54 protein-coding genes and 1 pseudogene (2 of these 55 running past the window's edge) are annotated in these 55,943 nt (G+C 71.3%); 31 read left to right on the top strand and 24 right to left on the bottom strand.

Annotated elements, in window-relative coordinates; all coding sequences use genetic code 11:
• The 6 genes and pseudogenes from folK to OG746_RS03165 form a co-directional block, all read right to left on the bottom strand.
• On the bottom strand, window positions 1–544 hold the 5' portion of the coding sequence (gene folK, locus OG746_RS03190) for a 2-amino-4-hydroxy-6-hydroxymethyldihydropteridine diphosphokinase (protein WP_266711332.1). The gene continues 56 nt to the left of window position 1, outside the view; 544 of the gene's 600 nt are visible here — the first part of the coding sequence; the start codon lies at window positions 542–544; the stop codon falls past the left edge of the window.
• Window positions 541–900, bottom strand: coding sequence for a dihydroneopterin aldolase (gene folB, locus OG746_RS03185; protein ID WP_266711331.1), 360 nt, complete (start codon window positions 898–900; stop codon window positions 541–543). The genes folK and folB overlap by 4 nt, the downstream gene beginning before the upstream one ends.
• A 236-nt stretch (window positions 901–1,136) precedes the next feature.
• Window positions 1,137–1,658 carry a nuclear transport factor 2 family protein gene (locus OG746_RS03180; protein ID WP_266711330.1) on the bottom strand — a complete coding sequence of 174 codons (522 nt, stop codon included), beginning with the start codon at window positions 1,656–1,658 and terminating at the stop codon, window positions 1,137–1,139.
• Window positions 1,655–2,518, bottom strand: a complete 864-nt coding sequence (folP, locus tag OG746_RS03175; protein ID WP_266711329.1) for a dihydropteroate synthase — start codon at window positions 2,516–2,518, stop codon at window positions 1,655–1,657. The genes OG746_RS03180 and folP overlap by 4 nt, the downstream gene beginning before the upstream one ends.
• A gap of 17 nt (window positions 2,519–2,535) precedes the next feature.
• A pseudogene (locus tag OG746_RS03170) lies at window positions 2,536–3,471 on the bottom strand (phosphatidylglycerol lysyltransferase domain-containing protein); the annotation flags it as partial.
• Between the two features lie 152 nt (window positions 3,472–3,623).
• Complete coding sequence (locus OG746_RS03165; RefSeq protein ID WP_266711328.1) at window positions 3,624–4,790, bottom strand: ABC transporter ATP-binding protein; 1,167 nt, start codon at window positions 4,788–4,790, stop codon at window positions 3,624–3,626.
• 196 nt (window positions 4,791–4,986) lie between these two features.
• Between OG746_RS03165 and OG746_RS03160 the strand changes: the two genes are divergently transcribed.
• The 4 genes from OG746_RS03160 (at window position 4,987) to OG746_RS03145 (ending at window position 8,626) form a co-directional block, all read left to right on the top strand.
• Window positions 4,987–5,736, top strand: coding sequence for an ABC transporter permease (locus tag OG746_RS03160; protein WP_266711327.1), 750 nt, complete (start codon window positions 4,987–4,989; stop codon window positions 5,734–5,736).
• Complete coding sequence (locus OG746_RS03155) at window positions 5,733–6,401, top strand: ABC transporter permease (RefSeq protein WP_266711326.1); 669 nt, start codon at window positions 5,733–5,735, stop codon at window positions 6,399–6,401. Before OG746_RS03160 ends, OG746_RS03155 begins: the two co-directional genes overlap by 4 nt.
• 88 nt (window positions 6,402–6,489) lie before the next feature.
• Window positions 6,490–7,458 carry an ABC transporter substrate-binding protein gene (locus OG746_RS03150; RefSeq protein ID WP_266711325.1) on the top strand — a complete coding sequence of 323 codons (969 nt, stop codon included), beginning with the start codon at window positions 6,490–6,492 and terminating at the stop codon, window positions 7,456–7,458.
• A gap of 169 nt (window positions 7,459–7,627) precedes the next feature.
• Complete coding sequence (locus OG746_RS03145) at window positions 7,628–8,626, top strand: hypothetical protein (protein ID WP_266711324.1); 999 nt, start codon at window positions 7,628–7,630, stop codon at window positions 8,624–8,626.
• Between the two features lie 117 nt (window positions 8,627–8,743).
• Here OG746_RS03145 and OG746_RS03140 read toward each other — a convergent pair whose 3' ends face one another.
• Both OG746_RS03140 and OG746_RS03135 read right to left on the bottom strand, forming a co-directional pair.
• The gene (locus tag OG746_RS03140) at window positions 8,744–10,093 is read right to left on the bottom strand and encodes a PH domain-containing protein (protein ID WP_266711323.1); all 1,350 of its coding nucleotides are present in this window, start codon (window positions 10,091–10,093) and stop codon (window positions 8,744–8,746) included.
• Window positions 10,090–10,605, bottom strand: a complete 516-nt coding sequence (locus OG746_RS03135; protein WP_266711322.1) for a PH domain-containing protein — start codon at window positions 10,603–10,605, stop codon at window positions 10,090–10,092. The genes OG746_RS03140 and OG746_RS03135 overlap by 4 nt, the downstream gene beginning before the upstream one ends.
• 31 nt (window positions 10,606–10,636) lie before the next feature.
• Here OG746_RS03135 and OG746_RS03130 point away from each other — a divergent pair, with 31 nt between their 5' ends.
• Entirely contained in the window at window positions 10,637–11,788 is a 1,152-nt protein-coding gene (locus tag OG746_RS03130; protein WP_266711321.1) for an NADH-quinone oxidoreductase subunit D, read from the top strand.
• On the opposite strand, the gene OG746_RS03125 is transcribed toward OG746_RS03130, so the two are convergent.
• Window positions 11,753–12,781 carry an SAM-dependent methyltransferase gene (locus OG746_RS03125; RefSeq protein WP_266711320.1) on the bottom strand — a complete coding sequence of 343 codons (1,029 nt, stop codon included), beginning with the start codon at window positions 12,779–12,781 and terminating at the stop codon, window positions 11,753–11,755. The genes OG746_RS03130 and OG746_RS03125 overlap by 36 nt on opposite strands.
• Before the next feature lie 128 nt (window positions 12,782–12,909).
• Between OG746_RS03125 and OG746_RS03120 the strand changes: the two genes are divergently transcribed.
• Window positions 12,910–14,118 (top strand): sensor histidine kinase, encoded by a 1,209-nt coding sequence (locus OG746_RS03120; RefSeq protein WP_266711319.1) that lies wholly within the window; start codon window positions 12,910–12,912, stop codon window positions 14,116–14,118.
• A gap of 75 nt (window positions 14,119–14,193) precedes the next feature.
• On the top strand, window positions 14,194–14,868 hold the full coding sequence (locus OG746_RS03115) for a response regulator (protein ID WP_266711318.1): 675 nt from the start codon (window positions 14,194–14,196) through the stop codon (window positions 14,866–14,868).
• Between the two features lie 25 nt (window positions 14,869–14,893).
• Here OG746_RS03115 and OG746_RS03110 read toward each other — a convergent pair whose 3' ends face one another.
• Window positions 14,894–16,003, bottom strand: coding sequence for a DUF5937 family protein (locus OG746_RS03110; protein WP_266711317.1), 1,110 nt, complete (start codon window positions 16,001–16,003; stop codon window positions 14,894–14,896).
• A 177-nt stretch (window positions 16,004–16,180) separates the two neighbouring features.
• Between OG746_RS03110 and OG746_RS03105 the strand changes: the two genes are divergently transcribed.
• Window positions 16,181–16,417: a hypothetical protein gene (locus OG746_RS03105; protein WP_266711316.1), complete on the top strand. Its 237-nt coding sequence runs from the start codon at window positions 16,181–16,183 to the stop codon at window positions 16,415–16,417.
• A 72-nt stretch (window positions 16,418–16,489) separates the two neighbouring features.
• On the opposite strand, the gene OG746_RS03100 is transcribed toward OG746_RS03105, so the two are convergent.
• Window positions 16,490–17,650, bottom strand: a complete 1,161-nt coding sequence (locus tag OG746_RS03100) for a threonine aldolase family protein (protein WP_266711315.1) — start codon at window positions 17,648–17,650, stop codon at window positions 16,490–16,492.
• 134 nt (window positions 17,651–17,784) lie between these two features.
• Here OG746_RS03100 and OG746_RS03095 point away from each other — a divergent pair, with 134 nt between their 5' ends.
• From OG746_RS03095 to OG746_RS03050, 10 genes are all read left to right on the top strand, one after another.
• On the top strand, window positions 17,785–18,729 hold the full coding sequence (locus tag OG746_RS03095) for a Rossmann-like and DUF2520 domain-containing protein (protein ID WP_266711314.1): 945 nt from the start codon (window positions 17,785–17,787) through the stop codon (window positions 18,727–18,729).
• A gap of 80 nt (window positions 18,730–18,809) precedes the next feature.
• Window positions 18,810–19,766: a pantoate--beta-alanine ligase gene (panC, locus tag OG746_RS03090; RefSeq protein ID WP_266718683.1), complete on the top strand. Its 957-nt coding sequence runs from the start codon at window positions 18,810–18,812 to the stop codon at window positions 19,764–19,766.
• A complete protein-coding gene (locus OG746_RS03085; protein WP_266711313.1) occupies window positions 19,766–21,481 on the top strand; it encodes an L-aspartate oxidase in 1,716 nt (571 codons plus the stop codon). Before panC ends, OG746_RS03085 begins: the two co-directional genes overlap by 1 nt.
• Entirely contained in the window at window positions 21,478–22,479 is a 1,002-nt protein-coding gene (gene nadC / locus OG746_RS03080) for a carboxylating nicotinate-nucleotide diphosphorylase (RefSeq protein ID WP_266711312.1), read from the top strand. Before OG746_RS03085 ends, nadC begins: the two co-directional genes overlap by 4 nt.
• The gene (locus tag OG746_RS03075; RefSeq protein ID WP_266711311.1) at window positions 22,479–23,276 is read left to right on the top strand and encodes a type III pantothenate kinase; all 798 of its coding nucleotides are present in this window, start codon (window positions 22,479–22,481) and stop codon (window positions 23,274–23,276) included. Before nadC ends, OG746_RS03075 begins: the two co-directional genes overlap by 1 nt.
• A gap of 76 nt (window positions 23,277–23,352) precedes the next feature.
• Window positions 23,353–23,952 (top strand): hypothetical protein, encoded by a 600-nt coding sequence (locus OG746_RS03070; protein ID WP_266711310.1) that lies wholly within the window; start codon window positions 23,353–23,355, stop codon window positions 23,950–23,952.
• Window positions 23,953–23,965: 13 nt separating this feature from the next.
• Window positions 23,966–24,154: a hypothetical protein gene (locus OG746_RS03065; RefSeq protein ID WP_266711309.1), complete on the top strand. Its 189-nt coding sequence runs from the start codon at window positions 23,966–23,968 to the stop codon at window positions 24,152–24,154.
• A 123-nt stretch (window positions 24,155–24,277) separates the two neighbouring features.
• On the top strand, window positions 24,278–24,694 hold the full coding sequence (locus OG746_RS03060; protein ID WP_266711308.1) for a BlaI/MecI/CopY family transcriptional regulator: 417 nt from the start codon (window positions 24,278–24,280) through the stop codon (window positions 24,692–24,694).
• A gap of 9 nt (window positions 24,695–24,703) precedes the next feature.
• Window positions 24,704–25,264 (top strand): amino-acid N-acetyltransferase, encoded by a 561-nt coding sequence (locus OG746_RS03055; protein WP_266711307.1) that lies wholly within the window; start codon window positions 24,704–24,706, stop codon window positions 25,262–25,264.
• A 249-nt stretch (window positions 25,265–25,513) separates the two neighbouring features.
• Window positions 25,514–25,849, top strand: coding sequence for a histone-like nucleoid-structuring protein Lsr2 (locus OG746_RS03050; RefSeq protein WP_266711306.1), 336 nt, complete (start codon window positions 25,514–25,516; stop codon window positions 25,847–25,849).
• Here OG746_RS03050 and OG746_RS03045 read toward each other — a convergent pair.
• On the bottom strand, window positions 25,828–26,475 hold the full coding sequence (locus OG746_RS03045; protein WP_266711305.1) for an SCO3374 family protein: 648 nt from the start codon (window positions 26,473–26,475) through the stop codon (window positions 25,828–25,830). The genes OG746_RS03050 and OG746_RS03045 overlap by 22 nt on opposite strands.
• A 430-nt stretch (window positions 26,476–26,905) precedes the next feature.
• Here OG746_RS03045 and OG746_RS03040 point away from each other — a divergent pair, with 430 nt between their 5' ends.
• Window positions 26,906–29,434 carry an ATP-dependent Clp protease ATP-binding subunit gene (locus OG746_RS03040; protein ID WP_266711304.1) on the top strand — a complete coding sequence of 843 codons (2,529 nt, stop codon included), beginning with the start codon at window positions 26,906–26,908 and terminating at the stop codon, window positions 29,432–29,434.
• 75 nt (window positions 29,435–29,509) lie between these two features.
• On the opposite strand, the gene OG746_RS03035 is transcribed toward OG746_RS03040, so the two are convergent.
• A complete protein-coding gene (locus tag OG746_RS03035) occupies window positions 29,510–32,530 on the bottom strand; it encodes an NACHT domain-containing protein (protein ID WP_266711303.1) in 3,021 nt (1,006 codons plus the stop codon).
• A gap of 424 nt (window positions 32,531–32,954) precedes the next feature.
• On the opposite strand from OG746_RS03035, the gene OG746_RS03030 reads away from it, so the two are divergent.
• Window positions 32,955–33,662, top strand: a complete 708-nt coding sequence (locus OG746_RS03030; protein WP_266711302.1) for a M23 family metallopeptidase — start codon at window positions 32,955–32,957, stop codon at window positions 33,660–33,662.
• A gap of 22 nt (window positions 33,663–33,684) precedes the next feature.
• On the opposite strand, the gene OG746_RS03025 is transcribed toward OG746_RS03030, so the two are convergent.
• Window positions 33,685–34,266 (bottom strand): TetR/AcrR family transcriptional regulator, encoded by a 582-nt coding sequence (locus OG746_RS03025; RefSeq protein WP_266711301.1) that lies wholly within the window; start codon window positions 34,264–34,266, stop codon window positions 33,685–33,687.
• A 142-nt stretch (window positions 34,267–34,408) separates the two neighbouring features.
• Between OG746_RS03025 and OG746_RS03020 the strand changes: the two genes are divergently transcribed.
• On the top strand, window positions 34,409–36,013 hold the full coding sequence (locus tag OG746_RS03020; protein ID WP_524540366.1) for an MDR family MFS transporter: 1,605 nt from the start codon (window positions 34,409–34,411) through the stop codon (window positions 36,011–36,013).
• Window positions 36,014–36,086: 73 nt separating this feature from the next.
• Here the strand turns inward: OG746_RS03020 and OG746_RS03015 are convergent, their stop codons facing one another.
• Window positions 36,087–36,830 carry an SDR family oxidoreductase gene (locus tag OG746_RS03015; RefSeq protein WP_266711299.1) on the bottom strand — a complete coding sequence of 248 codons (744 nt, stop codon included), beginning with the start codon at window positions 36,828–36,830 and terminating at the stop codon, window positions 36,087–36,089.
• Window positions 36,831–36,994: 164 nt separating this feature from the next.
• Here OG746_RS03015 and OG746_RS03010 point away from each other — a divergent pair, with 164 nt between their 5' ends.
• The gene (locus tag OG746_RS03010) at window positions 36,995–37,576 is read left to right on the top strand and encodes a TetR/AcrR family transcriptional regulator (RefSeq protein ID WP_266711298.1); all 582 of its coding nucleotides are present in this window, start codon (window positions 36,995–36,997) and stop codon (window positions 37,574–37,576) included.
• 63 nt (window positions 37,577–37,639) lie between these two features.
• On the opposite strand, the gene cseC is transcribed toward OG746_RS03010, so the two are convergent.
• A complete protein-coding gene (gene cseC, locus OG746_RS03005) occupies window positions 37,640–38,905 on the bottom strand; it encodes a two-component system sensor histidine kinase CseC (protein WP_266718681.1) in 1,266 nt (421 codons plus the stop codon).
• A 7-nt stretch (window positions 38,906–38,912) separates the two neighbouring features.
• Between cseC and OG746_RS03000 the strand changes: the two genes are divergently transcribed.
• On the top strand, window positions 38,913–39,236 hold the full coding sequence (locus OG746_RS03000; RefSeq protein ID WP_266711297.1) for a hypothetical protein: 324 nt from the start codon (window positions 38,913–38,915) through the stop codon (window positions 39,234–39,236).
• On the opposite strand, the gene cseB is transcribed toward OG746_RS03000, so the two are convergent.
• The 4 genes from cseB to OG746_RS02980 form a co-directional block, all read right to left on the bottom strand.
• The gene (gene cseB / locus OG746_RS02995) at window positions 39,226–39,954 is read right to left on the bottom strand and encodes a two-component system response regulator CseB (RefSeq protein WP_266718680.1); all 729 of its coding nucleotides are present in this window, start codon (window positions 39,952–39,954) and stop codon (window positions 39,226–39,228) included. The genes OG746_RS03000 and cseB overlap by 11 nt on opposite strands.
• Before the next feature lie 33 nt (window positions 39,955–39,987).
• The gene (locus OG746_RS02990) at window positions 39,988–40,623 is read right to left on the bottom strand and encodes a hypothetical protein (protein ID WP_266718679.1); all 636 of its coding nucleotides are present in this window, start codon (window positions 40,621–40,623) and stop codon (window positions 39,988–39,990) included.
• 167 nt (window positions 40,624–40,790) lie between these two features.
• Entirely contained in the window at window positions 40,791–41,342 is a 552-nt protein-coding gene (locus OG746_RS02985) for a SigE family RNA polymerase sigma factor (RefSeq protein WP_266711296.1), read from the bottom strand.
• A gap of 194 nt (window positions 41,343–41,536) precedes the next feature.
• Window positions 41,537–42,454 carry an iron-sulfur binding domain-containing protein gene (locus tag OG746_RS02980; RefSeq protein ID WP_266711295.1) on the bottom strand — a complete coding sequence of 306 codons (918 nt, stop codon included), beginning with the start codon at window positions 42,452–42,454 and terminating at the stop codon, window positions 41,537–41,539.
• Between the two features lie 580 nt (window positions 42,455–43,034).
• Between OG746_RS02980 and OG746_RS02975 the strand changes: the two genes are divergently transcribed.
• Entirely contained in the window at window positions 43,035–44,615 is a 1,581-nt protein-coding gene (locus OG746_RS02975; RefSeq protein WP_266711294.1) for a sensor histidine kinase, read from the top strand.
• Entirely contained in the window at window positions 44,603–45,286 is a 684-nt protein-coding gene (locus OG746_RS02970; RefSeq protein WP_266711293.1) for a response regulator, read from the top strand. Before OG746_RS02975 ends, OG746_RS02970 begins: the two co-directional genes overlap by 13 nt.
• Before the next feature lie 76 nt (window positions 45,287–45,362).
• Here OG746_RS02970 and OG746_RS02965 read toward each other — a convergent pair whose 3' ends face one another.
• Window positions 45,363–46,028 carry a phosphatase PAP2 family protein gene (locus OG746_RS02965; protein WP_266711292.1) on the bottom strand — a complete coding sequence of 222 codons (666 nt, stop codon included), beginning with the start codon at window positions 46,026–46,028 and terminating at the stop codon, window positions 45,363–45,365.
• Window positions 46,029–46,214: 186 nt separating this feature from the next.
• Here OG746_RS02965 and OG746_RS02960 point away from each other — a divergent pair, with 186 nt between their 5' ends.
• Entirely contained in the window at window positions 46,215–47,042 is an 828-nt protein-coding gene (locus tag OG746_RS02960) for a hypothetical protein (RefSeq protein ID WP_266711291.1), read from the top strand.
• A gap of 81 nt (window positions 47,043–47,123) precedes the next feature.
• Here OG746_RS02960 and disA read toward each other — a convergent pair whose 3' ends face one another.
• Window positions 47,124–48,248 (bottom strand): DNA integrity scanning diadenylate cyclase DisA, encoded by a 1,125-nt coding sequence (gene disA / locus OG746_RS02955; RefSeq protein WP_266711290.1) that lies wholly within the window; start codon window positions 48,246–48,248, stop codon window positions 47,124–47,126.
• Window positions 48,249–48,340: 92 nt separating this feature from the next.
• Window positions 48,341–49,747 carry a DNA repair protein RadA gene (radA, locus tag OG746_RS02950; protein WP_266711289.1) on the bottom strand — a complete coding sequence of 469 codons (1,407 nt, stop codon included), beginning with the start codon at window positions 49,745–49,747 and terminating at the stop codon, window positions 48,341–48,343.
• 253 nt (window positions 49,748–50,000) lie between these two features.
• Between radA and OG746_RS02945 the strand changes: the two genes are divergently transcribed.
• Window positions 50,001–51,710, top strand: a complete 1,710-nt coding sequence (locus OG746_RS02945) for a BACON domain-containing protein (RefSeq protein WP_266711288.1) — start codon at window positions 50,001–50,003, stop codon at window positions 51,708–51,710.
• A 30-nt stretch (window positions 51,711–51,740) separates the two neighbouring features.
• Here OG746_RS02945 and OG746_RS02940 read toward each other — a convergent pair whose 3' ends face one another.
• Window positions 51,741–52,622, bottom strand: coding sequence for a DUF3109 family protein (locus tag OG746_RS02940; RefSeq protein ID WP_266711287.1), 882 nt, complete (start codon window positions 52,620–52,622; stop codon window positions 51,741–51,743).
• Window positions 52,623–52,702: 80 nt separating this feature from the next.
• On the opposite strand from OG746_RS02940, the gene OG746_RS02935 reads away from it, so the two are divergent.
• The 4 genes from OG746_RS02935 to ilvD all read left to right on the top strand — a co-directional run.
• Window positions 52,703–53,653 (top strand): Ppx/GppA family phosphatase, encoded by a 951-nt coding sequence (locus OG746_RS02935; protein ID WP_266711286.1) that lies wholly within the window; start codon window positions 52,703–52,705, stop codon window positions 53,651–53,653.
• A 143-nt stretch (window positions 53,654–53,796) separates the two neighbouring features.
• Window positions 53,797–54,621, top strand: coding sequence for a sugar phosphate isomerase/epimerase family protein (locus OG746_RS02930; protein WP_266711285.1), 825 nt, complete (start codon window positions 53,797–53,799; stop codon window positions 54,619–54,621).
• A complete protein-coding gene (locus tag OG746_RS02925; protein ID WP_266711284.1) occupies window positions 54,618–55,235 on the top strand; it encodes a TetR/AcrR family transcriptional regulator in 618 nt (205 codons plus the stop codon). The genes OG746_RS02930 and OG746_RS02925 overlap by 4 nt, the downstream gene beginning before the upstream one ends.
• 134 nt (window positions 55,236–55,369) lie before the next feature.
• Window positions 55,370–55,943, top strand: partial view of a dihydroxy-acid dehydratase gene (gene ilvD / locus OG746_RS02920; RefSeq protein ID WP_266711283.1) — the beginning only. The gene runs 1,280 nt beyond the window's last position; only the first 574 of its 1,854 coding nucleotides appear in the window; the start codon lies at window positions 55,370–55,372; its stop codon lies beyond the right edge, outside the window.

Raw genomic sequence — 55,943 nt, 5'->3', positions numbered from 1 at the left:
CGTCGTCGAGCAGCTGGGCGACCGCACCGTGCCCCGGAAGCTGGGCCTCCGGCTCCACGTCGTGCCAGGGGACGAGCACGAAGGCCCGCTCGTGGGCCCGCGGGTGGGGGAGCGTGAGGTACGGGTCGTCCGAGACCTCATCGGCGTACGCGACGATGTCGACGTCGATGGTGCGGGAGCCCCAGCGCTCGTCCCGTACCCGGTGGAAGGCCTCCTCGACCGCGTGCGCGCGCTCCAGGAGCGAGGACGGCGGCAGCGTCGTCTTCAGGACGACGACGGCGTTGAAGTACGAGGGCTGGCTCTCCGGGGCGACGCCCCAGGGCTCCGTCTCGTAGACGGGCGAGACGGCTTTGACGCGGACGCCGGGGGTGTCCTCCAAGGCGTCGACTGCGCCCTGGAGGGTCTCAAGGCGGTTGCCCAGGTTCGCGCCGAGGGAGATCACGGCGCGCTTGGGGTTGGAGAGCGTGGTGTCGGCGGCGTCGACCTGCTCCACCACGGAGGTCGGCACCGGCTGGACGGTCGGGTCGAACGGAGTGTTGTTCATACTCGGCTCCGGATGATGGTGACGGTCACGTCGTCGAAGGGCACGGTGATCGGCGCGTCCGGCTTGTGGACGCAGACCTCGACCTCCTGGACGCCTTCGTGCTTCAGGCATGTCTGGGCGATGCGCTCGGCGAGTGTCTCGATGAGATCCACGGGGTCGCCCGCGACAACGGCCACGACCTCCTCCGCCACGATGCCGTAGTGCACGGTCTTCGCCAGGTCGTCGTCGGCCGCGGCCGCTCGCGTGTCCAGGCCGAGCACCAGGTCCACGATGAAGGTCTGGCCTTCCTCGCGTTCCTTGGGGAAGACGCCATGGTGCCCACGGGCCTTGAGGCCGCGCAGCGCGACACGATCCACGCGAATCACTCCTGCAGTCGTCGTTGAAGGCCGGACGCATCGATGTGCGGTCGATGTCCCGGCCTCGATCGAATCTACCTGCGAGCACTGACACCACCGGCCCGCGGGGGCTATGACTGATCCCACCCGGCACACCCGCCCCACGGTGCGCTCTCTGCTGGTAGCCGCCCATACCCAGGCGGTCAGGAGCGCAATCTCGCATCCGGGTTTCGTGCTCTGTGAGGGCGCCTACCCACTCAGGCGGGTGATCCGCCGTCGTCCCCCTTGTCCATCTCATCGGATTCGTCGTCCGCGTCGGCGAGCACGGGGGAGGCGTGGTGCGACCAGATCTTCCAGCCCTCGCGGGTGCGCCGGAACACGTTGGTGGCGACGACGCGCTGGCCGACGAGCGGGCCGAGCTCGTCGCCCTCCTTGGGGGCGGGGCCGCCGCTGAGGATGTTCTCCGTGCAGGTCACCAGGGCGGTGTCGGCGACGACGCTGATCTGCACGTCGGTCAGGAAGAACTGGATGTACTCCGTGTTCGCCATGATCAGCGCATACGAGCGGAGCACCTCGCCCCGGCCCGTGAGCACCGGCCAGCCGGGGTGCACGCAGCTGACGGAGGTGTCCTCGGCCTCGTCCGGGTCGGCGTCCTCGGCGTACTCGACGTCTTCGGGGGCGAGCCACAGGGCGGTGAGTTCTTCGAAGGCGCCGCGTTCGACGGCTTCGTAGTAGGTGCGGTTGGCGGTGTCGACGGCTTGGACGTCGGCCTCGGTCACTGGGCTCCTTCGACCGCGCGTGCCACGCGGACGGCGTCGGCGGTGGCCCGCACCTCGTGGACGCGTACGGCCCAGGCGCCCGCCTGCGCGGCCAGCGCGGAGACGGCGGCGGTGGCGGCGTCGCGCTCACGGGCGGGCGGCGGGGCGCCCTGCTCACCGGCGAGGACGTGGCCGAGGAACCGCTTGCGGGAGGCCGCGACGAGAACCGGGTGGCCGAGCGCGTGCAGCCGGTCGAGATGGGCGAGCAGGGAGAGGTCGTGCTCGGCGTTCTTGGAGAAGCCGAGGCCCGGGTCGAGGACGATGCGGTCGGGGGCGATGCCGCCCTCGAGGGCGGCCTCCACGCGCGCGTGGAGCTCGTTCACGACTTCGGAGACGACGTCCTCGTAGGTGCCGGGCACATTGGTGCCCTCCAGGAGGCCGCGCCAGTGCATCACGACGAAGGGCGCTCCCGTGGCGGCGACGACCGGGACCATCTCCGGGTCGGAGAGGCCGCCGCTCACGTCGTTGACCAGGGAGGCGCCCGCGGCGAGGGACTGCTCGGCGACGGAGGCCCGCATGGTGTCGACCGAGATCGTCACGCCTTCGGAGGCGAGCCCTCGTACGACGGGGATGACGCGCCTGAGCTCCTCGTCCTCGTCGACGCGGCTGGCGCCCGGACGGGTGGACTCGCCGCCGACGTCCACGAGGTCGGCGCCCTCGCCGACCAGGTCGAGGCCGTGCTTGATCGCGGCGGTCGTGTCGAACCAGCGGCCGCCGTCCGAGAACGAATCCGGCGTCACATTGACGACACCCATGACCGCGCAGCGGTCCCAAACGGGGAGGTTGGCTACGTGGCCCCGGCGGACCTGCGACGTGCTCATGGCCTCAAGCCTAGGCCCTTCACGGCGGGCGGGATCTCGCGGCTTTGGCGGCCGGCGAAGGTGCCGCCCCTTTCGCGGCGGGGCCGCGCGGCGAGGCCGGTCTCGCGGGTCCAGACCGCGCCCCCCGTCTCGGAGCAGCCCATGACGGCCGGCGTCCAGGAGTGGGTCCGGGCCTCGTCCATGAAGCGCTCCATGGCTCCCGGCCACGCCTCTACGTCGCCCATGGGGTCGCCCTTGGCCAGCATCACGCCCGACACGACCCGGTAGCGGACCGCCGCCTTGCCGCTGGGCGAGAAGACGATCCCCTTGTCACGGGCGGCCGGGTCCTCGGGGCGGAACGCGAGGTAGAGCGTGGTCAGCGCGGTGACCAGGCCGAGGGTGCCGAGCGAGAGGGCGACCGTGTGCGCCGTGCCGCCTACGTAGACGAGCGGCCCCTCCATGCCGAGCAGACCGCACAGGACGTGCTCCAGGCGGTCCACGAGGCTCGGGGCGCCGACGAGCCGCTCCGGGTGCGCGCTGACGACGGCGAGGCCGATCAGCAGTGAACCGGCGCCCAGGAGAACGAAGTTGGACAGGGCGTGCCAACGGCCGCGTGGGTCGGGCGGCGCGTCGAACTGCTTCCGGTCGCATATCAGGAGCCACAGCGGCACCAGGGCCAGGGCGATGCCGACGACCCCCACGGGCGAGTCCCGGTACACGAACTGCCCGGCGGCGCCGAGCGGCAGCAGCACGAGCACCGCCCACCAGGCCCGTCGCTTGCGGCGCCGCAGCATGTGCGCGAGCAGGACGAGTAGCACGCCGCTGCCGAGCGCCAGTGCCGCGGCGTACGGGCCGTACGTGCCCGGCAGTGCCTCCGTGACGGAGCCCGTCCTGTCGCGTGCGAACCGTGGCAGGACGCCTGCCGCGATGTCCGTGCCGCCGGCCAGGAGGCAGGCGCCCGCGATCCGCCGCATCCCCGCGCCTCCTCGTGCCGCTCGCCCCGCGAGACATATGAACACGGTGCGAATGCCGCATCCGTGACGTACGACCTGTAGGACGGAAGCGGAGCGACCGGGGTTCACTCGTGAACGGCGAACCCCGACGGGGTTTCACTGCCTGTGGGGCTTCACTGGGGGAGGAGTGGGTCCACGGTCTCCAGTTCGACCTCCGCGCGCGTGATGTCCCGCGCGTCCGCGGCCGTGGAGCGGCGCAGCGCCTCGTGCAGCCGGGCCGGGGTCAGCACGCCGAGGAAGCGGCCCTCGCTGTGCTCGTCGATGACCGCGATCCAGCCCGCGTCGTGCTGGAGCATCGTCGCGAACGCCTGCTTGAGCGGGGCGCCCACGGGCAGCCAGGCCTCCATGCGGCGCGCGTGGTCGCGCACGGTGTCGCCCTTGTTCGCGGCCACGCGCGCGTGCTCGGCGGAGATCCAGCCGTGCAGGTTGTTGTCGTTGTCCAGGACGACGGCCCAGCGGGCGTCGAGCTCCCTGGGCAGCGGGTCGTCGAGGTGCACGACGGGCGGTTGCTCCAGGTCGCCCTCCTCGATGGGCGTCACCGAGAGGCGCTTGAGCCCGCGGTCGGCGCCCACGAAGTCGGCCACGTAGTCGGTGGCGGGCGTGCCGAGGACCGCCGACGGGGTGTCGTACTGCTCGATGCGACCGTCTCCGTAGACGGCGATACGGTCGCCGAGGCGGACGGCCTCCTCTATGTCGTGCGTGACGAACAGGACGGTCTTGCCGAGCGTCTGCTGCAGGCGCAGGAACTCGTTCTGCAGGTGCTCGCGCACCACGGGGTCGACCGCGCCGAACGGCTCGTCCATCAGCAGTACGGGCGGGTCGGCCGCCAACGCCCTTGCCACACCCACCCGTTGGCGCTGGCCGCCGGAGAGTTGCTCGGGGTAGCGCTCGCCGAAAACCTTCGGGTCGAGGCCCACCAGATCGAGCAACTCCGCCGCCCGCTCCCGGGCCTTGGCGCGCTTGACGCCCAGCAGATGCGGCACGGTCGCGGTGTTGTCGAGGACCGACTTGTGCGGGAACAGGCCGACCTGCTGGATCACATAGCCGATGCGGCGGCGCAGTTGGACCGGGTCGACCCCGGATATGTCGTCGCCGTCGAGAAATATTCGGCCCGCGGTGGGCTCGATGAGCCGGTTCACCATCTTCATCGTCGTGGTCTTGCCGCAGCCCGACGGGCCGACGAGCGTGACCAGTTCGCCCTCGTTCACCTCGAAGGACAGATCGTCGACGGCGGTGGTGCCGTCCGCGTACCGCTTGCTGACGTGCTCGAACCGGATCATGGGACCCCATTCTGCCGGGATGCGGGCCGGTTGGGGATGCCCGGGCGCGGCAGTCATGTGAACGGCGTGTTGCGTCGGGCGGCCGGGCCTCGGCCATTGTCAGTGGGTCGGGCTAGGGTCGTTGGCGGTCGGGAAACGTGCATGCGGGTGTGCGGCCGACTGACATACGTTCGGGGAATCGGGGGAGGTGGCCGGCGTGAGCGAGCAGAACTGCCTGGTGGCCAATGACTGGGTGTGCGGGGAGTATGTGCGCACTCGCAGCCAGGAGTTGGTCGACGCGACCGTCCAGCACCTCGGCATCACGGCGGCGGCGGTGCTGATCGGCGTCCTCATCTCCTTGCCGCTCGCGCTCCTCGCCCGGCGCGCACGCGTCTTCGCGGGGCCGGTGCTCGGGGTGACCACGGTGCTCTACTCGATCCCGTCGCTCGCGATGTTCTCGCTGCTGCTGCCCCTGTTCGGGCTCTCGGCCTCGCTGGTGGTCACGGGGCTCGTGCTGTACTCCCTGACGATCCTCGTGCGGAACATATTGGCGGGGCTGCAGGCGGTCCCGGAGGAGGCGCGGGAGGCCGCGCGCGGGATGGGGTACGGGCCGCTGCGGCTGCTGTGGGAGGTCGAACTGCCGCTGGCGCTCCCGGCGATGCTGGCCGGAGTGCGGATCGCGACGGTCTCCACGGTGGCGCTGACGACAGTCGGCTCGATCGTGGACTACGGCGGGCTCGGCACGCTGATCGTCGGGGGCCTGCAGAGCGACTTCAAGGCGCAGGTGCTCACCGCGTCCGTGCTGTGCGTGCTGCTCGCGATCGTGGCGGACCTGCTGCTGCTCGGCGTGCAGCGCTGGCTGACGCCGTGGACGAGGGTGGGGGCGCCCGCCCGGGGCGGGTTCCGAATACGGGGGCTCCGCGGCCGCGACGACGTGGCGCGCGTCGAGCCGGAGAAGGTGGCATGAACGCGATATCGGGGGCCTACGACTGGCTGGCCACGGGTGCCAACTGGCAAGGGGAGAAGGGGGTGTGGCACCGCCTCGCCGAGCACCTCTACTTCTGCGGTGTCGCGCTCGCCGTCTCCTGCCTGATCGCCCTGCCGCTGGCCCTGTGGCTCGGGCACAAGGGCAAGGGCGGCGCGCTCGCGATCAACATCTCGAACGTGGGGCGCGCGGTACCGACGCTGGCCGTCCTCGTACTGCTCACGCTCACCCCGCTCGGCCGGCACGGCGATGTGCCGACGCTGATCGCGCTGGTGCTGTTCGCGGTGCCGCCGCTGCTCACCAACGCGTACGTGGGGATGCGCGAGGTCGACCGGTCGGTGGTGGAGGCCGCGCGCGGCATGGGCATGAGCGGCCGCCAGGTCTTCGCCCGCGTCGAACTGCCGCTGGCGTACCCGCTGGTGATGACCGGGCTGCGGTCCGCGACGGTGCAGGTGATCGCGACGGCGACGTTGGCGGCGATGGCCGGGGAGGGCGGGCTCGGGCGGATCATCACGGCGGGGTTCAGCCTTCAGGACACGCCGCAGGTGGTCGCCGGGGCGGTGCTCGTGGCCGCGCTCGCGCTGGCCGCGGAGGGCCTGTTCGTCGCGGCGGGGTGGGCCTTCGATCCCATGCGGAGGCGGGCGTGACCAGGGGACCGGGGCCGGGTCAGGGACCGGAGCCCGGGTGCGAGGGCTTGTGTTTGTTGTCAGTTCCGGCAGTGCGACGAGGAGAGCGATGAACAGCAGAACGCGTCGAGTGGCCCTGGCGGCCGTGACCGTGGGTGCGCTGACCGCGGGGCTGACCGCGTGCGGCGGTGGCGACAGCCTCGAGGGCAAGGACGATGCGAGCGCGTCGGGTGGCGGCGGGAAGGGCAAGATCGTCATCGGCGCCGCGCGTTTCACCGAGGCCAAGGTGCTCGGTGAGCTGTACCGGCAGATATTGGCCGACGCCGGGTACGACGCGTCGGTCAAGACGGTGGAGAACCGCGAGATCTACGAACCGCAGCTCGCCAAGGGCGCCATCGACGTGGTGCCCGAATACGCGGCGACGCTCGCCGAATTCCTCAACCTGAAGAAGAACGGGTCCAAGGCGAAGCCGGTCGCGTCGAGCGATGTCGATGCCACGGTGACCGCACTGCGCAAGCTGGCCGAGCCGCAGGGACTGAAGGTTCTGGACGCGGGAGAGGCCGTCGATCAGAACGCGTTCGCGGTGAGCAAGAGCTTTGCCGAGAAGCACAAGTTGAAGACCCTTTCGGATCTTGGCAAGTCGGGCGAGAAGGTGAAGATCGCGGCCGGTGACGAATGCGAGACCCGGCCGTTCTGCGCGCCGGGACTCAAGAAGTCGTACGGGATCGATGTCACGGGAATCGACCCCAAGGGCGTCGGCACCACGCAGTCGAAGCAGGCGGTGAAGAACGGCACGGACCAGCTGGTCCTGACGACCACGACCGACGCCACGCTGGAGAACTTCGGGCTCGTTCTTCTGAAGGACGACAAGAAGCTGCAGAACGCGGACAACATCGTTCCGGTGGTGAACGCCAAGGATGCGGGCGACAAGAAGATTGCCGATGCCCTCGGGAAGTTGACGAAGACGCTCACGACCGATGATCTCGTCGAGCTGAACCGGAAGGTCGACGCCGAGCGGCAGAAGGAAGGCGATGTCGCGAAGGAGTATCTGGAGTCCAAGGACCTCATCGCTAAATGATCTTGATCGGCGCCTGTCGTCGGAGCGAGAGGTGAAGCGAGAGGTGAGCGGTATCGGCCGCGGTAAGTGGTCCAGTCCGTACGGGGGTTAGGTGGTTTCTGTGACGGGTGTGTCCGAATATTGCCGGGCGGGGCTTCGCGATTTGCCTACGCGCGGTAAGTTTCTGGCCATGCCACGTGGACGCCACCGCCATTCTCCGCCCCTGCACCGCCTCCTGCCTCCGACGGTGATCGCCGGTGTGCCTCTCGTCTGCGCCGGGGCCGCCTGGCTGTCCGAGGATCCGCTCGTTCTGCGGGGCGTCGCCGCGGCGGCGGCCGCGGCTGCGGTGATCGGCGCCGTGGTGATGCGCCGCTGGGACCGGCTCGCCGGCAAGCGGGTCGCCGAGCTGACGCGCGGCGCCGCGAGCGAGCGGTGGCGGCACGAGGAGGCCGTGGCGGAGCTGGAGGGCGACCTCGACGAGTCGCGTGAGCTGCGCACCCGCCTGGAGGGCAAGCTGCGGGCGAAGCGTGCCGAACTCGCCGCGCTGCGGGGCGAGCACGCGGCGCTGCTGCGGCGGTATGCGAACGCGGAGACGGAGCGGGCCAGCGCGCTCGAGGGCCGGCGCCGGCTCGCGATAGAGGCCGCCTCCCCGGCGAAGGCACTGCCGCCCGTGCCCCCGGCCGTGCCGGGCCGGCCGACCCCGGAGATGTACCGGAAGGCCAATGTCGCGCTCAAGCGTCTCGCGCGGCCCGAACCGGCGGCGCACACAGCGGAGGAGGCCGATTCCCGGGGGAAGTCCGAGGCGGCGGCCGGTCACTTCACCGTGCCTGCCGCCGCGATGGTCGTACCCGCGGCACCCGCGCGGAAGGTCCCCCAGGGCGGTTTCGACTTCTTCGGCGCGGGGAGCTCCCTGCAGGGCGGGGAAGACCTGGCGGACGTCGTGGGCGAGGAGCTGGCGGCGGAGGTCGCGGCCGAGGTGGAGACCGAGGCCGAAGACGGCGGCAACGCCGACGACGCCGGGGCCCCCGAAGCCTCTGAAGGCGCCGAGGCCCCGGAAGCCCCCGAAGCCTCCGAAGAAGCCGAAGCCTCCGAAGAAGCCGAGCGCGAGCAGCAGGTCATCGACCTGACCGCGCACGACGAGACGGAGCAGATCGACATGGGCGAGCTGAGGTCGGCACTTCAGGCGTGAGGCTCAGGCATGCATGAGGCTTCGGGCGTGGCACGTCAGGCGTGAGATCGAGTGAGTGAGGGGCGAGTCGGCGGGCAGCCGGCTCGCCCCTCACCCGTTCTCCCGGTCAAGGAACTCTCAGGCCCCCGCCATCCACCGGTCCGGCCGCGCGTCGCGCCGTCCCGTGCGGGACCGGTCCGCCTGGGCCCGCAGGAGGTCGGACGCCTCGTCCACGTCCCTCAGGCGGGCCGTCACCGTCTTGTTGGCGCCCGTGTCGAGGTGCAGGTCGGCGACCCGCCAGTGCCGCTCCCAGGGCCCCTGAGTGAGGCGCACGCTCTGCACCTTGGCGTGCGGGACGAGCGAGATACGGCGCTGCAGCAGCCCGTGGCGCGCGGCGAACACCGTCTCCGTGACCGCCACTCCGTAGCTCCGCCACCACACCGGCACGCACCAGCGCCCGCGCCGCGGTACCCCCGCGAAGTCGGCCGGCTTCGGCACCGAGACCCCCGGCAGGATCCGCGCGACGACGTCCTCGGCGTCCTCGCGCGGCGCCACGGGGACGAGCGCGGTGTTCGACGACCCGGCGACGTGCAGCTCGACGCGGACCCAGCCGCGGCGCCGCCACAGCAGCGGCTCGACGATCCGTACGGTCTGCACCCGCCCCGGCGGCACCGTCTCGTGCACCCGGTCGAGCAGCCCGTGGTCGATGCGCAGCCCGTCCTGGGACTCGCTGACCGTCCAGTCGTACTCCTTGATGAACCGGCCCACGCTGTTGGTGAAGGCCCCGCCGACCAGCGGCACCGCAACCGCGATCACTGTCCACAGGTTGTGGGTGGCGAACCACAGGAGCACCGGGACGGCGACCGCGGCGAGCAGCATCGCCCAGGGCGCGCCCGTCAGGAGCAGCGCCACCGCGAGCATCCGCGGGGGCGTGTGCAGGATCGGCCGCGCCGGCGCCTCGCCCACGTCCTGCGCCGACTCGGGCGCGAAACCGGCGGCCCGGGCGAGGAGTTCGGCCCGCAGCTTCCCGGCTTCGCGCTCTCCCAAGAAGGCGAGCTCGTCCTTCTTTTCGGCTCCTACTACGTCGAGTTTCAGCTTGGCCACGCCTACGAAGCGGGCGAGGAGCGGCTGCGTGACATCCACCGCCTGGAGGCGGTCGAGCCGGATGTGGGCGGTGCGGCGGAACAACAGGCCCGTACGGATGCGCAGTTCGGTGTCGGTCACCGCGAAGTGCGTGAACCACCAGGTGAGGAACCCGTACAGGGCGGCCGCCGGAACCAGTACGCCGATGCCGATCAGGAGCACGGCGGTGCTGAGGTTGGCGAGCTGGCGCTGCGCCTGGTCCATGTCGTGGACGGCCCAGCCGAGCAGGATCGCGATGGGCGCCCACGCGCGGCGCAGCGGCGTGACGGGGTGCAGACGCCGCTCTCGCACGTCCTGAGCGGGCTCCTGGGCCGGGGCGCCGTCGGGGGCGCCGGAGGCCGTCACAGGCCCGCCGATCGGGCCTCGCCGAGTTCGGTGAGGCGGTCGCGCAGCCGCTCGGCCTCCGCGGGTACGAGGCCGGGGATCGTCGCGTCGGTGGCCGCGGCGGCGGTGTGCAGTTGCAGGCTGGCCAAGCCGAACTTCCGCTCCAGCGGCCCGGATGTCACCTCGACGAGCTGCATCCGCCCGTACGGCACGATCGTCTCCTGGTGCCACAGGATGCCGCGGGTGATCAGCAGGTCGTCGGCCCGCTCCGCGTACCGCCACGAGCGCCAGTTGCGGCCGAGCATCGCCCAGCCCCACAGCAGCACCGCCAGGGGCAGCAGCGCGAACGCGGCCCAGGTCGGCCCCGCGAGGATCCACAGCAGCGCCCCGGCCGCCGCGGCCAGCGGCACCAGCCACACCACCAGCAACAGGCGGCGCAGCTTCAGCAGGCCCGGTGGCAGGCCCGTCCACGCGGGTTCGGCCTCAGGGGGAGTGCCCGCGATGCCCGAAGTCCCCGTTGCCCCTGTTTCCATGCGCCCACCCTACGTAGGAGACACTGTCGGCATGACGCCCACGACTCAGGCCACGGTCGGCATCGGTGGTGCCGCGGAGAGCACCGACATGGTGCTCAACATCGGTCCGCAGCACCCCTCCACCCATGGTGTGCTGCGCCTGCGTCTCGTGCTCGATGGCGAGCGGATCCAGCAGGCGGAGCCGGTCATCGGCTATATGCACCGCGGTGCGGAGAAGCTCTTCGAAGCGCGCGACTACCGACAGATCGTGATGCTCGCCAACCGCCACGACTGGCTGTCCGCGTTCTCGAACGAGCTGGGCGTCGTGCTCGCCGTCGAGCGGATGCTGGGCATGGAGGTACCGGAGCGCGCCGTGTGGCTGCGGACGCTGCTCGCCGAGTTGAACCGGGTGCTCAACCATCTGATGTTCCTGGGTTCGTACCCGCTCGAACTAGGTGGAATCACGCCTGTCTTCCACGCCTTCCGGGAGCGCGAGGAACTCCAGAACGTCATGGAGGAGGTCTCCGGCGGGCGCATGCACTACATGTTCAACCGCGTCGGCGGCCTCAAGGAGGACCTGCCGCTCGGCTGGACCTCCCGCGCGCGTGCGGCCGTCGCGAGCGTGCGCTCCCGCATGGACGTCTACGACAACCTCGTCCTCGGCAACGAGATCTTCCGGGGCCGCACGCGCGGGGTGGGCAGGCTGTCCGCCGAGGCCGCGCACTCCTACGGAGTCAGCGGCCCGATCGCCCGCGCATCCGGCGTCGACTTCGACCTCAGGCGCGACGAGCCGTACCTCGCCTACGGAGAGCTTCAGGACACCCTGAAGGTCGTCACGCGACAAGAAGGCGACTGCCTGGCCCGGTTCGAGTGCCTCCTGGAGCAGGCGCACAACGCGCTCGACCTCGCCGACGCCTGCCTCGACCGGATCGCGGATCTCCCGCAAGGTCCGGTCAACCAGCGCCTCCCGAAGGTCCTCAAGGCGCCCGAGGGCCACACGTACGCGTGGACGGAGAACCCGCTCGGCATCAACGGCTACTACCTCGTCTCCAAGGGCGAGAAGACGCCGTACCGGCTCAAGCTGCGCTCCGCCTCGTACAACAACATCCAGGCGCTGACCGAGCTGCTTCCGGGGACGCTCGTCGCCGACATGGTGGCGATCCTCGGGTCACTGTTCTTCGTGGTCGGGGACATCGACAAGTAGGCCGTCCGCCGGGAGGTCCACCGGCTCGACCAGCCACCCGAAGTCGCCGAGCCCGCCCCGCGCGGTCAGCTCCGCCGCCTCTCCCGCCCCTGCGAGCGCCCGGACGTACGCCGCCGGGTCCTGCGAGGCGAGGGCCAGCGGTGGGCGGCCCGCGGTGACGCCGAGGGCCTGGAGGGCGGCGCGCTGCGTGAGGAGTCGGGCGTCCGGAGCGGTCGCGCACGCGTCCAGTGCCACGTGCGCCGTGATGTCGCAGGAGCCGTCGGGCAGGGGCGTCGTCTCCCGGCCCTCGCGAAAGCCCGTGAGCGTACCGAAGGGCGGCCGGGAGGCGTGCGTGTGCGCGTAGTCCACCGCGACCGCCAGGCCGCGCTCCAGGGTGCGTACGGCCGCCGCCCAGACCTCGTCGCGGGGCAGCCCGACCTCGGCGCGCAGGCCCGGCTCGGGCGGCAGCGGCCACCACCGGCGCAGCCAGCTCGCCGACGCCTCGTCGAGGGGTGCCGCCGCGTCGAGGGACTCCGTGCCGTCCGCGCGTACGAGGACCAGCCGGGCCGTGCCGTCCGCGTCCGCCTCGACGACCTCCAGGGGCACGTTGTCGAGCCACTCGTTCGCGAAGAGGAGTCCGGTGACACCGGTGGGCGGCTCGGCCCGCCACTCGATCCGGTGGTCGAGCCCGGCGGGAGGTTCCGCCTTCTCCACCGCGTAGGCACGCACGCGTAGCGCCACTTTTTCCGGCAGCACCTGTAGGACGCGCGAAACCAGCTCGCCGCGGCCCGCCGCCATGTCGACGAACGCCAAATCGGCGGGTTCGCCGAGGGCCGCGTCCACCCGGCACAACAGCTCGGCGACGGCCCCGGCGAACAGCGGCGACGCATGCACCGACGTGCGGAAATGTCCGGCAGGACCCTCGGGCCTCCGGTAGAAGCCGGCCGGTCCGTACAGCGCCTCTTCGGTGGCCGCGCGCCACCCGCGCGGTGCCCCCTGTTGTCCGTTCTCCACACCTGAAGGCTAAGTGCGCCGGGCGCATGCGCCGTGGGAGGTCTCCACCTTCAGGAGTACGCGCGCCGGGTCCGGATCGGCCCTCCGGTTGACCCCTGCGCGCTGCACGCATACCTACTCTGGGTTACGTGCAGCGCGTCTACGACTTCCTCCGCAGACACCCGACGTGGGTCGACGGCTTCTGGGCCGTGATTCTCTTCGGCATGTCCGTGACCATGGTGGGCGCCAGCGGGACCGGCGGTGCGTCGTACGGGAACGAGGTGGCGCTGCTCGTCTGCGCCGGCCTGATGTCCGTGGTGGTCGCGCTGCGCCGCCTGATGCCGGACAAGATGCTGCTGCTCGCGGTGGCCGCGGGCCTGGGCCAGCTGGTGTTCGACGGGAAGGTCAATCCGTCGGACTTCGCGATGCTGGTCATCATCTACACGTGCGCGGTGAACGGCCCGCGCTGGGCGTCCCGCCTCGGCCTGATCGGCGGCCTGCTCGCGGCGCCGCTCTCCCAGCTCCGCTGGCCCACCGTCGGCGACATCAGCACCACGGGCCAGATCCTCATCACGGTCTTCCAGATGGTGCCGTTCGCCCTCGCCTGGGTGCTCGGCGACTCGCTGCGCACCAGACGCGCGTATCTGGCACAGCTGGAGGAGCGCGCCAATCGCCTGGAGAAGGAGCGCGAGGCGCAGTCGAAGGTCGCGGTGGCGGCCGAACGGGCGCGCATCGCACGCGAGTTGCACGACGTGGTCGCGCACAACGTGTCGGTGATGGTGGTGCAGGCCGACGGCGCCGCCTACGTCCTCGACCAGGCGCCCGACCAGGCCAAGAAGGCCCTGGAGACCATTTCGGGCACCGGCAGGCAGGCGCTCGCGGAGATGCGCAGGCTGCTCGGCGTGCTGCGCACCGGCGAGCACGAGGAGGCCGGCGAGTACGTTCCGCAGCCCGACGTCGAGCAGATAGAGGAGCTCGTCGACGAGGTGCGCACGGCGGGCCTCCCGGTCGACTTCAGGGTGGAGGGCACCCCGCGCCCGCTGCCCAGCGGCGTCGAGCTGACCGCGTACCGCATCGTCCAGGAAGCCCTCACCAACACCCGTAAGCACGCCGGTCCGAACGCGGGCGCCAGCGTCCGCCTCGTCTACTTCGACGACGGCCTCGGCCTGCTCGTCGAGGACGACGGCAAGGGCGCCCCGCACGAGCTGTACGAGGACGGGGGCCCGGACGGCCGCGGCCACGGCCTCATCGGGATGCGCGAGCGCGTCGGTATGGTCGGCGGCACGCTGGACGCGGGACCACGGCCCGGCGGTGGCTTCCGTATCAGCGCGCTGCTGCCTCTCAAGCCCGCCCATTGACACGTACAAGTCCACCGATGACGCGTACAGATGACACGTACAAGTCCACCGACACGTACCAGTGAGGACCGCCCGATGTCGATCAAGGTCATGCTCGTCGACGACCAGGTGCTGCTGCGCACCGGCTTCCGGATGGTGCTCGCCGCGCAGCCGGACATGGAGGTCGTCGCCGAAGCGGGCGACGGCGTCGAGGCGCTGGAGGTGCTGCGCTCGACCTCCGTGGACGTGGTCCTCATGGACGTCCGCATGCCGAAGCTCGACGGGGTCGAGACGACGCGGCGGATCTGCGTCGAGACCGACCCGCCCAAGGTCCTCATCCTGACCACCTTCGACCTCGACGAGTACGCGTTCTCGGGGCTCAGGGCGGGGGCCTCCGGCTTCATGCTCAAGGACGTGCCGCCGGGGGAACTGCTCACCGCGATCCGCGCCGTGCACAGCGGCGACGCGGTGGTCGCCCCGTCCACGACCCGGCGCCTGCTCGACCGGTTCGCCCCGATGCTGCCCAGCGGCCCCGACCAGCCGCAGCACAAGCGGCTCCAGCGGCTCACCGAGCGCGAGCGCGAGGTCATGGTCCTGGTCGCCCAGGGGCACTCGAACGGCGAGATCGCCGCGCGCCTGGTGCTGTCCGAGGCCACGGTGAAGACCCATGTGGGCCGCATCCTGACCAAGCTCGACCTGCGCGACCGGGTCCAGGTCGTCGTCCTCGCCTACGAGACGGGGCTCGTCCGGGCCGGCGGCGCCGGGGCCTGAGGCCGGGCCGCCCGGGCCCGGGCGGTCAGCGGAGCACGCCCTCGATGAAGTCCCCGCCGAGGCGCGAGACCACGCTCAGGTCCAACTGGTGCTGCACATAGCGGCCGCGCCGTCGCGTCGTGATCAGCTCGGCCTTCTTCAGCACCGACAGGTGCCGGGATATCTCCGGCGCGGACATGCCGTGCGCGTCGGCCAGCTCGCTCGTCGTGTACGCGCCGCGGGCCAGGTGCCTGCACAGGCGCATGCGCGTCGGGTGGGCGAGCGCCGACATCCGGCGGGTCAGCTGCTCCACGGAGGGCGGTGCGGTGAGGCCGGGCGAGGCCACGGGATAGTGGATCACCGGCTGCCAGCCGTGCCGGTGCAGCACCATCAGGTGCGGCCAGCCGAGGCTCGTCGGCAGCAGGACGAGGCCGCCCTGCGCCGCCGTCGCCGTACGCCCCTCGACGAGCTTGTCGACGGTGACGCGGTGCCCCGCCTCGTCCACCGAGACCGCCGTGGACATGGAGGTGAGCGCCTCCCGCAGGCCCTTGCGGCGCAGCAGCTCCTTCTTGTGCCGCGCGTCCGCCGCCAACTGGTGCTGCAGGCGGGGCCACGCGTCCGCGAAGAACGCCTCGTCGCAGTCCTGCATCAGCTCGCGGAACCAGGACCGGACGGCCGGCGGGTCGTCCAGGAGCCGCTGGGCGAACCGCAGTTGGTGCGTCCCGCGTGCGGCCGCGAGGTCCAGGGCGCGCTCACGGGTGCGCGGGTCCGACAGGCGGTTGTGGTCCGGGCTCCCGTAGGACGGCTGGCAGGTGAACTCCAGGGCGGCGTCCACGAACTGCTCGTCGGACAGCTTGTCGAGCAGGTCGAGGTCCTCGGCGAGCGTGGCACCCGGCAGTGTGCGCTGCCCCGGTATCCCGGCGAACGGCATGAAGACGTCCGAGAACGTCGTCCGCCACAGGAAGTCCGCCTCGCACATCCGGTCCGCGAGGCACGGATCCAGGCGCGTGGACACGCTCGTCGTCCATCCCTGCAACCCCGGGTGGTGGGCGGGCTCCGACAGTGCGTGCAGCGCCGTGCCCAGCTCGGCCAGGGGTGAGGGCACGACGTCGATGCGCTCGGGCGTCAGGCCCGTGATGTCGATGCTCACGCTCATGACCCCATGGTGCACGCCGCCACTGACAGTCGGGCCGTCGATTGACGACTCCCGTCAATCGACGTGACCGGGCGGCGACGCCGGGCGCAATCTCGTACCCATCGGCCCCGAACAGCAGCAAACAGGCTGATTCCGGGGCACAGCGCGACAAGCGAGATGAAGGGCGAGGTGTTCGACATGAGCGTCACCCAGCAGTACGCCATCGACCTCTACCGGGCCGCCCAGCGCGGCGATGCGGCCCCGCCGGCGCCCGGTCTGAACGACGTCGCCGCGTTCCGGGAGTTGCGCGACTACCGCCGGTTCAAGGCGGTCGTGGCCGGCCGTCCGGCTCGCGGCCGGATCCGGGCGGCCTTGACCCGCCGGCTGTCGGGACGCCGCTTCTCGGGGCGCCGCGGCCATCCCGCCGGTTGCTGAGCCCGCCCCAACAGGTTGCTCAGCCCGCCCCTACGAGTTGCTGAGCCCGCCCCCTACTAGGGGATCCGTCCCCTACGAGGGGATCCGCCCCACGAAGTCCGCGACGGCCGCGCGGACGTCGTCCGGGCCCCACTCCAGACCGGCCCCGGCGACCGTGACCTCCGTGGTCGCGAACCCCGGCACCGAACCCTCGTCCGACCACTGCGCGAACAACGCCGTCCGCGTCTCCTGCGCCTGCGCGATCCCGGCCTCCGTGAGCGCCTCGGCGTCGTAGGGCAGCCAGACCCGGAACTGGTGCGTGTGCGGCACCTCGGGGAACACCCGCGCCCCGGCGACGCCGGCCTCGGCGAAACCCTCCCGCAGCGCCTGCGCGACCACGCGCGCGTGCGCCACGTACTCGGGAAGCCGCGGCAACTCCCGCTCAAGGCCCGCCAGCGCCGCGATCGCCTGCGGGAACTGCTGGAAGACCTGGCCGCCGTAGCGGTGCCGCCACGCCCTGGCCTCGCCGACGAACGACTCCGGGCCCGCGAGCACCGCGCCGCTGAGGCCGCCGAGCGACTTGTAGAACGACACGTAGACGCTGTCCGCGAGCTCCGCGATCTCGTCCAGCGGGCGCCCGAAGTGCACCGTGGTCTCCCACAGGCGGGCCCCGTCGAAGTGGATCACGGCGTCACGCGCGCGTGCCGCCTCGCAGACCTCCTCAAGCTCCTCCCAGGTGGGCAGCACGAACCCGGCGTCCCTGAGCGGCAGTTCGAGCATCAGCGTCCCGAACGGCTCGCCCATGTCGTGCACGTCGTCGGCGTCGATCTGCCGCGCCGCGCGCGTGGGGTGCACGGTGCGCAGCCCCGCCACCGTGGTCAGCGCCTCGCGCTCGTGGACCTCCGGGTGCGCCAGCGGGTGCAGGGCCACCGTGGAGTTGCCGGTACGCCCCGCCCAGCAGCGCAGCGCGACCTGCTGGGCCATGGTGCCGGTGGGGAAGAACGCGGCCGCCTCCTTGCCGAGCAGCGCGGCGACCCTCGCCTCCAGGTCGGCCACGACGCCGTCCCCGTAGATGTCGACGTCGCCCGACAGGTCGGCCTCCGCCGCCGCGGCGGACAGGCTCTCCCACCGCTCACCCAGCGTGGCCTCCTTCGACCTGCTTGCCAGCCTGCGCTCGGCGCCCCGCAACGCGGTGATCAGGCGTTCCGGCTGCGTCTTCTCGGGCGTGGCAGTGTTCTCGGCGGTTCCGTCCATCTGTCGATCATGGCGCACCCGCGTGCGCTTGCCCACAGCCTGTGGACGGCCGGGCCCGGTGCCCACAGATAGCGTTAACATGACGAGAAATCGTCCGGTACCCCGAGCGGACTGGAACGGAAGGCCATCGCCTCGTGACAACACCCCCTCCGAACCCACGATCCGACCCCAATGAGCCCCCCGCCCCCAAGGACCGCCCCGCCCGCCTCACCGTGGGCGTCGTCGGTGCGGGCCGTGTCGGTCCCGCGCTCGCCGCGTCCCTGCAACTGGCCGGGCACCGCCCCGTAGCCGTCTCAGGAGTCTCCGACGCCTCCGTGCGCCGGGCGGCGACGCTGCTGCCCGACGTGCCCCTGGTGCCGCCCGCCGAGGTCCTCGCGCAGGCCGATCTGGTGCTCCTCACCGTCCCCGACGACGTCCTGCCGGGCCTGGTCGAGGGGTTCGCCGAGACCGGCGCCGTACGCCCTGGCCAGCTGCTCGTGCACACCTCGGGACGGTACGGCGCCAAGGTCCTCGAACCGGCGCTGCGCGCGGGCGGACTGCCGCTCGCGCTGCACCCCGCGATGACGTTCACCGGCACCGCAGTCGACGTCCAGCGGCTGGCAGGCTGCTCGTTCGGTGTCACCGCGCCCGAGGAGCTGCGGATGGCCGCGGAGGCCCTGGTCATCGAGATGGGCGGCGAGCCCGAGTGGATCGCGGAGGAGAACCGCGCGCTCTACCACGCGGCCCTCGCGCTCGGTGCGAACCACCTGGTCACCCTGGTTGCCGAGTCCATGGAGCTGCTCCGAGAGGCGGGCGTGGGCGCTCCCGACCGGATGCTGGGCCCGCTGCTCGGCGCGGCGCTCGACAACGCGCTCAGGTCCGGGGACTCGGCCCTCACGGGCCCGGTGGCGCGCGGCGACGCGGGCACCGTCGCCGCCCACATCACGGAGCTGCGCAAGCACGCGCCGCAGACCGTCGCCGGCTATCTCGCGATGGCCCGTGCGACCGCCGACCGCGCGCTCGCGCACGGCCTGTTGAAGCCGGAGCTCGCCGAGGACCTGCTGGGTGTCCTCGCGACCGGTGCGGAGGAAACCCGATGAGCCCCACGAGCCCCACGGACTCCATAAAGGCGAGCCCTACGAAGACGTCGCACACGCGGCTCGTCCACAAGGGCGCGGACATGCGGGCACGCACGCGTACCGGCCGGCGCGTCGTCGTCATGACGATGGGCGCCCTGCACGAGGGCCACGCGACCCTGATCCGCGCGGCCAGGGCCCGCGCGGGGACGGACGGCGAAGTGGTCGTCACCGTCTTCGTGAACCCGCTGCAGTTCGGCGCCGGCGAGGACCTCGACCGCTATCCGCGCACCCTGGAAGCGGACGTGAAGATCGCCGAACAGGCGGGCGCCGACGCCGTGTTCGCGCCGTCCGTCGACGAGGTCTACCCGGGCGGACAGCCCGAGGTCCGCATCACGGCGGGCCCCATGGGGGAGCGCCTCGAAGGCGCCTCGCGCCCCGGCCACTTCGACGGCATGCTCACCGTGGTCGCCAAGCTGCTGCACCTCACGCGCGCGGACGTGGCCCTCTTCGGCCAGAAGGACGCGCAGCAACTCGCCCTGGTGCGCCGCATGGTGCGCGATCTGAACTTCGACGTGGAGATCGTCGCCGTGCCCACGGTCCGCGAGGACGACGGGCTCGCGCTCTCCTCCCGCAACCGCTACCTGTCCCCGGCCGAGCGCCGCACCGCGCTGGCCCTCTCCGACGCCCTGTTCACGGGCCGCGACCGGCATGCGGCGCAGGAGGCCCTGCGCGCGCGTGCCGCCGAGAGCCCGACCCCGCGCGCGCGGGCCAAGGCGCTCGGAAGGATCGGCGAGGCCCGTGCCGCCGCCGACGCGCACGCCGTCGCCACGGCGTCCCCGGGCCGCCCCTCGGCAGTCCTCGCGGCGGCCCGCCTGATCCTCGACGAGGCCAAGCGGCTCCAGCCGCCGATCGAGCTCGACTACGTGGCCCTCGTCGACCCCCGCGACTTCACCGACGTGACCGACGGCTTCGAGGGCGAGGCCGTGCTCGCGGTCGCCGCGCGGGTGGGCGCCACCCGCCTCATCGACAACCTGCCGCTGACCTTCGGAGGCCACTAGTGAGCAGCACCGGTATACGGCTCCACGCCCCCACCCCCGGCTGGAACCTCGAAGCGGACGTCGTGGTCGTCGGCTCCGGAGTCGCGGGCCTGACCGCGGCGCTGCGCTGCCAGGCCGCGGGCCTGCGCACGGTCGTCGTCACCAAGGCCCGCCTCGACGACGGCTCCACGCGCTGGGCGCAGGGCGGCGTCGCGGCGGCGCTCGGCGAGGGCGACACCCCCGAGCAGCACCTGGACGACACCCTCGTCGCGGGTGTGGGCCTGTGCGACGAGGACGCGGTACGCACCCTGGTCACCGAGGGCCCCGGCGCCGTACGCCGCCTGATCGCGACCGGCGCCCGCTTCGACGAGGCCGAGGACGGCTCGCTCGACCTGACGCGCGAGGGCGGCCACCACCGGCGCCGCATCGCGCACGCGGGCGGCGACGCGTCGGGCGCCGAGGTCTCCCGCGCACTCGTCGAAGCAGTACGCGCGCGTGGACTGCGCACCGTCGAAAACGCCCTGGTACTGGACCTGTTGACCGACGCGGAGGGCCGCACCGCCGGCGTCTCCCTGCACGTCATGGGGGAGGGCCAGCACGACGGCGTCGGCGCGGTCCTCGCCCCGGCGGTCGTCCTCGCGACGGGCGGCATGGGCCAGGTCTTCTCCGCGACCACGAACCCGCACGTGTCCACGGGCGACGGCGTGGCCCTCGCCCTGCGCGCGGGCGCCGAGGTCAGCGACCTGGAATTCGTCCAGTTCCACCCGACCGTGCTGTTCCTGGGCGCGGGCGCCGAAGGACAGCAACCGCTCGTTTCCGAAGCCGTACGCGGCGAAGGTGCCCACCTAGTAGACGCGGACGGCGTGCGCTTCATGGTGGGCCAGCACGAACTCGCCGAGCTCGCGCCCCGAGACATCGTCGCCAAGGGCATCACGCGGCGCATGCAGGAGCAGGGCACCGACCACATGTACCTCGACGGGCGGCACTTCGGCGCCGACATGTGGGAGCACCGCTTCCCCACGATCCTCGCGGCCTGCCGCGCCCACGGCATCGACCCGGTCACCGAGCCCATCCCGATCTCCCCGGCCGCGCACTACGCCTCCGGAGGCGTCCGCACCGACCTGTACGGCCGCACCACGGTGCCGGGCCTGTACGCGTGCGGGGAGACCGCCTGCACGGGCGTCCACGGGGCGAACCGGCTGGCCTCCAACTCCCTTCTGGAAGGCCTCGTCTACGCGGAGCGCATCGCGGACGACATCGAGCGGCAGCACGCGGAAAATGCCCTCCACGCGCGCGTGCCCGCGCCCGTGGAGCACCCGCAGACCCCGACGCACCCGCTGCTTCCCCCGGAGGCCCGCCTCGCCATCCAGCGCGTGATGACAGCGGGCGCGGGCGTCCTGCGCTCCGCCGACTCCCTCGCAGGGGCCGCCGCCCAGCTCGGCCGCATCCACGCCGAAGCGGTCAACTCCCTTACGGAGAACGGCAAGACGTCCGAGCCGGGGGTCGACACCTGGGAGGCCACCAACCTCCTGTGCGTGGCCCGCGTCCTGGTCGCCGCCGCGCGCCGCCGCGAGGAGACCCGTGGCTGCCACTGGCGCGAGGACCACCCGGACCGCGACGATGCCACGTGGCGCCGCCACATCGTCGTACGCCTGAATCCGGACAGGACTCTGGCCACGTACACCACACCCACAGCAGACTTTCCGGCAACGGCAGAAAACCCTCAGGAGCAGTGACCGACGTGAGCGCCACCCCCGACCTCCCCCTCGCCGACAGCGGCGGCTGCGGCGACAACTGCGGCTGTGCGCAGGGCAATGACGAGAACGGCACCGACGTCATGGAGTGCGGCCTCGACCCGTCGCTCGCCCAGCTGCTGGTCGACGCCGGCCTGCACCCGGTCGAGATCGAGGACATCGCCCACATGGCGATCACCGAGGACCTGGACGGCGGCGTGGACGTCACGACCGTCGCCACGATCCCCGAAGAGGCCGTCGCCACCGCCGACTTCACGGCCCGCGAGGCGGGCGTCGTGGCGGGCCTGCGCGTCGCCGAAGCGGTCATCTCCGTAGTGGCCGCGGACGAGTTCGAGGTCGAGCGGCACGCGGAGGACGGCGACCGGGTCGAGGCGGGCCAGAAGCTGCTCTCCGTCACGACCCGCACCCGCGACCTGCTCACCGCCGAGCGCACCGCGCTCAACATCATGTGCCGCCTCTCCGGCATCGCGACGACCACGCGCGCGTGGGCGGACGTTCTGGACGGTACGAAGGCGAAGGTCCGCGACACCCGCAAGACGACCCCGGGCCTGCGCTCCCTGGAGAAGTACGCGGTCCGCATGGGCGGCGGCGTCAACCACCGCATGTCCCTCTCGGACGCGGCCCTGGTCAAGGACAACCACGTGGTTGCGGCCGGCGGCGTGGCCCAGGCCTTCCAGGCCGTGCGCGAGCGCTTCCCCGGTCTGCCGATCGAGGTCGAGGTCGACACCCTGCACCAGCTGCGCGAGGTGCTCGACGCGGGCGCCGACCTGATCCTCCTGGACAACTTCACGCCGGGCGAGACGGAGGAGGCCGTGGCGATCACGGACGGCCGCGCGCTCCTGGAGTCGTCGGGCCGCCTCACGCTGGAAAACGCCGCTACGTATGCGAAGACGGGCGTCGACTACCTCGCCGTAGGAGCCCTGACCCACTCCTCGCCGATCCTCGACATCGGCCTCGACCTGCGCGAGGCGGACGCCTGATGCTGCTCACCATCGACGTGGGCAACACCCACACCGTCCTCGGCCTGTTCGACGGCGAGGAGATCATCGAGCACTGGCGCATCTCCACGGACGCGCGCAAGACCGCCGACGAACTCGCCGTCCTGCTCAAGGGCCTGATGGGCATGCACCCGCTGCTCGGCGACGAACTGGGCGACGGCATCGACGGCATCGCCATCTGCTCGACCGTCCCCTCGGTCCTGCACGAGCTGCGCGAGGTCACCCGCCGCTACTACGGCGACGTACCCGCCGTGCTGGTCGAACCCGGCATCAAGACCGGCGTGCCGATCCTCATGGACAACCCCAAGGAGGTCGGCGCCGACCGGATCATCAACGCGGTCGCGGCCGTCGAGATGTTCGGCGGCCCCGCGATCGTCGTGGACTTCGGCACGGCCACGACCTTCGACGCGGTGTCCGCGCGCGGCGAGTACGCGGGCGGCGTGATCGCGCCCGGCATCGAGATCTCCGTCGAGGCGCTCGGCATGCGCGGCGCTCAGCTGCGCAAGATCGAGCTGGCCAGACCGCGCAGCGTCATCGGCAAGAACACCGTCGAGGCGATGCAGGCGGGCATCGTCTACGGGTTCGCGGGCCAGGTCGACGGGGTCGTGAACCGGATGGCGAAGGAGCTCGCGGACGACCCGGACGACGTGACCGTCATCGCGACGGGCGGGCTCGCGCCGATGGTCCTCGGCGAGGCCACCGTGATCGACGAGCACGAGCCGTGGCTGACGCTGATCGGGCTGCGCCTGGTCTACGAGCGGAACGTCTCGCGGCTCTGAGGGACAGAGCGACGGGGGCGCGCCCGGAAATTGCCGGTTAAGCCGATTTGTCCGTAATAGGCCGTACCGTCATTTCATGCCCACGCCCTACGGAAACCGCGGCGGCCTGGCGTTCGGTGCAGAAGAGCTGCGTGTGCTCCGACGCGCCCTCGCCCTCGCCCTCCATCCCAGCCCCGCCTCGGACGAGGATGTCCGGGCCTGCCTGCGACTCGCGGAGTCGCTCGACGAAGCGAGCCGGGAAGGCATCCGCATGCGCGCCTTCCTCCGCTCCGACCTCGACCGCTACCGGGCCGCCCTGCCCGGCTCCGCCCCCGGCTATCTGAGCCTCCTCAAGGAGGCTCTGGAGGCGGGCCACAAGCCCGGCGCCGATGACCTCTCGGCGCTGCGCGCGCTGCCCGCGAACCCGGCCGCGGTGGCCCTCCTCGCCCGCTGCCACGACCTGGCCGAACAGGGCGTACGCGACAAGTTCGACGCGCTCTACCGGCCCCGCGTCCCGGCCTCCCGCACCCACCTGCTCGCCCTGCCCGGCGGCCTGTCGGCGGCGGACGGCGGCAAGCCCGCCAAGCCGGCCCCCGAAACACCGCAGCGCCCGGTCCCCACCCCCGCCGAGGTCTTCCCCCCGAAGCGCCGCCCCGCCCAACCCCCGGCCCCGTCGCAACGACTGGCCGTCGGGTAGCTACTCTGGGGGCATGGACTACGTCTCCGCGCTCGTGCCCCCGGTCGTGATGGCCGCGTTCTTCATCGGTCTGATCGTGACCATCGTGAAGTCGCAGGGCGGCGACAAGAAGGCCAAGGAAGACGCGGCCGTCGACGCCGCCATCGCGCGCGCCGAGTCCGCCCGGCAGGGTGGCGGCCCGCAGCGGGACGCGACCGCCTGAGCGGCGCGACCGGTACGGAATCGGCAGTGAGGGGCGCCCACCGGGCGCCCCTTTTGTCATTGCTTGGCGATCGTCGCCACGTCCCACGTTGAATTACCGACTTCTCCCACTATTGTGCTTCACGTGCCGCGCCCCTTGGGAGAACTCGAAGACGCAGTGATGACGCGGGTGTGGAAGTGGAACCGCCCGGTCACCGTGAGGGAAGTCCTGGAGGACCTCCAACAGGAACGGTCCATCGCCTACACAACCGTCATGACCGTATTGGACAATCTCCATCAGAAGGGCTGGGTGCGCCGCGAAGCGGAAGGCCGGGCCTATAGATATGAGGCGGTCTCCACACGGGCCGCGTACTCGGCCGCGCTGATGAACGAGGCCTGGGCGCAGAGCGACAACCCGGCCGCGGCCCTCGTCGCGTTCTTCGGGATGATGTCGCAGGGACAGCGCGAGGCACTCAGGGATGCCATGCGGATCGTCTCGCCCGAACTACCGGCCGAAGTCCCCTCGGCCCCCGAGGAAGCGGGCGACGGAGCCGGGCGATAGCGTCCGGACATGCCAGCAGAGCTCCCCGAAGTCGCGTCACCCGTCGAATCGACCCGTAAAGCAGTCACCGTACGCAGGGCGAGGACGGCCGATGTGCCGGAGGTGCGCCGCCTGCTCGACGCGTACAGCCGACAGGGGATCCTGCTCGACAAAGCCACTGTGACGCTTTACGAGGACATCCAGGAGTTCTGGGTCGCGGAACGCGACGACAACGCCGCGGTCGTCGGCTGCGGCGCACTGCACGTCATGTGGGAAGACCTCGCGGAAGTCCGCACGCTCGCGGTGGATCCGCAGGTCAAGGGGTCCGGTGTCGGACATCTTCTGCTCGAGAAGCTTCTTCAGACCGCGCGTTGGATCGGTGTTCGGCGAGTTTTCTGCCTCACCTTCGAAGTCGAGTTCTTCGCCAAGCACGCCTTCGTGGAGATCGGTGAGACACCTGTCGATACGGTCGACACCGATGTCTACAGTGAGCTGCTGCGTTCCTATGACGAGGGCGTAGCAGAGTTCCTCGGTCTCGAACGAGTGAAACCGAACACCTTGGGCAACAGCCGGATGCTTCTGCATCTGTGATCGCCGCCGGGCGCTATTCCGGCATGCGTGCTTGCAACGGTTCCCTATGTCCGAATCGCGCATGTTTTTGGGTCGGGCGGGCAGTGTTCAACTCCGGGATCTCTACCCGATCTCAGCCAGGGGTTTGTGTTTTTCGGGCAAAAGCGGTTTGCTTTCCGACGTACTGCAGTACTGCATATAACAAGGGGACGGCGAATCAGCGGCCGTGGTCGCGGGGCCGCCCTTCAGATTTCGATGAAAGGAAATCCGGTGGCACAGAAGGTTCAGGTCCTTCTTGTCGATGACCTCGACGGTGGCGAGGCGGACGAGACCGTGACGTTCGCGCTCGACGGTAAGTCGTACGAGATCGACCTCACCACCGCCAATGCGGACAAGCTCCGTGGCCTCCTCGAGCCGTACCTCAAGGGCGGTCGTCGCACCGGTGGCCGCTCGAGCGGCCGGGGCAAGGCGCGCGCCACGTCCGGCGGTGGCAACCAGGACACCGCGCAGATCCGTGCGTGGGCGAAGGAGAACGGCTACGAGGTCAACGACCGCGGCCGGGTTCCCCAGTCGATCCGTGAGGCCTACGAGAAGGCCAACGGCTGACGGGACGGCCGCATTGGTCGCTTTGTTGACGTGGTCGCCGGCGCAGCCGCGCCGCGACGCAGCCGGGCCCGGTGGCAGTGTGTCGCCGCCGTGTCCACGAGGCGTACGAGATCGGGGGCGCCCCCACCGCCCCCCACGACCGACCAGGTCGAGACGGCCGTCAGGCTCGTCAGGGCCGGCAGCACCGGTTCCACCTCGCAGCCGGGCTCGGGGGGCCGCACCCAGACGGCGGCCTCCTGCGAGCCGGACCACCCCGGAGGCGTCGGCGCGTCGATGAGACTGCCCGCCCCGACGGCCACGAGGTCCAGGGGCAGTGCCCCCCACTCCAGCCAGTCGAGCAGCCCCGGCAGCTCGTCCGCGCTGCCCGCGGCGACCAGCAGCCGCATCGTTTCCCCGCGCACGGCCACCGGTGACCGGGGATCGAGTCTGCGCAGCATCGCGAAGCCGGCGTCGGCCGGCACCTCCAGGACGTCGAAGCGCAGCCCGGTGTGGAGCAGTGCGCCGTCGGGGCCGGGCGCGGTCGCCCAGCCGAGCTCGTCCTCGTACCACCGCCGAACCGGATCGCGTCCGGTGTCGGTCAGCGGGTGCCGGGGAGCGGGAACGGTCGTGCCGGAGGTGGTGACCATGCCAGGAGCAACAGCCACCGACGCTTCGGGGTTACGCACCGTCGCCGACTGCATGCGTAGTGTGTCCGGAAAAGGGGCGTACGGGAGCGCTGGGCGGCGCAAAGTTGTTCGCCCGTAGCGGAGGGAACCGGGGTGCGCCGCATGGAGTGTCAGTCCTTACGGGTAAGACATCCCTAGTGGGAGGGGCGACACGTGCAGGACGGGCAGCCCGCGTTCGCCATCGGCGTACTGATGGTGGGGGTATCTGCCTGGCCTGCGGGAACATCGTCTCGCACCATCGGGTTGGAGCAGTTGTCGGCGTTCGGGGCAGGAGACCATGAACGGGTGTCGGCAGATGGAATGAGCGGTCCCCGCTTGCGGGACTAAGCTGCGGAAGGACAGGGAGGGGACCGACCCCTAACTGCCTGACCGCTCTGAGGAGCGATTAACGATGTTCGAGAGGTTCACCGACCGCGCGCGGCGGGTTGTCGTCCTGGCTCAGGAAGAAGCCCGGATGCTCAACCACAATTACATCGGCACCGAGCACATCCTCCTGGGCTTGATCCACGAGGGCGAGGGTGTCGCCGCTAAGGCCCTGGAGAGCCTCGGGATTTCGCTCGAGGCGGTCCGCCAGCAGGTGGAGGAGATCATCGGTCAGGGCCAGCAGGCCCCGTCCGGGCACATCCCCTTCACCCCCCGTGCCAAGAAGGTCCTGGAGCTGTCGCTCCGCGAGGCCCTTCAGCTGGGCCACAACTACATCGGCACGGAGCACATCCTGCTCGGCCTGATCCGTGAGGGCGAGGGCGTCGCCGCCCAGGTCCTGGTCAAGCTGGGAGCAGACCTCAACCGGGTGCGGCAGCAGGTCATCCAGCTGCTCTCCGGTTACCAGGGCAAGGAGACCGCCGGCGCCAGTGGCGGTCCTGCCGAGGGCACGCCCTCCACGTCCCTGGTGCTCGACCAGTTCGGCCGCAACCTGACGCAGGCCGCTCGTGAGACCAAGCTCGACCCGGTGATCGGGCGCGAGAAGGAGATCGAGCGCGTCATGCAGGTCCTGTCGCGCCGGACCAAGAACAACCCGGTCCTGATCGGTGAGCCCGGCGTCGGCAAGACGGCGGTCGTCGAGGGACTGGCCCAGGCGATCGTCAAGGGCGAGGTGCCCGAGACGCTGAAGGACAAGCACCTCTACACGCTTGACCTCGGCGCGCTGGTCGCCGGCTCCCGCTACCGCGGTGACTTCGAGGAGCGCCTCAAGAAGGTGCTCAAGGAGATCCGCACCCGCGGCGACATCATCCTGTTCATCGACGAGCTGCACACGCTGGTCGGTGCGGGTGCCGCGGAAGGTGCCATCGACGCCGCTTCGATCCTGAAGCCGATGCTGGCCCGCGGTGAGCTGCAGACCATCGGTGCGACGACGCTCGACGAGTACCGCAAGCACCTGGAGAAGGACGCGGCCCTCGAGCGCCGCTTCCAGCCGATCCAGGTCGCGGAGCCGTCGCTGCCGCACACGATCGAGATCCTCAAGGGTCTCCGTGACCGCTACGAGGCCCACCACCGCGTCTCGATCACGGACGAGGCCCTCGTCCAGGCCGCGACGCTGGCCGACCGGTACATCTCGGACCGCTTCCTGCCGGACAAGGCGATCGACCTGATCGACGAGGCCGGTTCCCGGATGCGCATCCGCCGGATGACCGCGCCGCCGGACCTCCGCGAGTTCGACGAGAAGATCGCGGGCGTGCGTCGCGACAAGGAGTCGGCCATCGACTCCCAGGACTTCGAGAAGGCGGCCTCTCTCCGCGACAAGGAGAAGCAGCTGCTCGCCGCGAAGGCCAAGCGCGAGAAGGAATGGAAGGCCGGCGACATGGACGTCGTCGCCGAGGTCGACGGCGATCTGATCGCCGAGGTCCTCGCGACCGCCACCGGCATTCCGGTCTTCAAGCTGACCGAGGAGGAGTCCTCGCGTCTGCTGCGCATGGAGGACGAGCTCCACAAGCGGGTCATCGGCCAGAAGGACGCCGTCAAGGCGCTCTCGCGGGCGATCCGCCGTACGCGGGCCGGTCTGAAGGACCCGAAGCGTCCGGGTGGTTCGTTCATCTTCGCCGGTCCGTCCGGTGTCGGTAAGACCGAGCTGTCCAAGGCGCTCGCCGAGTTCCTCTTCGGTGACGAGGAGGCGCTGATCTCCCTCGACATGTCGGAGTTCAGCGAGAAGCACACGGTGTCGCGTCTCTTCGGTTCGCCCCCCGGTTACGTGGGCTACGAAGAGGGCGGTCAGCTGACGGAGAAGGTGCGGCGCAAGCCGTTCTCGGTGGTTCTCTTCGACGAGGTCGAAAAGGCTCACCCGGACATCTTCAACTCGCTGCTGCAGATTCTGGAGGACGGTCGCCTGACCGACTCCCAGGGTCGTGTCGTGGACTTCAAGAACACGGTCATCATCATGACGACCAACCTTGGAACCCGTGACATCTCGAAGGGCTTCAACCTGGGCTTCGCGGCCATGGGTGACTCGAAGTCCAACTACGAGCGCATGAAGAACAAGGTGTCGGACGAGCTCAAGCAGCACTTCCGTCCCGAGTTCCTCAACCGTGTCGACGACGTCGTCGTCTTCCCGCAGCTCAGCCAGGACGACATCCTCGAGATCGTCGACCTGATGATCACGAAGGTGGACGAGCGCCTCAAGGACCGCGACATGGGCATCGAGCTCTCGCAGTCCGCCAAGGAGCTGCTGTCCAAGAAGGGCTACGACCCCGTGCTCGGCGCGCGTCCGCTGCGGCGCACGATCCAGCGCGAGGTCGAGGACAGCCTGTCGGAGAAGATCCTCTTCGGCGAGCTGCGCCCGGGCCACATCGTGGTCGTGGACACGGAGGGCGAGGGCGAGAACAAGACCTTCACCTTCCGCGGCGAGGAGAAGGCGGCACTGCCCGACGCTCCGCCGATCGAGGACGCGGCTGCCGGTGGCGGCCCGAACCTGAGCAAGGAGGCGTAACCCCTCCGGGGCGAGCCTGATACGGGTGGGCCCGAGCTGTTCCTGAGGGAACGGTTCGGGCCCACCCGTTTTTGTTCAGTAGGGGCGGACGATTACCTCCGCGTGAGGAAAGAGGGCGGCGTAAGGGGCGTGGTCCTGTACGGCGGTGGGGCCAGGGTAGATCGTGACGTTGCGGACGGCCGGGAACAGGGGAGCGTGGTTGGCGAACTGGGCGGGGCCGTGAGGAAGACGCAGACCGAGACGGTCGATACGGGGGAGTTCGGGGAGGGGGCCGGGCGGCAACTCGCCCGTGATCAGGTACAGAGAGCTGAGGGAGGGGTGCTCGCGGAGGCAGTGCCAGTCGGCCGGCGCCCAGGGACCGGCGCCCGTACCGAGTGTCAGATGGCGTAGGCATGGCATGGCGTCGAGGCCGCGCAGGCCCGTATACGTAATGGCGCCTTTGGCGAGATAGAGGGAGTCGAGGCGCTCGGACGTCGGAAGGCTGTTGGCCAGCGTCGGACCGGATAGCGGAAGGTTCACGGACAGAGACGGCAGCCGGGTCAGGTCGCGCAGCCCCCGCACGGTCGACAGGTCGAACACCATGAGGTGCTCCAGGGCCAACCCCGAGAGGGGTGCCAGGTCACGTACTTCTGGGCAGTCGTCCAGCAAGAGGCCCCGCAGGGAGGGAAGCTCTGCCAGCGGGACGAGATCCTCGACCAGGGGGTTGTACCGGAGGGAGAGGCGGGCGAGTTCGTTCAGTTCCGTGCCTGCGAAGATCTCCGCGAGCGTGTACGGGCCGCGCAAGTCCAGACTGCTCCAGCCGCGCAGGTGTCGGGCCGCTGCCCACTCCTCGCGGCGTTGGACGGTGAGGTCGAGACCGTCGCGGTCGAGGTGGGCGAGGACCTCGTCTGCGTACTCCTGAGGGTCGAACCGGTGCCAGGTGCCAACCAGTTGGCGCCGTACGTTCAGGGCCGCATGCGTACGGAACTTCTTCAGGGCCGGGAGCGCGCCCTCCCCGCCCAGCAGGGACGCCGTGACTACCACCGCATACGCCTCCGCATTCTTTAGCCCCTCCGGCCCCGGCAGCAGTTCCAGCACGAAAGGACCCGCCTCGGCGAGCTGTTCCGCCTCGAATTTGTCGCGCGGTGGAATCAACCCCGCCGCTCGTGCCCGCACCTCCTCCACCACCTCCTGGTCCACCGAAGACGCGTCCTGGAGGCAGGCCAGGGCCAGGAGGGTGAGGCGGGGGACGTCGGCCGCCAGCAACCCCCGCAACAACCGCCCCCGTTCACGCGTACGCGCATGCGCCACCGCCATCCGCAGCACGTCCTCCCACTGCGTGTCCTCGGCGTGGCCGAGCAGGACGTCGAAGTGGCCCTCCTCGACCGCGTAGCGGGCGCCCAGGTGGTCGAGGAACGTGCGGTGGGCGAAGTCGACGATGCCGGGGGCGGGGCTGCGCAGCACTCCGCTGCGCAGGAGGAGATGGCGCAGAATCGTCGTCGCGTCGCCCTGCGCGGACGCGGCGGGGACGGAGGGCAGGGCGCGCTCCAGGAGCGTCAGCGCCGTGTCCTCGTCCATTTCGGTGCGGCCCGCCAACACCAGGGAGTACGCGAGGCGTTGGAGGAGTTCGACCTGGTCCTCGGTCTCCAGGTCGATGCCGTCGAGACCGCCCATGCCGCGCTGCCGGTCCCGTTCGGTGAGGATCATCTGGAGCGCGGCGTCGTAGAGGGCCTTGCGGCGCGGGGGAAGGTAGCCGCGGCGGGCCCGGTGCAGGGCGCAAATGAGGCCGCACATCAGCGGGTTGGTGGCCAGGCGTGCGAGGTCCGGCTTGGTGCGCAGCGTGTCGAGCAGCGGCTCCTCGTGCTCGGGGGCGTGCGCGGCGGCGTGCCAGCGGCGTACGAAGGCCGTGACGCGGGGGCGGTCCATCGGGGCGAGGACGAGTTCCGTGAAGCCGTCGCCGGCCAGCCAGTCGGGGCGTACGGCGGTGGGGCGTGCGGTGAGCAGCCAGCGGTCGCCCGGGTAGCCGCGGACCAGGGCAAGGAGCCAGTCCCGTACGCGGGCGCGGTCGGCGGAAGGCACCTCGTCGAGGCCGTCGACCATGACGAGCGCGCGCCCGTCGGACAGGACGCGCTCCGCCCAGCCGTCCGGCGGCGAGTGCGGACAGTCGGTGCCGGCAAGGAAGTCGGCGGGGGCCGGGAGCCGGGCGGCCCGGATCAGGGTGCGCAGCGGCAGGACGTACGGGATGCGCTCCTCGGAGGTGAGGGCGAGCCACTGGATCAGCGTGGTCTTGCCGGATCCGGCATCGCCGCGCAGGAGGACGCGCTCGTGGCCCGGCCCGGTGAGCGCGTCCTCGGCGGCGAGCCGCACGGTGACGGGGGCGGTGGCGCCGGGCCCTTCGCCCGGTTCGGGGGCGGCGTCCCGGGTCGCTTCGAGGCTCAGGTAGGCGACGTCCAGGGGCCAGCTGTCGGCGGTGTCACGGGCGTCGAGGCCGAAGATCGTCAGGTGGTTGTGGCGGATGGCCAGATAGCTCCGGTAGCGCTCCTCGAAGGCGCGGTCCCGGCCCGGGCCGTCGTCGCGGGCGAGCAGCGCGTCCATCTTGGCGAGGGCCTCGGCCTGCCCCCGGCTCTGCTCCACCAGCGTCCGCGCCACAAAGGTCGACCGCTGCGTGAAGAAGTGCAGGATGTGGACGCAGGACCACTCCGTGAGCGCGTCGAGGAAGTACGTCGCGTCGGCCGAGAGCTCCGGTGTGGGCGCCGCGCGGCGCAGGGCGTGTGCCAGGGCGCGCGGGCCGAGGCGGACCGCCTGGACGTCGTCCATGGTCAGGTCGCCGAGCGCGTGCAGGGTGCGGGTCAGGGCGAGGACGACCGGTTCCTGCTCCTCGTACGGGAACGGGGGCTCGCCGGGCCCGGCCACCGCCGCGTCGACCAGCTTGCGGGCGAGCCGTTCGAGGTCCGCCTCCGTGAGGGTGCGCTTCTCGCCCCGGAAGGAGACCAGGCCGGAGATGCGTACCGGCTTGTCCGTCAGGCCCGCTCCCGGGCCCTCCTGAACGAGGAGTTTCTTGAGCGCCGGGGCGATCACGCTCGATGCCAGACGGGTGCCGAGGGCAGCGGGATCCATGGTTCGGGAGCGTAGCCCCGGTCACATCCGCGGGGGGTTGGATCTTGCCGGTCGGTGACTTGCCGCACAGGACGTGCGTCACGTACTAACGGAAATAGTGGGATGAGGGTGGTCTGGGTAGGTCGTTACGCGGTTGAGGGGTTCTGGTGATTTGTCTGTTTGGTTGGAGAGGTGTGCCCGCCCGGTCCGGGCGTACGGCGATGAAGTGGGCTTAAACCAGGGATGAGGGCATAAATCGGGCGTCTTTCGTCCCGGCCTGGCGGCGGTCCGGTCGGAACGACCCTCGGGGTGGGTCTACGAGGACATGTCGTAGATGGGCGTTTTGGGTGGTGATGGGCGGTGGGGTTACCAAGGGATGGCCGGCCCGGCAGCACGAGGCAGTGCGCCGGGCCCCTTCATGTCCCAGTTCGAGAGGTCTGCCCATATGTCGAAGCGCACCCAGTCCCACCGCCCCGGTACGTCGATGCTCCGCAAGCGTGCCGCCGTCGTGGCCGCCGGATTCGGAGTGTCGGCGCTGCTCGGGACCGGGGCCGCGGTCGCCGACTCCGCAGACGCCACCGCCCTCCCCGGTATCGCCTCCTCCTCCGTCGAGGCCCAGGCCACCGCCCAGGCCAAGGCCGCCGACAACGCCGCGAAGGCGAAGAAGGAGGCCGAGGCGAAGAAGAAGGCCGCCGAGGCCAAGAAGAAGGCGGCCGAGGAGAAGAAGGCCAAGTCCTGGATCGACCCGGTCAAGGACTACGAACTCTCCGCCGGTTACTCGCAGGGCGGCGCCATGTGGGCCAGCGGTCACCACTCCGGCCAGGACTTCGCCGTGCCCGTCGGCACCGATGTCTCCGCCGTGCACGGCGGCACCGTCGTCAAGGCCGGCGGCAACGGCGCCGGTGACGGCGCCGCGTACGGCAACGCCATCGTCATCAAGCACAGCGACGGCACGTACTCGCAGTACGCGCACCTGTCGAAGATCGACGTGAAGGTCGGCGACACGGTCGGCACGGGCGACCACATCGCGCTGTCCGGCGACACCGGCAACTCCAGCGGCCCGCACCTGCACTTCGAGATCCGCACGACGGCGGACTACGGCTCGGCGGTCAACCCCGTCTCCTTCCTGAAGAAGGAGGGCGTGAGCGTCTGACGACGCCCACCACGTCGGCCCGTCAGCTCTGATGGGCCCGGGTGACCAGGTCGGAGGCGACCTCGAGGATGGCCTTGCGCTTCTCCTCGGGGTCGCCTTCGACGTCTTTGAGGACGAACATTCCGGCGTGCATCGAGAACAGCGCGCTGAAGCAGCGGACCCGGTCGGTCAGCGTGACGTGCTCGGGGAGCAGATGGTCTAGGAGGGACGTCATCCGCTCCTTGAAGTTCTCGCCGATGCTCAGCTCGCGCATCGTCGCCTGGTTCTCCTGCATGAAGCGGAAGAGCGGGGCGGCGTGGGCCAGCGCCTCCGAGTAGTGGCCGAGGATCTCGAGCTTGGCCTCCAGCGTCGACGGCTGCTCGGCGGCCCACGCGATCACGTCGTCGATCGGCCTCATCAGGTCCGTGAACAGGCTGACGACGATGTCTTCCTTGGTCTTGAAGTGGTAGTAGAGCGCGGCCTTCGTCACACCGAGGCGCTCGGAGATCTCCCGCAGCGACGTCTTCTCGTAGCCCTGCTCGGCGATGAGCTCCAAGGTCACGTCCTGAATGCGCTGGCGGGTGTCCCCGCGGCGCTGCTGCGGCTTACTGCTGCCCGTGACCATCGGTTGCTGCCTCTCGTGCCCTTGTCGAGCCCTTGGGAAAAAACTTACTTGACGCCCGGCTAGTTGGCGCTCTACTTTCCCCATTGTAGGTAACTAGCCGGGCGACAAGTAAGTCCCGGGTGACGCAGGGGGAGTGGGGACCATGACACAGGCGGCGGCACAGCCCGCGACAGCGGATCAATCGGATCGATCGGATCAGTCGTCGGTGAAACAGCCGCGCAGCGTACGGGTCGTGCTGCTCGCGCTGATGCTCGCCATGTTGCTGGCCATGCTCGACAACATGATCGTGGGCACCGCGATGCCCACCATCGTCGGCGAGCTGGGCGGGCTCGAGCACTTGTCGTGGGTCGTCACCGCGTACACGCTCGCGACCGCCGCCTCCACGCCGCTCTGGGGGAAGATCGGCGACATGTACGGCAGGAAGGGCGCCTTCCTGACCTCCATCGTGATCTTCCTGCTCGGCTCCGTGCTCAGCGGAATGGCCCAGGACATGGGACAGCTGATCGGCTTCCGAGCCATTCAGGGCCTCGGCGCCGGTGGTCTGATGGTCGGGGTCATGGCCATCATCGGCGATCTGATTCCGCCCCGTGAGCGGGGCAAGTACCAGGGCATGATGGCCGGCGTGATGGCGCTCGCCATGATCGGCGGGCCGCTCGTCGGCGGCACCCTCACCGACCACCTCGGCTGGCGCTGGGCCTTCTACATCAACGTGCCGCTCGGCATCCTCGCCCTCGTGGCGATCACCGCCGTGCTGCATCTGCCGAAGAAGCGGTCCGGGGGGTCCATCGACTATCTGGGCGCCGCGCTGCTCACCGTCGGCATCACCTCGATCGTGCTCGTGACCACGTGGGGCGGGAGCGAGTACGCCTGGAACTCCGCCGTGATCATGGAGCTGATCGGGATCGGCGTCGCCGCGCTCGTCGGGTTCGTGTTCTCGCAGACCAGGGCCTCCGAGCCGATCGTGCCGCTGCACATCTTCCGCAACCGCAACTTCACGCTGATGTCCGTGATCGGCTTCATCACCGGCTTCGTGATGTTCGGCGCGGTGCTCTTCCTGCCGCTGTACCAGCAGTCCGTGCAGGGCGCGTCCGCGACCAACTCCGGTCTGCTGCTGCTTCCGATGCTGCTCGCGATGATGGTCGTCTCGCTGATCGCGGGCCGGGTCACCACCAACACCGGCAAGTACAAGGTGTTCCCGGTGGCGGGCAGCGTCCTGATGATCACCGGTCTGTTCCTGCTCGCGCAGATGGACACCCAGACCTCGCGATTCACGTCCGGGCTCTACATGGCCGTGCTCGGCGCCGGGATGGGCTGCCTGATGCAGATCACGATGCTGGTCGCGCAGAACAGCGTAGAGATGAAGGACATGGGCGTCGCGTCCTCGTCCACCACCCTGTTCCGGACCCTCGGCTCGTCGTTCGGCGTCGCCATCATGGGCGCGCTGTTCAACAACCGGGTGCAGGACGTCATGGCGGAGAAGGCCGGGGCGCTCGGCGGGAAGGTCACCGAGCAGTCGGCGCAGTTGGACGCGGCGAGCCTGGCGAAGCTGCCGGAACAGGCGCGGGAGGCCTACCAGTTCGCGGTCTCCTCCGGCACGCACTCCGCGTTCCTGCTGGGCTCCGTGGTGGCCCTCGGCTCGCTGCTCGCGGCGGTCTTCGTCAAGGAGGTCGTGCTGCGGGGCGCCGCGCCGACTCCCGGCCCCGAGGACGCCGTGCCGAGCGATGAGGCCGCGGTGAAGTCCGGCTGACCCCGGCTCCGATCGGTTCGAGCGGCCCCCGGTGTCCTACGGCGCCGGGGACCGCTCTGTCGTGGGGTGCGGTTCAGCGGCCGGTCGGCAGGTTCGCCCCGCCGGTGCAGTCCAGGACCACGCCGGTGAGGAACCCGTTCGTGGCAAGGGAGTTGATGGCCTGTGCCACTTCCTCGGGGCGGCCGACGCGGCCCACAGGCGTGGTCGCCGCGAGCCCCGCGAACAGCTCCTTGCGCTGCTCCTCGGGGACCCGGCCCCACCAAGGGGTGTCGATGACGCCGGGCGATACGGCGTTGATCCGGCGCGGGGCGAGCTCGACGGCGAGCGGCGGGATCATCGCCTCCAGCGCGCCGTTGATCGCGGCCAGGCCCGAGGTGCCGGGGAAGGCCGCGCGGGCAGAGGCCGCCGTGATGAGGGTGATCGACGCGTGCTCGGTCAGCCGCGGCAGCGCCGCCTTCAGGATGCGCAGGTGGGGCCAGAACTTGGCGTCGAAGCCGTGCGCCAGGTCGTCGAGGTCCAGGTCGGCGAACGGGCCGCTGCCCGCCGCGCCGCTCACCGCGACGACGAGGTGGTCCACGGGCGCCGTGGTGGCGAAGAAGGCCTCGATGTCGCCCTGATCGGTGGCGTCCATGCGGTACGTGGTGGTCTTGCCGCCGATCCGCGCGGCCGCCTCGTCGAGCTTGGCCCGATCGCGGCCGGTGATGGTGACCTCGGCGCCCTGTGCGGCGAACAGCGCGGCGGTGGCCTCGCCGATGCCGGAGCTGCCGCCCATGACGACGGTGTGGGTGGGTGTGCCGGAGGGTGTTGCAGCAGTCATGGTGACCCTGTCCTCTTGGTCCCGGAGTTCCCTGGGTGGTTGACGAGACCGCCGGTCTCGATAGAGTGAGTGTTGCCGAGACCCGCAGTCTCGTCAAGAGGTTCCCGGCGGAAAGGTCGCCGGAACTCCCGTATCTCGTATCTCGTACGGAGAAGGTGAGTCGCATGCCCCCAGAGCGCGCCCACACCGGACGCCGGCGCAACGAGGAGGCGCGCCGCGCCGTCCTCGACGCCGCCCTGCGGCTGCTCGCGGACGCGGACGGCGCGGCGGTGAGCGTGGACGCCATCGCGAAGGAGGCCGGCGTCGGCAAGCAGACGCTGTACCGGTGGTGGCCCTCGAAGGGTGCGGTGCTCCTCGACGCGCTCACGGACCGCGCCGACGCGGAGGTGCCCGCTCCCGACTCCGGCGCGCTGCGCGGGGACCTGCGGGCGGTGGTCGCCGCGACGTTCGCGGGGGCCCAGCGGGACCCGGTCGCCCCGGCCCTGCGCACGCTCGTACGGGAGGCCGCGAACGATCCTCATCTGGCCGATCTGATGCGGGAGTTCACGGGGGCGCGGCGGGCCGCGCTGCGCGAGGTACTGGAGCGGGGACGGGAGCGCGGCGAGCTGGCGGAGGACTGCGACGTGGAGCTGATGGTGGACCAGGTCTACGGAGTCTTCTGGTACCGATTCCTGCTGGGGCACGCGCCGTTGGGCGAGGTGGAGGCGGTACGACTCGCGGACTCCCTTGTACGACAGGGAAGTTGACCGGGGTCGGGGCTCACGTGCGTACGACAGGGGAGAGCGAGGAGAGCCGGCCGGAGCCGGGGCTCACTTGCCGCCCGGCAGGCGCACCATCGGGAAGCTTCCCGTGTTCGTCGGTGCGTGTTCCGGGAGCCACAGCACTGCCACGGCGCCCTCGGCGGGGGCGTCGTGGTCCGCTCCCTGCGGGCGGATGTTGCGGAACGTGAGGCGGGCGCCGAGCACCCGGGCCTGGCCCGCCGCGATCGTCAGGCCCAGGCCGTGGCCGTGCCCCGCGCGGTCGGCGGCGCCGGTGCGGAAGCGGCTCGGCCCTTCCTCCAGGAGCTCCTCCGGGAAACCGGGGCCGTGGTCGCGCACCCGGAGCACCCGGCCCTCGACGCTGACCTCGATGGGTGGGCGGGCGTGCTTGGAGGCGTTGGCCAGCAGGTTGAGGAGGATGCGCTCCAGGCGGCGCGGGTCCGTCGTCACCTCGGACTCGTGGATCACCCGGACGGTGACGCCGTCGCCCGCGCGGGCCGCGATCCGGCGCTCCACGAACTCGCCGAGCATGATGTCCTGCAGCTCGGCCCGCTCGGCGGCGCTGTCGAGCCGGGCCACTTCCAGGACGTCCTCGACGAGCGTACGCATCGCCTGCGCGCGGTCCTTGACGAGTTCGCTGGGCCGCCCGGGAGGCAGCAGTTCGGCGGCGGTGAGCAGCCCGGTGACCGGCGTGCGCAGCTCGTGCGCGATGTCGGCGGTGACCCGGCGCTCGGCCTCCAGGCGCTGCTTCAGGGCGTCGGCCATCGCGTCGACGGCCTGCGCGAGATCGTCCGTCTCGTCGAGTACGACACCGCCGATGGCGCGGCGGACGCGGACGTCGCTCTGGCCGGCCGCGACATCGCGGGCCGCGCTCGCCGCCTTGCGCAGCCGGCGGGAGAGCTGGCCGCCGATGAGGACGCCGAGCGCGCTGCCGCCGAGCACAACGGAGATCGAGCCGATGAGCAGCGCCTTGTCGAGGTCCTTCATCACGGTGGCGCTGCGGTCGGCGAACCGGGTGTGCACCGAGAGGATCCCGCCGTTGCTGAGCGGGACCGCGGCCCAGATGTCGGGGACGCCGCTGGCCGACTCCGACACGTAGGTGACGCGGCGGCCCTCGCGGGCCTTCGCGCGCAGGTCGGGCGGGAGCGCCGGGTCGTCCACCTTGAAGCCGACGGGCAGATTGCCGCCGCGCGCCTCGTACTGCCGCTGCACGAACTGGATCCGCTCGTCCTGGACGTCCCGCGCGTTGTCCAGCATCGAGACGCGGGCCGCGTTGTGCACGACGAGGCTGAGCGCGACGGCGACGAGTGCGCCCACGAAGGCGATGGCGACGCTGATCTTCCAGCGCACGCCGGTCCTCAGGCCGTGCGGGATCCAGGAGCGGGCGGATTTCCGGGCGCCGGCCGAGGTCCCGGCGGCGGCCGACTTCTTCGCGGCACCTGTGGCGCCAGGGGCACCCGACGTACCCGTGACGCGCGGCGCCGGGACGGCGGACGCCGAAGCGGAAGTCGCCGACGCGGTAGACGCCGAAGCGGAAGTCGCCGACGCGGTAGACGCCGAAGCGGAAGTCGCCGACTTGGTCTCCGACCCGGTCCCCGTGGTGCCCTTCCTCATACGCGCAAGTCCCATCAGCCCGGTCAGGCCTTGAGCTTGTAGCCGAAGCCGCGGACCGTCTCGATCCGGTCCTGGCCGATCTTCGTACGCAGCCGCTGCACATGGACGTCGACGACGCGGGTGTCGCCGCCCCAGCCGTAGTCCCACACGCGCTCCAGGAGCTTGTCGCGGGACAGTACGGAGCCGGGCGCGGAGGAGAACTCGAGCAGCAGGCGCATCTCGGTGGGCGTCAGGGCCACCGGCTCCCCGCCCTTGCGGACCTCCATGCCGTCCGTGTCGATCTCCAGGTCGCCGAAGCGCAGCGCCCCGTGGTCGGGCGCGAGGCTCTCCTCGGCCGCACCGGAGGCGGCCGCGGCGCCGCCCGCGTGCCCGAAGCGGCGCAGCACGGCGCGGATCCTGGCCACGAGCACCGCCCCGTCGAACGGCTTCGTCACGTAGTCGTCCGCCCCGGCCTCCAGGCCGAGCACGACGTCGATGGAGTCCGCGCGCGCGGAGAGCATGATCACCGGAACCGTCGACTCGTCGCGGATGCGGCGGCACAGGGAGACCCCGTCCAGCCCCGGCACCATCACGTCGAGCAGCGCGATGTCCGGTCGGTTCGACCGGAACGCCTCCAGGCCCGCGAGCCCGTCCGGCATCGCGGTGACCACGAAACCGTCGCGCTCCAGGGCCAGCTGGGTGGCCTCGCGGATGACGTCGTCGTCCTCGACGAACAGGACGTGCGTCGGCTCGCCCTTGCGTTCACCGCCCATGCCGGCCATCCGTTCTCTCCTCCACCACGTGTCTCAGCCGCCGTCGTCCGAAGGCGCGGGGCTCGCCCCGTCCACCGCGTTGCTGTAATCGTTGTGCGTGCGGCTCTCCTGGGCGAATCCGTGGCCGCTCCATCGGTACGTGAGGATCTCCTCGCCCGACGGTGAGGCGACCGAGTCACCCTTTTCGTACACCTGCTTGGTTACCACGAGATCACCCCGGTCGATCTCCGCGTACACCGGGGGCTCCTCGTCCCTGAAGACATTCTTGTACGTGCCGTCCTCGTCGCGATACACGTACGTGCCGATGCCGACCGCGTCTCCGCAGGTCATCACGTTGACCACGACGTCGCTGCGGGAGCTGCCCGTCAGCGTTCCGTAGCTCACGTCGACCGGGTACTCGTCCGCCACGCACGGCTTCAGGTCGCGCTTGATGTCCGCGCTCACCTTCGGGTCCTGCTTGACCAGCCGCACCGCTTGGGTGGTGCTCGGGGCGCTCGGTGAGGCGGAGGCCGAGGGGCTCGCGTTGCCCGCCGCCGTCGACCCGACCGGGTCCGTGCGGGCGGGGCCCTCGTCACGGGCGCCGGTGCCTCCGGTCGAGCATGCCGCGAGGCCCCCGGCGAACAGCCCGAGGGCGGCGAGCCCGGCGATCGCCGCGCCCCCCGCCTTCATGCCCCGCTTCAGGGCGGAACGCTCCTGCGTCACGGCGGATCGCTCCCGCGTCACGACGGAACGTCCCCGTATCACGTTGGAAAGACCCCGGATCAGGGCGGAAAGCCTCCGCATCAGGGCGGATCGCCCCCGCATCAGGGACGTACGAATCCCAGAGGCACGTATGCCTAGGCCGCGCAACGCTCCCGCTCCTCACGTTCGAGCGCGCGGCTGGCCAGTTCCTCGCGCTCCCGCTTCTCCAGCTCCTCACGGAGCCGGGCGAGGGCCCGGTGCAGCGTGCTCTTCACGGTTCCGGCCGACATTCCGAGAGCGGCGGCCGTCTCCTCTGTGGACATCTGCTCCCAGTGTCGCAGCACCACGACGCTGCGCTGCTTCGGAGCGAGCACCTTCATGACGTCCATCAGCAGGGCGCGGTCCGCGTGCTGCTCCGTCGAGTCGTCGATCGAGGACTCGGGCAGCTGCTCGGTGGGCACTTCCTCCAGCTTGCGCGCCCGCCACCACTCGGTCCGCGTGTTGATCATGACCCGGCGCAGATACGCGTCGGCCAGGCGCTTGTCCGCTATGCCGTCCCACCGCCCGTACGTCCGCACGAGCGCGGTCTGCAGCAGGTCCTGGGCGTCGACCGGGTCGGGCACGAGCCGCCGGGCGCTGCGCAGCAGAGCGTCCTGCCGCGTCCGCACGTACTCTTCGAACCCGAGCACCTCACCGGCATGCGCCATGATCAACTGCCTCCCGCTTCCTGCAATCCCCGTGGTCCGCACAGGTCGTGTGCGGTTACGAGGAAGAAGTTACGGAGGAGTTGTCACGGCGTTGTCCGTTCCGGCCAGCGGCGAACGCACGACTACCCGTCGGTTGTGTAACGAAGGGGGCCGTGTGGGTCTCCGCGTCGGCCGTGTGGGTCTCCGCGCCCGGCTCAGCCCTGCGGAAGCCGGTAGAGGCCGCCCGCGAGCGGCTCCACCAAGCCGTCGTCGACCAGGCCGTCCAGGGCCCTGGCCCGCTGCACCGGCTCGTCCCACACGCGGTCGAGCGCGGCCTGCGGCACCGGGGCGACGGCGTCCCGCAGCACGGCGAGCAGCTTGCCGCGGACCTGGCGGTCCGTGCCCGCGTACGTCTGGCCGCGGCGCGGCGGGCCCTCGTGCGCGGGCTTCCCGGAGAGCCGCCACGCGCACATCGCGGCGATCGGGCAGCGGTGGCACTCCTCGTTCTTGGCGGTGCACACCAGAGCGCCCAACTCCATGGAGGCGGCGGCCCACTTGGCGGCGGTGTCCTCCTCCTCGGGCAGCAGCGCGCGGGCCAGCTTCCGCTCGGCGGCGGTCGTCGCGTTCGGCGGGTACTGCACGCCGGCGACGGCGCGGGCGAACACCCGCCGCACGTTCGTGTCGAGCACCGCGTGCCGCTGGCCGTACGCGAACGAGGCGACGGCGGCCGCCGTGTACTCGCCGATGCCGGGCAGCGCGAGGAGCTGCGCGTGGCCGGTGGGTACGTCGCCGCCGTGGCGTTCCGTTATGGCGACGGCGGCGCCGTGCAGGCGCAGGGCGCGGCGCGGGTAGCCGAGCCGGCCCCAGGCGCGGACGGCCTCACCGGGGGCCTCCGCGGCGAGATCGGCGGGGCGGGGCCAGCGGGCGAGCCACTGCTCGTACACCGGGAGCACGCGGTTGACGGGGGTCTGCTGGAGCATGAACTCGCTGACCATCACGCCCCACGGGCCCGCGTCGCGGCGGCGCCAGGGGAGGTCGCGGGCGTGCTCGGTGAACCAGTCGATGACCGGTGCGTGGAGATCGGCGGTCGCGGCGGTCGCGGCGTTCTCGGAGTTCTTCGTGAGCGCAGTCATGGCATCTCCGATCCTGCCATGTACGGGGGCCGGGGCGGGGGAGCGTGGGGTGTTGTGCGGGGGTGGGGTTGGGGTCTGTGGTGCGGGGGGCGCGGGGGTGGGCGCCGATGTGTTCGGTGTGCGGTGCCGGGGTCCGGGGCTTTGCCGGGGTCGACGTCCATGCGATCGGCGCGCTGCACCGGCCCCTCTCCGGCTGCGCCGGGGGCGGGGTCTGTGGTGCTGGGTGCGCGGCACCGGGTCCTGGAGCTTTGCCGGGGTGGGCGCCCCTGCGTTCGGCCGCGCGGGCACCGATCCCTGCCCGGCTGCGCCGGTGCCCGGTCGTCTCCCACCCGCCCGCCCCCTCCGGGGGCTTCGGCCTCCCCGGGGCCCGGCTGCTGTGCCGGGGCAGGGCCCGTCGTGAGGGGTGCGCGGCACCGGGGTGCCGCCTTGCCCACCCTGCCGCCCCAGGCGGCAGATTGCCCAAGGCAGGGCGGCGTCGGCCGTGTGGCTGGCGGTAGGTCGTCAGGTTCGCCGAAGGTGGTCGGGGGGACCTGACGATCGGCAGGGGTGGCGGGGACCGGCTCGCTTGTAGCGTCGGGGCGTGGAGGATCGACGACGTACCTTGCTGGTCGAGCTGTCGCTCTGGGGCGCGCTCGCCGTCCCGGTGCTCGCCGTCGAGTGGCTGCATCTGCACGAACCGGACAGCACCTGGCAGCAGCTCACCGGGATCGCCGCGCTCGGCGCCGCCACCGCGCTGCACCGCCGGCTCCCCGCCACCGCCTTCCTGCTCGCGGCCGCCCCGGGCCTCGCCGTCGCGTCATCCCTGTTCACGCTTTCGTACGGGGGCGCGCTCGCCGTCTTCGCGTACCTCATGGGGCTGCGGTCACCGGCCGTACGTCCCTCGCTCCTCGCCTTCGGGGCGCTCGCCGTCGCCGGCACCGTCAAGATCAGCATCCGGCAGGTCGACCCGGCCGCCGAGTGGCTGGTGCTCATGGGGACGTTGCTGTTCGGCGCCGTCTTCCCCTGGCTCATCGGGCGGTACTGGCGGCAGAGCGGCGAGCTGACCGCCGCCGGCTGGGCCAGGGCCGAGCAGTTGGAGCGCGAGCACCGGATCGTCGCGGACCGCGCCCGGCTGCGCGAACGGGCCCGGATCGCGCAGGACATGCACGACTCCCTGGGCCATGAACTCAGCCTCATCGCGCTGCGCGCCGGCGCCCTCCAGGTCGCCCCCGGCCTCGCCGACCAGCACCGCGACGCCGCCGCCGACCTGCGCTCCGCCGCCTCCGACGCCACCGACCGGCTGCACGGAATCATCGGCCTGCTGCGCGAGGAGGACGACGAGCAGGCCCCGCTCGCCCCACCCGGCGAGACCGTCGCGGAACTCGTCGACCGGGCCGCCGAATCGGGCCTCCCGGTGCACCTGGTGAGCGCCCCCGGTACCGGCACCGAAGACCGCACCGTCTACCGCGTCGTCCAAGAAGCCCTGACCAACGCCGCCAAGTACGCGCCGGGCGCCCCCGTCACCGTAGAGGCGCGGCAGGACGACACCGCCACGACCGTCACCGTCACCAACGCCCGCCCGGCGGACGCGCCCGCCGCGCCGTCCGGCAGCGGCACCGGACTGCTCGGCCTGCGGGCCCGGATCACCGCGCTCGGCGGCGGCTTCGACGCCGGCCCGCACGACGGCGGCTTCCGGGTGAGCGCCCGCCTTCCCGCGCCCGGCGCCCCGCTCGGCGGCACCCCCGTCGACGTCGACGCCGGTTTCGGGCACGCCCGCCGCACCGCCAGACGCCGCGTGGGCCTGGCCTTCGGGGCGGCGGCGGTCGCGGGAACCGTCCTGATCGGCGGGGCGTTCACCTGGTACGCGTACACGAAGACGCACGCCGTCCTCACCCCGCAGGCGTACGCGCAGTTGCGTGTCGGCGCGCCCCTCGCCGACGTCGAGTCGCGGCTGCCCGAGCGCACGATCAGCGACCCGCCCGTCGAGCGCGCGCCCACGCCGCCCCCGGCGCACGCGGACTGCCGCTACTACCGGGCGAGCGGTGAACTGTTCGTGTCCGTCGAGCACTTCAGACTCTGCTTCGCCGACGACACGGCGCACACCCTCGTCGACAAGGCGGTGATCCCGAAGGCGGGCACCGCCGACCAAGTGAAGGAAGAGGAGCGTGAATGGGCGCGCTGAGCGAACCGGGCGCCGGCAGACGGATCAGGGTGCTGCTCGCCGACGACGAGGCGATGATCCGGGCCGGGGTCGGCGCGATCCTCGCGGCGGGCGGCGACTTCGAGATCGTCGCGGAGGCCGCCGACGGGCGGGAGGCCGTGCGGCTCGCCCAGGCCCACCGCCCGGACGTGGCGCTCCTCGACATCCGCATGCCGCGCCTGGACGGCCTCGCGGCGGCGGAGGAGATCACGGCGACGGTGCCCGGCACGGCCGTGGCGATGCTGACCACGTTCTCCGAGGACGCGTACGTGGCGCGGGCCCTCGGCGGCGGCGCGACCGGCTTCCTGCTCAAGTCCGGTGATCCGCACGAACTGATGGCGGGCGTACGGGCGGTGGCGGACGGCGCCGCGTTCCTGTCGCCGAAGGTGGCCCGGCATGTCATCGACGGGCTCGGCGGCGGGCGGCTGACCCGCGAGGCCGCCGCCCGGCAGCGCGTCGCGGCGCTCACCCCGCGCGAGCGCGAGGTGCTCGGCCTGGTCGGCGCGGGCCTGTCGAACCCGGAGATCGCCGACCGGCTGAACCTCGTGGAGGGGACGGTGAAGGCGTACGTCAGCGCGGTCCTGGAGCGCCTCGAGGTCAAGAACCGCGTGCAGGCGGCCATCGTGGCGTACGAGGCGGGGCTGCTGACGTAGCGGTTCTGGAGGCCGAAAGACGTAGCGGGCCCCGATCATCTTCGGGGCCCGCTACGTCTGTCTGTCTTCAGAAAGTTCAGCGCCTGTGCGCCCCGCGCCGCGAGCGGCCGTCGGGCGTCGAGCCGTACCCGGCCCCCGCGGGCCCCGGCCCGGCGAACCACCGCACGAGCCCGTTCCCGGACCCCCGCATCGCCTCGGTCACCCGCGCTCCCGGCCGCGTCAGAAGGCGTACGACGAGGAACGCGACCAGCGTGCCGAGCAGCAGGCCCACCGCGACGTCGTGCGGGTAGTGCACGCCCACGAAGACGCGTGAGAACGCCATGAGGAGCGCCATCGGCACCGTGAACCAGCCCACCTTCGGCCAGGCCAGCGCGAGGCCCACGGCCGCGGCGGCGGCGATCGTGGCGTGGTTGGAGGGGAAGGACCAGTCTCCGTAGACCGGGCAGTCGATCAGGGACGGCAGGGCGCCCGAGACGGCGCGGCAGGGCCGCTCCTCGTCGATCCCCGACTTGACCACCTCGCTGATCACATACGCGACCGCGGTGGCCAGCGGTGCGAGCACCGCGACGGCGAAGGCCTTCGGGTCGTTGGCCCGCGCCCGCCACCAGGCGACGACGAAGAGCACGGCGAACAGCAGCAGACCCAGTTCCGTCCACACCTCCATGAGGTGCTGAAACCACGAAGGGGTGTCGTGGGCGAAATCGGTGATGCCGCGATACAGGTCGGAGTCGATGGTTCCCATGGTGACGGACAGTATGCAATACCCAAGGCTTGTCACATCCAGCGATGGTCCCGGGCCCCACCTGACGATCGACAGGGGTCCCGGAGCCCGTTCGGCGGCGTGCGCGTGATGATGATCCGGAAAACTTGGTGTGCGAGGCGGCGGGTAGCACCGGACAACGGCCCGATCTCTCGTAAGGTTTGAGCCGTGGGATCTCTGCGCAATCCGATCGGGCCGCTCCCCTCCTCCATCTATTGGCGACGGAGGGCTGTTCTGCTGTCCGTGGTGGCGCTGCTCGCGCTGCTGATCGTCTGGATCGTCACCTTGGGCGGTGGCGGCGGGAACAACGGCGCCAACGGCTCAGGCGGCAAGAGTCCGACGGAGTCCATCACGCCGGGACCCTCCGGCACGGGACCCGCGATCAGCGAACACCCCGGCGGACGCGACGAGTCGGGCGGTTCCGGCGGCTCGGGTTCTGGCTCGGGTTCCGGCGGCTCGGGTGGTTCGGGTGCGGGGTCCGGTGGTTCGGACGATGCTGCGGGCGGCGACTCCGGTGACGGCGGCGGCAGCGGCGGTGGCAACGGCAGCGGGGGTACGTCCTCCGGGGACCAGGTCCCGGCCGGCTCCAGCCTCCCGGACTGCACGGCGGGCGGCGTGACCCTGAAGGTGCGCAGCGTCCACAACTCGTACGCGCCCGGGGACAAGCCGAAGCTCCAACTCGTCGCCAAGAACACGGCGGACAAGTCCTGCAAGGTCGACCTCGGGCCGAAGACCGCGGTGGTCACGATCACCAAGGCGGAGGCCGACAAGCCGTTCTGGTCCTCCGACGACTGCCCGGCCGGGGCGGGCGGCATGGTGCTGCGGGCCCCCGCGGGCGGCACGGTGCAGCGGGACTACACGTGGGATCTGCGGCCGAGCGAGCCGCAGTGCGCGACGCCTTCGGCGGGAGTGGCGGGGCCGGGGACCTACCTGGTCGAGGTGAAGGCGGCGCAACTGCCCGCGGCGCAGACGTCGTTCGTCCTTAAGAAGGACTGAGCCACTCAAGCCCCTCCGGCGCGGCGTCTCGGGGCTCTGCCCCGGACCCCGCGCCTCAAACGCCGGCGGGGCTGTACAGGGCTACACGTACCGCTCGAGGATCGACGACTCCGCCAACCGCGACAGGCCCTCCCGCACGCTCCGCGCCCGCGCCTCGCCGACCCCGTCGACCGTCTGCAGGTCGTCCACGCTCGCGGCCAGCAACTTCTGCAGGCCGCCGAAGTGCTCCACGAGGCGGTCGATGATGGCGCCAGGGAGGCGCGGCACCTTGGCCAGGAGCCGGAACCCGCGCGGGGACACCGCCGAGTCGAGTGCCTCGGGGGAGCCGGTGTAGCCCAGGGCCCGTGCCACTATCGGCAGTTCGAGCAGTTCCGCGTGGCTGAGCGCGTCCAGCTCGACCAGCGCCTCCGGGACCGTGCGGGAACGCTTGGCGGTGGGCTCGGGCACGTAGTCCCGCGCGACCAGCTCGCGCTCCGGCTCGACGCCCGCGATCAACTCGTCGAGCTGCAACGCCAGAAGCCGGCCGTCCGTGCCCAACTCGACGACGTACTCGGCGATCTCGGTCGCGATGCGGCGCACCATCTCCAGGCGCTGCGCGACCGCCGAGACGTCCCGGACCGTGACCAGGTCCTCGATCTCCAGGGCGGAGAGCGTGCCCGCCACCTCGTCGAGGCGCAGCTTGTAGCGCTCCAGGGTCGCGAGGGCCTGGTTGGCCCGGGACAGGATCGCCGCCGAGTCCTCCAGGACGCGGCGCTGCCCGTCCACGTACAGGGCGATCAGGCGCATCGACTGGGAGACCGAGACGACGGTGTAGCCGACCTGCTTGGAGACCCGGTCCGCCGTGCGGTGCCGGGTGCCGGTCTCCTCCGTGGGGATCGTGGGGTCCGGCACCAACTGGACGCCGGCCCGCAGGATCTTGTCGAGGTTCGAGGAGACCACGATGCCGCCGTCGAGCTTGCACAGCTCGCGCAGGCGCGTGGCCGTGAACTCCACGTCGAGGATGAAGCCGCCCGTGCACATCGACTCGACCGTCTTGTCGGAGCCGAGGACGATGAGGCCTCCGGTGTTGCCGCGGAGGATGCGCTCCAGGCCGTCGCGCAGGGCGGTTCCGGGCGCGACGGCACTCAGCGCGGCGCGCATCAGACTGTCCGCACCGGAGCTTCCGCCGGACTTGCCGGGAGTTGCCGCCCGGTCATTGGCTGCCACTGCACTCCTCCGGATCGCAGACTTTGGGGTGCCCTGGGGCTCGGGGTCTTCGTCCCTCGCGTTCGCACGCACGGGCGAGACCAGGGCAAAGTCTACCGGCGCTGCTCCGGCTCCCGTGGGGCCTCTCGCCGACGACCCTTCGGCAGCACCCGCAGAGCGTCCCCTATATCGGCGACTTCCAGGACCTTCATACCGGCCGGGACCTTTCCCGGATCGGACGGAACGAGCGCGTGTGTGAAGCCGAGCCGGTGTGCCTCGGCGAGCCGGCGCTGCACGCCCGTGACCCGCCTGACCTCGCCCGCGAGGCCTACTTCTCCGATCGCCACAAGGTTCTTGGGGAGCGGGGTGTCGCTCGCGGCGGAGGCGAGGGCGAGCGCCACGGCCAGGTCGGCCGAGGGCTCGGTCAGCTTCACGCCGCCGACCGTCGCGGAGTAGATGTCCCTCTTGCCCAACGCGCTGATCTTCCCGCGCTGTTCGAGCACGGCCAGCATCATCGAGACGCGGGAGGTCTCCAGGCCGGACGTGGTGCGGCGGGGCGAGGGGATCTGGGAGTCCACGGTGAGCGCCTGGACCTCGGCGACCAGTGGGCGGCGGCCCTCCAGGGTGACGGTCAGACAGGTGCCGGGCACCGGCTCGGCGCGCCGGGTCAGGAACAGGCCGCTGGGGTCGGCGAGGCCCGTGATGCCCTCGTCGTGCAGCTCGAAGCAGCCGACCTCGTCCGTCGTCCCGTAGCGGTTCTTGACGCCGCGTACGAGGCGCAGGCGCGCGTGCCGGTCGCCCTCGAAGCTGAGGACGACGTCCACCAGGTGCTCCAGGAGGCGAGGGCCCGCGATCGTGCCTTCCTTCGTGACGTGGCCGACCAGGAGCGTGGACATGCCGCGCTCCTTGGAGGCGCGGATGAGTGCGCCCGCGACCTCGCGCACCTGCGACACCCCGCCGGGCGCCCCGTCGATCTCCCCGGACGCGATCGTCTGTACGGAGTCCAGGATCAGCAGCGACGGCTTCACCGCGTCCAAGTGGCCGAGGACGGTGGACAGATCGGTCTCGGCGGCCAGGTACAGGTGGTCGTCGATCGCATGGATCCGGTCGGCGCGCAGGCGGACCTGGGAGGCCGACTCCTCGCCCGTCACGTAGAGGGTCTTGTGCTCGTCACTGGCCGCCTTGGCCGCCACGTCGAGCAGCAGCGTGGACTTGCCGACGCCGGGCTCGCCCGCGACCAGCACCACGGCGCCGGGCACCAGGCCGCCGCCGAGCACCCGGTCGAGCTCGGGCACGCCGGTGGTCCTGGCCGTCGCCTGCTTGCCGTCGACCTGGCCGATGGGCAGCGCCGACGTGGTGACGCGGCCCGGTGCGGTGGTGCGCACGGTGGGCGCGCCGTACTCGTCGATCGTCCCCCACGCCTGGCACTCGGGGCAGCGGCCCAGCCACTTGGCCGTCTGCCAGCCGCATTCCGTGCAGCGGTAGGACGGACGGTCCTTGGATTTCGTACGGGCAGCCATGAACGAAACCGTAGCGGGCAGGACTGACAACGGGTGGGCGCGGCCCGTGCCAACGCCCTCGGGTCGCTCAAGGGCCCGCCCTCGGTACACCCCCGTGCCACCGTCCCCGGTTCACCCCCGAAGTCGCCCCGCGTAGCCGCGCTGGCCACGGAATGACGGGTTCCTGTCCTCTTTTGAGGGATCGTTTCACCCGTAAGGATTAAATGTGCTCAAGGGGGAGGAAGCCCCCGCGTGGTGCGCCTACGGTCGCACGGTGATGAGCAGCAGGCCGGAAACTCCCACACAGACCACCGGCGCACACCGGGCGCACCGCACCGGGGCGAGGCGGCAGGAGCCGCGCACCGCCCCGCAGCGCCCGCCCGCCCGCTACGAGTCCTGTCTGGACGGCCTGTTCACCTACTGCCTCTCCGTGCTCTGCGATCACGACGAGGCGACCTCGGCGCTCGGCGACGCCCTCGCGCTCGCCGAGCGGCGCGGCTCCCGCGCCCCTGCCGGTGACTCGCCGGCCGAGCGCAGGGCCTGGCTCTACGCGCTGGCCCGCTGGTCCTGTCTGCGCCGTCTGGCCGAGGCCAATCGGCGGCGTCAGAGCGCGCAGGAGGGCGGCAGGACCCAGACCCAGGACGGTCTCCTCCAGGAGGAGCGCAGGCGGCAGCTCGCCCAGCTCGCCTGGCCGGAAGCCGCGGGCACGACCCCGGAGCAGCGCGAGGCCCTGGAGCTGGCCGTGCGCCACCAGTTGTCGCCGCGCGAGGTCGCCGCCGTCCTCGGCACCGACCCCACCGCCACCCGCGAGCTGCTCTCGGCCGCGGCCTGCGAGGTCGAGCGGACCCGCGCCGCCCTCGCCGTCGTCGAGACCGGCACCTGCCCCAGCGTCGCCCGCCTCACGGGGGACAACCAGGTGCTCCTCTCGGCCGCCCTGCGCCGCGAGCTGGTCCGGCACGTCGACGACTGCCCGCGCTGCCGCCGCACCGCCGAGCGCGCCGCGCCCCGCGCCTGGCCGGGCACCACGGTGACACCGGCCGCGCTGCCCCTGGTGGAGGCCCCGCGGGCGGCCCTGCACCACGCGATGCACGGCCGGCCCCCGGGCGCCCCGCGCTTCGACCGGCGCGGCTACCCGATGGACCCCAAGGACCGGGCGGCCCGCCGCGACCGGCTGCGCTCGCGTGCCGTGACGACGACCGTGGTCGCCACCGTGGTCGCCGCCCCGGTGCTCGCCCTGTGGGCCGCCTACCGGGGTGCGCCGCTGACCGGCGAGACCGCGGACGGCCGCTCTGTGACGGCCAGCGAGGACGGCACGGCCGACAGCCTCGACGGCGAGCGGACCGGCGGCGCGTACGAGAACGCGGGGAACGCGCGGACGAGCCCCGACCCGAGCTTCACCGCGGGCAGCCGCTCGCCCGACGTCTCCGTAGAGGTCACATCGCCGCCCACGCGCGCGGGGCGCGGCCCCGGCCGCATCACCGTGGAGGCGCAGCCCAGCGGGAACTCGACGGCGATCACGCTCACCGCCTCGGGCCGCACGCCCGTCGACTGGACCGCTTCCACGGACGCGTCATGGTTGTACCTGAGCCAGGCCTCGGGCACGCTGCGCCCCGGCGAGTCGCTCACCATCCACGTGTACGTGAACGAGTACCGGGAGCCGCGCGGGCACTGGACGGCGCACGTCGGGATCGACCCTTCCGGGGCGGTCATCTCCCTTGAGGGGTACGGGGGTTCCGGCTCCGGTGGAGGTGGCGGCGGCACGTCGCGGCCCTCGCCGCCCCACTCCGTCCCGCCGTCCCCGAACCACCCGAGGCCGACGCCCACGCCGACGCACTCCTCGCCCGATCCGACGCCGGATCCGACCGGGAGCTCGACGCCGAGCCCGAGCGACCCCGAGCCCTCCGACACGGCGCCCCCGTCGGACCCGGGGTCGCCCTCCGGGACCGGGGGGTCCGGGACGGGCTCGCCGTCGGGGACCCCCTGACGTCCGCTCCGGGACTGTCGGATGTGTGAGTTACGCCGGGTCGGCCGGGTGCGGGGCGATGAGCGGGAGGCCCTTGGGCGCGGCCGCGAGGCGCTCCTCGCACAGCTCGACCAGCTTGTCGTAGCCGTCCTTGCCCATCAGCTCGGTGAGCTCGGGCCCGTAGCTGACGTAGACCGGGTCGCCCGCGCCGTGCGCCGAGGTCGCCGACGTGCACCACCAGTGCAGGTCATGGCCGCCCGGACCCCAGCCACGGCGGTCGTACTCGCCGATCGAGACCTGGAGCACCTTGGTGTCGTCGGGCCGCTCGATCCACTCGTACGTACGGCGGACCGGGAGCTGCCAGCAGACGTCCGGCTTCGTCTCCAGGGGCTCGCGGCCCTCCTTGAGCGCCAGGATGTGCAGCGAGCAGCCCGCGCCGCCCTTGAAGCCCGGCCGGTTCTGGAAGATGCACGAGCCCTCGTACGGACGGGTCTGACGCTCCCCGTCCTCGTCCGTCGACACCCAGCCGGTCTCGGTGCCGATGTCGTGGTGCTGCCAGATGTCCGGCGTGAGGCGTGCCACGTTCTCCGCCACCCGCTTCTCGTCGTCCTCGTCGGAGAAGTGGGCGCCGAGCGTGCAGCAGCCGTCGTCGGCGCGGCCCGCCTGGATGCCCTGGCAGCCGCTGCCGAAGATGCAGCTCCAACGAGAGGTCAGCCATGTCAGATCGCAGCGGAAGATCTGCTCGTCGTCCGCCGGATCAGGGAACTCGACCCACGCGCGCGGGAAGTCGATGGGCTTCTCGTCCGCCTTGGCCCGCTGCTTCGGTTGCTTCTGGAGGTCCTTCTGCTGGTCCTTCTGCTTCTTCAGCTCCTGCTTTGCCGACTTCGTCTTCTTGTCGCTCTTGTCGGCCTTGGCCTTTTTCGTCTTTGGCACCGTTCCAGAGTAAAGGCGTTGCCGCCTTCTACAGGACCTTCCTGGACGGGCACGCCGTACAGAGCAGTAGCGTTCCCTACATGAGACTCGGTGTCCTCGACGTGGGTTCGAATACGGTCCATCTACTGGTGGTGGACGCACACCCCGGCGCCCGCCCGCTGCCCGCGCACTCGCACAAGGCCGAACTGCGGCTCGCCCAACTCCTCGACGACCGCGGGGCGATCGGGCAGGACGGCGTGGACCTGCTGATCGGGACGGTCAGAGAGGCCCTGGAGGCCGCCGAGGACAAGGGCGTCGAGGACCTGCTGCCGTTCGCGACATCGGCGGTGCGCGAGGCCAGCAACGCCGACGACGTCCTCGCGCGCGTCAAGGAGGCCACGGGCGTCGAACTACGGGTGCTCAGCGGCGAGGAAGAGGCACGGCTCACGTTCCTTGCGGCGCGGCGCTGGTTCGGCTGGTCCGCCGGGAAGTTGCTGGTGCTCGACATCGGCGGCGGCTCGCTGGAGATCGCGTACGGCCTGGACGAGGACCCGGACGCCATGGTGTCGCTGCCGCTCGGTGCGGGCCGGTTGACGGCCGGCTGGCTGCCGGGGGACCCGGCGGATCCGGACGACGTGAAGGCGCTGCGACGCCATGCGCGGGCGCAGATCGCGCGCACGGTGGGGGAGTTCGCCCGGTTCGGGGCGCCGGACCACGTGGTGGCCACATCGAAGACGTTCAAGCAGCTCGCACGCCTCGCCGGGGCGGCCCGGTCGGCGGAAGGTCTCTACGTACAGCGGGAGTTGAAGCGGAAGTCCCTGGAGGACTGGGTGCCGCAGCTCGCCGCGATGACCGTGGAGGAACGCTCCGAACTACCGGGAGTCTCCGAGGGCCGAGCGGGCCAGCTGCTCGCCGGAGCGCTGGTCGCGGAGGGCGCGATGGACCTCTTCGGCGTCGAAACCCTCGAAATCTGCCCCTGGGCCCTCCGCGAGGGCGTCATCCTCCGCCGCCTGGACCACATGCCGACAGACTCGGACCCGGCCGGCGATTGAGCATTTTCAGCCCCTCCGGCGATTGAGGAGCGGGGTCCGGGGCGGAGCCCCGAGACGTGGGGACGGGTGGGCCCGAGGCGCCGGACAACGTGATCATCCGGGTGGGCGCCCCCGCCCCGCCACGGGGGCCGTACCCTGTCCCCGTGGCAGAACCAGTGGTGCGCATCCCGGATGCGAAGGTCGCGCTCTCCACGGCCTCCGTCTACCCGGAGTCGACGGCGACGGCCTTCGAGATCGCCGCGCGCCTGGGCTACGACGGTGTCGAGGTCATGGTCTGGACCGACCCCGTCAGCCAGGACATAGAGGCTTTGCGCCGCCTCTCCGACTACCACCGCATCCCGATCCTCGCCGTTCACGCGCCATGTCTGCTGATCACGCAGCGCGTGTGGTCGACGGACCCGTGGGTGAAGCTGCAGCGCGCGCGGGCCGCCGCGGAGAAGCTGGGGGCGTCGACCGTGGTCGTACACCCCCCGTTCCGCTGGCAGCGCCAGTACGCACGGGACTTCGTCCAAGGCATCTGGCGGATGGCGGGCGAAACGGATGTGCGGTTCGCCGTCGAAAACATGTACCCGTGGCGCTACCGGGACCGCGAAATGCTCGCGTACGCCCCCGACTGGGACGTGACCAAGGACGACTACCGGCACTTCACGGTCGACCTCAGCCACACCGCGACGGCGCGCACCGACGCGATGCAGATGATCGACCGCATGGGAGACCGTCTCGGCCACGTCCACCTCGCCGACGGCGGCGGATCCGGCAAGGACGAGCACCTCGTCCCCGGCCGCGGCACGCAGCCCTGCGCCGAACTCCTGGACCGCCTCGCCGTGAACGGATTCGACGGGCACGTCGTCATCGAGGTCAATACGCGGCGCGCGATGTCCAGCGCCGAACGCGAGGCCGACCTCGCGGAGGCCCTCGCCTTCGCGCGCCTGCACCTGGCGTCGGCCGCGCGGGTCCCGCGTTCATGACCGAGCCGGTACGCCGCAGGGGCCGGCCCCCGCGCGCGCAGCAGGACGCCGGTCCGGGCATGCGGGAGCGGATCCTGGACGTGGCCCGCGAGGAATTCGCCGAGCGCGGCTACGACAAGGCGTCGGTGCGCGGCATCGCCAAGGCCGCAGGCGTGGACTCGGCCCTGGTGCACCACTACTTCGGCACCAAGGAGCAGGTGTTCGCCGCGTCGATCGAGATGGTCCTCGCACCGGCCCTGGAGGCCCCCGCGGCCCTGGCGGACGGGCCCTTGGACGGGGTCGGCGAGCGCATGACCCGCTTCTTCTTCGGTGTGTGGGACGCGCCCGCGACCCGGGCGCCGCTGCTCGCCATCGTGCGGTCCGCCCTGAACAACGAGGTGGCCGCGGGCGTCTTCCGGGGACTCGTCGCCTCGCAGCTGCTCGCACGGATCGCCCAGCGGCTCGACCTGCCGGAGGGCGAGGCCGAGCTGCGGGCGTCACTGGCGGCAGCGCAGCTCGTGGGAATGGCGATGCTCCGCTACGTGATCAAGGTGGAGCCGCTGGCGTCCGCGGACGCGGAGTGGGTCATCGGGCGGATCGCCCCCGTGGTGCAGGGCCATCTGACCGGGCCGTGAGCACCCCGTACTGACCGGCCCGTGAGCACTCAGTGAGACGGATATCCCGTTATGCGGACACCCTGTCCAGCGCTTGGATCGGCGGCGTAGGCTCGGGAGACAGATTTTTTATCCCTCTGAAGGAGCGAGCGACGATGCCCGAGCTGAGGTCCCGCACAGTCACCCACGGCCGCAACATGGCGGGCGCCCGCGCCCTTATGCGCGCCTCCGGTGTACCCGGTGCGGACATCGGCCGGAAGCCGATCATCGCCGTCGCCAACTCGTTCACCGAGTTCGTGCCGGGGCACACGCACCTGGCGCCCGTCGGCCGCATCGTGAGCGACGCGATCCGCGAGGCGGGCGGCATCGCCCGCGAGTTCAACACGATCGCCGTCGACGACGGCATCGCGATGGGCCACGGCGGCATGCTGTACTCGCTGCCCTCGCGCGACCTGATCGCCGACTCGGTCGAGTACATGGTCGAGGCGCACTGCGCGGACGCGCTGATCTGCATCTCCAACTGCGACAAGATCACCCCCGGCATGCTGATGGCGGCGCTCCGCCTCAACATCCCGACGATCTTCGTCTCGGGCGGCCCGATGGAGTCCGGCCGCGCGACCCTCGTCGACGGCACGGTCCGCACGCTCGACCTGGTCGACGCGATGTCCGAGGCCGTGAACGAGAAGGTGTCGGACGAGGACATCCTCCGCATCGAGGAGAACGCCTGCC

This window comes from Streptomyces sp. NBC_01016, assembly GCF_026341035.1.
Lineage (GTDB): Bacteria > Actinomycetota > Actinomycetes > Streptomycetales > Streptomycetaceae > Streptomyces.
The sequence above is the reverse complement of the archived record's forward strand: the minus strand, read 5'-3'. Positions and strand labels throughout refer to the sequence as shown.

Bases quoted from the DNA above. Each gene is read 5' to 3' on its own strand.
- OG746_RS03020 (WP_524540366.1), top strand. From the start codon at position 34,409: ATGACACAGGCGGCGGCACAGCCCGCGACAGCGGATCAATCGGATCGA.
- OG746_RS02990 (WP_266718679.1), bottom strand. From the start codon at position 40,623: ATGAAGGCGGGGGGCGCGGCGATCGCCGGGCTCGCCGCCCTCGGGCTG.
- OG746_RS03115 (WP_266711318.1), top strand. From the start codon at position 14,194: ATGTCGATCAAGGTCATGCTCGTCGACGACCAGGTGCTGCTGCGCACC.
- OG746_RS03010 (WP_266711298.1), top strand. From the start codon at position 36,995: ATGCCCCCAGAGCGCGCCCACACCGGACGCCGGCGCAACGAGGAGGCG.
- OG746_RS03130 (WP_266711321.1), top strand. From the start codon at position 10,637: ATGACGCCCACGACTCAGGCCACGGTCGGCATCGGTGGTGCCGCGGAG.
- OG746_RS03105 (WP_266711316.1), top strand. From the start codon at position 16,181: ATGAGCGTCACCCAGCAGTACGCCATCGACCTCTACCGGGCCGCCCAG.
- OG746_RS02935 (WP_266711286.1), top strand. From the start codon at position 52,703: ATGAGACTCGGTGTCCTCGACGTGGGTTCGAATACGGTCCATCTACTG.
- OG746_RS03100 (WP_266711315.1), bottom strand. From the start codon at position 17,650: ATGGACGGAACCGCCGAGAACACTGCCACGCCCGAGAAGACGCAGCCG.
- radA (WP_266711289.1), bottom strand. From the start codon at position 49,747: ATGGCTGCCCGTACGAAATCCAAGGACCGTCCGTCCTACCGCTGCACG.
- OG746_RS03040 (WP_266711304.1), top strand. From the start codon at position 26,906: ATGTTCGAGAGGTTCACCGACCGCGCGCGGCGGGTTGTCGTCCTGGCT.
- OG746_RS02970 (WP_266711293.1), top strand. From the start codon at position 44,603: ATGGGCGCGCTGAGCGAACCGGGCGCCGGCAGACGGATCAGGGTGCTG.
- OG746_RS03075 (WP_266711311.1), top strand. From the start codon at position 22,479: ATGCTGCTCACCATCGACGTGGGCAACACCCACACCGTCCTCGGCCTG.
- OG746_RS03165 (WP_266711328.1), bottom strand. From the start codon at position 4,790: ATGATCCGGTTCGAGCACGTCAGCAAGCGGTACGCGGACGGCACCACC.
- OG746_RS03045 (WP_266711305.1), bottom strand. From the start codon at position 26,475: ATGGTCACCACCTCCGGCACGACCGTTCCCGCTCCCCGGCACCCGCTG.
- OG746_RS03070 (WP_266711310.1), top strand. From the start codon at position 23,353: ATGCCCACGCCCTACGGAAACCGCGGCGGCCTGGCGTTCGGTGCAGAA.
- OG746_RS03035 (WP_266711303.1), bottom strand. From the start codon at position 32,530: ATGGATCCCGCTGCCCTCGGCACCCGTCTGGCATCGAGCGTGATCGCC.
- OG746_RS02965 (WP_266711292.1), bottom strand. From the start codon at position 46,028: ATGGGAACCATCGACTCCGACCTGTATCGCGGCATCACCGATTTCGCC.
- OG746_RS03025 (WP_266711301.1), bottom strand. From the start codon at position 34,266: ATGGTCACGGGCAGCAGTAAGCCGCAGCAGCGCCGCGGGGACACCCGC.
- OG746_RS03155 (WP_266711326.1), top strand. From the start codon at position 5,733: ATGAACGCGATATCGGGGGCCTACGACTGGCTGGCCACGGGTGCCAAC.
- OG746_RS03000 (WP_266711297.1), top strand. From the start codon at position 38,913: ATGGCGACGCTGATCTTCCAGCGCACGCCGGTCCTCAGGCCGTGCGGG.
- OG746_RS03055 (WP_266711307.1), top strand. From the start codon at position 24,704: ATGCCAGCAGAGCTCCCCGAAGTCGCGTCACCCGTCGAATCGACCCGT.
- OG746_RS03135 (WP_266711322.1), bottom strand. From the start codon at position 10,605: ATGGAAACAGGGGCAACGGGGACTTCGGGCATCGCGGGCACTCCCCCT.
- OG746_RS02980 (WP_266711295.1), bottom strand. From the start codon at position 42,454: ATGACTGCGCTCACGAAGAACTCCGAGAACGCCGCGACCGCCGCGACC.
- OG746_RS02985 (WP_266711296.1), bottom strand. From the start codon at position 41,342: ATGGCGCATGCCGGTGAGGTGCTCGGGTTCGAAGAGTACGTGCGGACG.
- OG746_RS03110 (WP_266711317.1), bottom strand. From the start codon at position 16,003: ATGAGCGTGAGCATCGACATCACGGGCCTGACGCCCGAGCGCATCGAC.
- OG746_RS03145 (WP_266711324.1), top strand. From the start codon at position 7,628: ATGCCACGTGGACGCCACCGCCATTCTCCGCCCCTGCACCGCCTCCTG.
- panC (WP_266718683.1), top strand. From the start codon at position 18,810: ATGCGGGCACGCACGCGTACCGGCCGGCGCGTCGTCGTCATGACGATG.
- OG746_RS02925 (WP_266711284.1), top strand. From the start codon at position 54,618: ATGACCGAGCCGGTACGCCGCAGGGGCCGGCCCCCGCGCGCGCAGCAG.
- OG746_RS03065 (WP_266711309.1), top strand. From the start codon at position 23,966: ATGGACTACGTCTCCGCGCTCGTGCCCCCGGTCGTGATGGCCGCGTTC.
- OG746_RS03030 (WP_266711302.1), top strand. From the start codon at position 32,955: ATGTCGAAGCGCACCCAGTCCCACCGCCCCGGTACGTCGATGCTCCGC.
- OG746_RS03015 (WP_266711299.1), bottom strand. From the start codon at position 36,830: ATGACTGCTGCAACACCCTCCGGCACACCCACCCACACCGTCGTCATG.
- cseB (WP_266718680.1), bottom strand. From the start codon at position 39,954: ATGGGCGGTGAACGCAAGGGCGAGCCGACGCACGTCCTGTTCGTCGAG.
- OG746_RS03150 (WP_266711325.1), top strand. From the start codon at position 6,490: ATGAACAGCAGAACGCGTCGAGTGGCCCTGGCGGCCGTGACCGTGGGT.
- folP (WP_266711329.1), bottom strand. From the start codon at position 2,518: ATGAGCACGTCGCAGGTCCGCCGGGGCCACGTAGCCAACCTCCCCGTT.